Here is a 54,759-nt window from a genome sequence, read left to right as displayed (position 1 = left end):
CAGATACGCCAGGTCACCAGCAGCGACCAGACAAAACCACCAATCGCGGCGAGGTCCGCGAGAAAAGCGTATTGCGGCGGCCAGTCATAGCGCTGCCCGGCCCAGTTCAGAGCCAGCCAGATCAGCGCCGTCGCCGCCATCACGAGCGCGGCGAGCCGAAGCTGACTGACATCCTCTCTGGACCGTTCGGCCATCAATAGACCTCGCCCTTGTCGACGCGACGCGAAAATTCGGTCGAGCCGCCCTTGGCCAATAGCTTCGCCTGCTCGACCCACTCATCCGAGCGGATCCGCCCGCCACCACGCCCGATTTTCTCGGCATAGCTGTCGATATCAGCCTCGCTCCACCCGGCGATTTCGGCAAAGCTGGTCACGCCGTTATCGTGGAGGAATTTCTCAAGCTGCGGTCCGATACCCTTGATCTCCTTCAGATCGTCGCCTGTAGAATCGTCCGCCTTGGCAGTTTTGGGGGCCGCCGCAGGCTTTTGCGTTGAGGTCGCGGCCTGAGACGGCTTGGCAGGCTCAGGCTTCTCCGCCGCAGAGCTTTGCTCGGCACCTTGCGTCTTCGTATCAGCTTGAGTCGCCGCTGCATCTGTGGCCGCAGCCGGCTTATCAGCCTTGGACGTGCCCACATCTTCCGCGTCGGTTTTCTTTGGCGGAATGGCAGCAACGCCGGAGGGCGAAACGTGATCGCTGGGATCGCCCGCGCCCGAGTCCGGTTCAGCGGCCTGCGGGGCGTGGAAAGCCGCGGGAGACGCCGCGCCGCGCTCGGCCCGGTCTTGTTCTCCATCGCGAGCGGCTTTTTCATCGCGATCATCATTGCTGGTCAATGAGGAAATAGCCTGCTTGCCGCGCGCGGCGATGGCGCCCATCGCCTCTTTTACCGCGTCGCCGGCCTGTTCGAGACGATCTTCAGCGCGCTCAAGCAAGCTGTCATCGTCGTCATCGTCGTCATCGCGATCCTTGCGCGCCGCCCGGTCCTTCCGGTCGTCTTCGCGATCCCGCGTCCGGTCGTCATCATCATCATCGTCGTCATCGGTCATGTCGCGCATTGCTTCGCGACCCTTCTCGACCGCGGCCACAGCGCCCGATGCAATCGCCGCACCTGCGTCGACCACCGCCTGCTCGGCCCGTTCCAGAATGCCGCCCTCATCTTCATGCGCCGGATGCGTAGGCTTGGCGGTCAGGACTTCGCTGTCCTCATAAACACCGCCGCGCCCCTCGCAGATGAGCCAGCGCAACAGGCTGCCGAGCAAGAGGAAGGTAATCAGCCCAAGCGCGAGCCCGCCGAAAAACGTGCCGTTGAAAATCCACACCAGCAAACCGGCCACCGCACCGGCCAGCCAGCAATTCCGAGAGCATTCATTCTTCAGCATTCGTCACCCCGTTGTTGCGGTTGATCCTAGCTGTCCGCACCTTCACTGCTCCGCGCCAGCCGGTCGGCTTGTTCGACCCAGCCATCGCGCGTCACACGGCCCTTGAATCCTTCGAGATTCGCGTCGACCCAGGCGACTTCCTCATCGCTCCAGGACGCAATCTGGTCGAAGTGGTAAAAGCCAAGGCTGTTCAGCAATTCCTCCAGTTTCGGACCAACTCCGTTGATTTGCTTCAGATCGTCCGGATTTCCGTCCCGTGCCGCACCAAGCGCGGCAGGGCGGCGACCGACATCCGCCAGATCGTCATCGTCGAAACCCGGAGGCGGCGGCGTGTCCACCGGTGCATCCTCACCCTCGGGGTTTTCGCTCGTTACCCAGGGGGTCAGGATCGGCACCTCGGTGCCATCGATGCGCTTGAGCGTGTCGCCCAGCTCGGCGGCCAGAGCGACCGAGGCGTTATATTGCTCGGCCGGCGGCTTCAGCCCGGTAAGCGCGCTCTGCCCCTCTGCCGGCTCGGACGCGTAGCGTCCGCTTTGCGAGCCGGGCAGAGGCACCTGTCCCGCCGCCATCGCATCGATCAGCTGAGCAAGCTTTTCGGGCGTGAGATCCTCGTAATAATCCTTGCCGATCTGAGCCATCGGCGCATTCGCGCAGGCTCCAAGACACTCGACCTCCTCCCAGGAGAACTTGCCGTCAGCGGACACGGTATGCGGCTGCGGCGCGATCTTTTCCTTGCAGACCGCGATCAGGTCGCCCGAACCGCAGACCATGCAGGTCGTCGTGCCGCAGATCTGGATATTCGCAACACTGCCCACCGGGTGCAGCTGGAACATGAAATAGAACGTCGCCACTTCCAGCGCGCGGATATACGCCATGCCCAGCAATTCAGCGCAGTATTCGATGGCCGGGCGGCTCAGCCAGCCCTCCTGTTCCTGCGCGCGCCACAGAACCGGGATGATCGCCGATTGCTGGCGTCCCTCGGGGAACTTGGTCATCTGCGCACGCGCCCAGTCGAGATTGGCGGGCGTGAACTCGAAGGAGTCCGGCTGGATGGGGCTGAGGCGGCGAAGCATGTTCGTCTATCCGTTCCTTGATGTCAGCAGTCCCGCCGCGGATCAGCGCGAAGGAACTTTCTTGCAATGATCCGGCGGCGCGACCGGCTGCGTCTGCACGGCGCCCAAGAACGCCGCAATCTCTGCGCTGTCCGGTGCCGGGGCAGCGTCACAGGATGCGGAGCCCGGCATGAGCTGAAGCACATGCGGGCCGGACCGTTCCGGTGTCAGCCAGTCCGGATCACGCTGGCCGCAGGCCACGAGACCCGCCAGCGCCGCGCAGAGCGCCACCGAAGCGCGCAGCCCACGCATCAGCGATCAACCTCGCCGAACACGATGTCGAGCGTCGCGATGAAGGCGGGAATATCCGACAGCATATGCCCCGTCGCCATCCAGTCCATCGACTGAAGATGTGCGAAACCCGGCGCGCGCAGCTTGGCGCGATAAGGTTTGTTGGTGCCGTCCCCGACAAGATAAACCCCGAACTCGCCCTTGGGTGCCTCGACCGCAGCATAAACCTCGCCCGCGGGCACCTTGAAGCCCTCGGTGTAAAGCTTGAAGTGATGGATCAGGCTTTCCATGTCGGTCTTCATCTCGGTCCGGCGCGGCGGTGCGACCTTGCCGCGGGTCAGCACCTCGCCCGGCGTCTCGCGCCATTTCTGGCAGGCCTGCTTGATGATCTTGACCGACTCCACGCATTCGGCCATGCGAACCAGATAGCGGTCATAACAATCGCCATTCTTGCCCACCGGAATCTGGAAATCATATTCCTCGTAACCGTCATAGGGCTGCGATTTCCGCAGATCCCATGCGAGACCGGAGCCGCGCACCATGACACCGCTGTAACCCCAGTTCAGCGCGTCCTGTTCGGTCACGACGCCGATATCGACGAGGCGCTGCTTGAAAATTCGGTTCTCGGTCAGAAGCCCGTGAAGGTCGTCCAGCAATTTCGGGAAGCTGTCACACCACTCTTCAATATCGTCGACCAGATCCGGCGGCAGATCCTGATGCACGCCGCCGGGCCGGTAATAGGCCATGTGCAGCCGGGCGCCCGAGGCACGTTCACAGAACACCATCAGCTCTTCGCGAGCCTTGAACCCCCAAAGCGGCGGGGTCAGCGCGCCGACATCCATCGCCCCGGTGGTGACACCGAGCATATGGTTCAGGATGCGGCCGATCTCGTCATACATCACACGGATGATCTGCGCCCGCTTCGGCACCTCGATCCCGGCCAGCTTCTCGATCGCCAGACACCAGGCATGTTCCTGATTCTGCGGCGAGGAATAGTCCAGCCGGTCGAAATACGGCAGGTTCTGAAGGTAAGTCCGCGACTCCATGAGCTTTTCGGTCCCGCGGTGAAGCAGACCGATATGCGGGTCAGCGCGTTCCACCACCTCGCCGTCAAGCTCGACCACCATGCGCAGCACGCCATGCGCGGCGGGGTGCTGGGGACCGAAATTGATATTGAAGTTGCGGATTGCCTGTTCATCGGTCTCGGCATCGACCGAGCCATCGTCATAGCTGTTGACGCGAATATCGCCGTCCATGGCTTAGCCCTCCGTCTTTTCGTCACCGGGCAGGACGTATTTCGCGCCTTCCCACGGAGAAAGGAAATCGAACTGCCGGTATTCCTGCGTCAGCTTGACGGGTTCATAGACCACGCGCTTCAACGCCTCGTCGTAGCGGACCTCGACATAGCCGGTGGTCGGGAAATCCTTGCGCAGCGGATGCCCGCGGAATCCGTAATCCGTCAGGATGCGGCGCAGATCGGGATGGCCCGAGAACATGATGCCGAACAGATCGAAGATCTCACGCTCATACCAGTCGGCGCCCGGGAACAGCCCGGTGGCCGACGGCACCAGCTCGTCCTCGCGCACGGCGACCTTCACCCGGATGCGCTGGTTCTGATACATCGACAGCATCTGATACACGACATCGAACCGGGCCGGACGCTCGGGATAGTCGACCGCAGTGATGTCGATCAGCGTCGAAAAGCGGCAATTCGCATCCGATTGCAGGAACTCGATCACCCGCAGCAGACCCGGGAGCGTCACGGTCACGTTCAGCTCGTCAAAGGCGATCTCGGTATTCAGCACGTCATCGTCGAAACGGGCCTGAACCAGCTCGGACAGATCGGTAAGCGCGTCGGTATCGGGATAAAGCGCCATGACCTACCTCACCAGAGTGCCGGTGCGGCGGATGCGCCGCTGGAGTTGCAGGATACCGTAAAGCAGTGCCTCGGCGGTCGGCGGGCAGCCCGGCACATAGATATCCACCGGCACGATCCGGTCACAGCCGCGCACCACGGAATAGGAATAATGATAATACCCGCCGCCATTCGCGCAGCTTCCCATCGAGATGACATAGCGGGGCTCGGGCATCTGGTCATAGACCTTGCGCAGCGCCGGGGCCATCTTATTGGTCAGCGTTCCGGCGACGATCATCAGGTCCGACTGTCGCGGCGACGCACGCGGCGCGGTGCCGAAACGCTCCACATCATAGCGCGGCATCGAGACTTGCATCATCTCGATCGCACAGCAGGCCAGACCGAACGTCATCCAGTGCAGCGAGCCGTTGCGCGCCCAGTTGATGATGTCCTCGGTCGTGGTCAGCAGGAAGCCCTTGTCATGAAGCTCGTTCGACAGCTCGCGCACCTGCACGTCACGATCGGCGCCGGCTGTGTTCTGTCCGACCATCACGCCCATTCCAGCGCCCCCTTCTTCCATTCATAGGCGAAGCCCACGGTGAGAACGGCGAGGAACAGCATCATGCCCCAGAAGGCGACATCCGAAAGCTGGCTGAAGCTCACCGCCCAGGGAAACAGGAAGGCCACCTCAAGGTCGAAGATGATGAACAGGATGGCGACGAGATAGAAGCGCACGTCGAATTTCATTCGCGCATCGTCGAACGCCTCGAATCCGCATTCATAGGCGGAAACTTTTTCCGGGTCGGGGTTGCGCACCGCCAGAACGGCCGCAGCCGCCATCAGGATCAGCGCGAGTGCCGAGGCCATTCCGACAAAGACCAGAATCGGCAGGTATTCGGACAGAAGATAGTCCACTTTACAGGCTCCCTGATGGCGCAATCCGGCTGGATCGCGTTTTAGGTTGGGCTATCGCCCGTTTAGACCTGCCATCAGGCAGGGTCAACTCGGGCCGGGGCGATTCAGTGGCCATTTCGGGCCATCGCGATCGGCCATATTCGCCAGCATTACAGGCGTCACCGGCAATTTGGCCGTTGTTCCAAAGGTGGTTCGCAGGATCACATGAGACAAGGGCCGCGACAAGCGAAACAACAAGACAATTTGTCCTAACCCTCCAGCAAGGCGACCATGCGGGTTGCGGCAGTGCAGCAGCAATCAGAAATTGGGGTTTGTTATCGGAACCTTGCGCGCGGACAGGCGTTTCGGCAACGGAAATCGCCGGAACTCTCCGGTGATGCTGAATGCAAAAGGGATGGATTCATGGGTATCATCGTTGCGATTATCGTCGGCGCTATTGCTGGTTGGCTTGCTGGCCAGATCGTCAAAGGACACGGACAGGGGCTGCTGATGAACATCGTCGTCGGCATCGTCGGCGCGCTGATCGCGTCGTTCCTGTTCCCCGCGATCGGGCTTGCCGGCGAATCGAGCAATATCGTCATGCAGATTATCTGGGCCACCATCGGCGCGGTCATTCTGCTGGTGATCCTGCGGCTCATCAACCGCGCCACCTGAGCGGCGCGACGCGGTTTTCCGGGCACGGAGGGCTGAAGTCTCTCGTGCCCGGTGACAGAAAAAGCCCCCGCAACGCGCTTGCGGGGGTTTGCTTTTTTGGACAGTCTCCCTGTGATGTCATCAAGCAGTTCCACCTTTGCCCCATTCCGGCATACCGCCTTCCGCACTCTGTGGAGCGCGACGGTTGTGTCGAATTTCGGCGGGCTGGTTCAGGCGGTCAGCGCTGCATGGCTGATGACTCAGCTGACCACCAATGCGACGCTCATCGCGCTTGTCCAGGCCTCGAACACGCTGCCGATCATGCTGTTCGCGCTGGTATCGGGGGCGCTGGCGGATAACTTCGACCGACGCCACATCATGCTGGGCGCGATTGCCTTCATGTCCTTCATGTCAGCACTGCTGGCATTGTTCACCTGGCAGGGCGGGATCACGCCCTGGCTGCTTCTGGGGTTCACCTTCCTGATCGGCATGGGCCAGGCGCTCTATAACCCGCCCTGGCAGGCATCTGTCGGAGATCTCGTGCCGCGTGAGGATCTGCCGCAGGCGGTGACGCTGAATTCGGTCGGCTTCAACCTGATGCGCTCGATCGGACCGGCGGCGGGCGGGCTTATCGTCGCCACGCTGGGGGCCGCGGTCGGGTTTCTGGTCAATGCGCTCAGCTATGTGCCGCTGATCTTCGCGATGCTGCGCTGGCGTCCCGACTACCCAAAGCGCACCGTCGCGCGGGAGCCTTTCGTCGCAGCAGTAGGCGCAGGGCTGCGCTATGTGGCGCTGTCGCCCAATTTGGTGAGGGTGCTGACCCGCTCGGCCACCTTTGGCCTGACGGCGGCCTCGTTGCTGGCGCTGCTGCCGCTGGTGGCGAAGTCCCATCCCGAGGGCGGCTCGCTGCTGTTCGGCGTTCTGCTGGGCTGTTTCGGGGCGGGCGCGATCATCGGGGCGCTGACCAACACCCGGATTCGCGAGAAGATGAACAATGAATGGGTGGTGCGCGGCGGCATGATCATCTTCGCCGTGTCGCTGGCGGTGCTGGGCCTGACCGACAGCATCTGGGCCCATGCGCTCGCCATGTTCCCGGCAGGCATGGCCTGGGTGCTGACGCTGTCGCTGTTCAACGTCACCGTGCAGCTTTCGACGCCGCGCTGGGTCGTGGCGCGGGCGCTGGCGCTGTATCAGACGGCGACTTTTGGCGGAATGGCGATGGGCGCCTGGCTCTGGGGGGCGGTGGCGCAGGCCTCGGGCCATCAATACGCCCTGACCGCCGCCGCCGTGGGTTTGATCGGCGCGGCGGCCATCGGGCTTGCAATGCCGATGCCCGAGTTCAGCCAGTCGGACCTGTCCCCCGCCAACCGCTTTCGCGAGCCGGTGCTGGGGCTCGACCTGCGCGGCCGGTCCGGGCCGATCATGGTCATGGTCGATTACCATATCGCGCCCGAGGATACCGAGCAGTTCCTCACCCTGATGATCAAACGCCGCGACATACGTCGCAGAGACGGGGCCCGGTCCTGGGTGCTGCTGCGCGATCTCGAGCGGCCGGATTACTGGTCGGAAAGCTATCATATCGCGACATGGGACGATTACATCCGGCACAACACCAGACGGACGATGACCGATATCGGCGTGACAGAAGCCCTGCGAAACCTGCATCGCGACGAGGGCGATCCGGTGGTGCACCGCCTGATCGAGCGCCAGAATGTCGCGTCCCATGCCGATGTGCCGCTGCGCGGGAAGATCGACGTGCCGTGACCGAAGCGGGCGACATTCCCACCTGCCCTCTATGCCTGCGCCCGATCCCGCCCGGCGTGCCGCAAAGCCGGCATCACCTGATCCCCAAGCTCCGCGGCGGCAAGGGCGGAGCGACGGTGCTGATTCATCATGTCTGCCACAAGGTGATCCACAAGACGCTGAGCGAGACCGAGCTCGCCCGGCATTACAACACCCCCGAGGCGTTGCGAGCGCATCCGGATCTGGCGCGCTTCTACGGCTGGGTGGCGAAACGCCCGCCGGACTGGAACGGGCGGGTCAGATAGGGCGCGCACGGTCGCGGCTCATGCGCCTTCGAAGGAGCAGAGCGCGTGAACCGGCATATCCATCGCCTCAAGCCGCTCGCGGCCGCCGAGCTCCGGCAGGTCGATCACGAAGGCGCAGCCGATCACCTGTGCGCCAAGCCGCTGGCACAGCTTGATCCCGGCCTCGGCCGTGCCGCCCGTGGCCAGCAGGTCATCCACGATGAGAACCCGCTCACCCTCGGTCAGCGCGTCATCGTGGATTTCCATCACCGCCTCGCCATATTCCAGCTCATAGGCTTCCGAGATAACGGTGCCGGGCAGCTTGCCCTTTTTTCGGATCGGCACGAAGCCCGTCGACAGCTGATGCGCCACCGCACCGCCAAGGATGAAGCCGCGCGCCTCCAGCCCGACGACCTTGTCGATCTTTTCGCCGGCATAGCCGTGCAAAAGCTGGTCCACCGCCATTCGAAAGCCGCGCGCATCGGCGAACAGCGTCGTGACATCGCGGAAGATGATCCCTTCATGCGGGAAGTCGTAAATGCTGCGGATGTAATCCCTGACGGTTTTCTGGCTCATTCCGGTCGCTCCATCTCGAAAAGCTCATGGACTGCGGCGTAGTCGCGATAGCCCATCCGGCTCAACCAGCCGTCACGCTTGAGGTCGAACCGGCCGTCGACGATGCAATCCTCGCGGATATGGACGCCTGTTACGACGCCCAGAACCAGCCAGTTCGCCTCACCGGCGAGGCGCTCTATCTTGGTCAGCCTGCATTCGAGATTGGCCGGCGCGTCCACAACCCTTGCGCAGGAAATCGTCTCGCATTCGGTCTGCGCGATACCGGCGCTCTCGAACTCGCTTGTCCCGGCCGGCAGCGGCGCGCTTGAGGCGTTCATCTGATCCTTCAGCGCGGCAGAGGCGATATTGACACAGAACACACCCGTCTCGGCGATATGGGCCACGCTGTCCTTGGTTTTCCCGCGGTCCTGCTTGGTTCCCGTCGAAGAGAACATCACCTGCGGCGGGACATAGGCCACAGCGTTGAAGAAACTGTATGGCGCCAGATTGTCGCCATCCGCCCCGCGGGTCGAGATCCAGCCGATCGGCCGGGGCGCGACAATGGCATTGAACGGGTTATGTGGCAGGCCGTGACCGGCCTCTGGTCTGTAGAACATGGCGCCTCCTTGCAGGGCGCATCCTGCCCGCGGTCCGGGGAAGCGTCCACCGGTTTCTTGCAAAGCCCCACCGACCCGCTTAGGCATCGCGGCGACACTCGCGGAACAGAACGGAGGGCTGAGTGGAGATCACCGTCGAACAGCCTTCGGACTGGCATGAGGTCGAGGCGCTGATGGATCTGTGCTTCGCTCCGGGGCGGACGGCGCTGTCTTCTTACCGGCTGCGCGAGGATGTCGATCCGGTCGCCGATCTGTGCCTGATCCTGCGCCAGGACAGCACGCTGCGCGCCGCAATCCGGTTCTGGCCGGTGCGGGTGGGCGGGCATCGCGTGCTGCTGCTCGGGCCGATCGCGGTGCATCCCACCGCGCAGGGCGAAGGGCTGGGCGCCTGGCTGATGCAGAAAAGCCTGGGCCGGGCGCGCGAGCTTGGATGGGCGCGGGTGATGCTGGTCGGTGATGCGCCCTATTACGGTCGCTTTGGCTTTCAGCGGCTGGAAGCGGTCGAAATGCCGCCGCCGACCAACCCCGAGCGGGTTCTGGGGCTGGAACTTCGCGACGGTGCCTGGGTTGGTATATCGGGCCGCGTGAGGCGCGACACCGGCACCGATACGGACGCCGCGCCAGAGGATTGACCGCATGGCCGACCGCCAGCAAATCGTCTTGCCGCCGATCAGCGATGCCAGCGTGCTGACCGAGATCGACAAGCTCGCCCGCCGCTATATCGAAGCGCATGGCCTTGCCATGGAGCTGATCGAGCGTATCGGCGGCGGCGGGGAAGAGCTGATGAAGCGCCTGCCCGATTTCATCCGCCGCCGGGTCGATCGCGGCGTGGAGGGTGCGCTTCGCCGGACCTTCCGCGTGGCATCGGCCTCTCGCGGGGTGCTGCGCGACCGGGGCGACTGGTTCAACCGCATGGGCACGACCGCTGCGGGTGCCGTGGGCGGCGCGGCGGGCCTGACCGGCGCTGTCATCGAGTTGCCGGTGACGGTGACGATCCTTCTGCGCGCCATCCTCGAAATCGCCGAGGAACACGGGCTGGACCCGCAAAGCGAGGATATCCAGGCCGAGGCGCTGCGGGTCTTTGCCTCGGGCGGGCCGCTGGCCGAGGATGACGGCACCGACACCGGTCTGGTCGCAGCGCGGCTGGCCGTCAACGGGCGCACGCTGCAATCGCTGATCACCAGCCTTGCACCGCAGATCGCCACGCGGCTGCTGACCAAGATGGGCGCGCAGGCCGTGCCGATCCTCGGTGCGGCGGCGGGGGCGTCGATCAACTATGCCTTCGCGCGCTATTACCAGGACATGGCGCGGGTGCATTTCGGCATCATGCGGCTGTCGCGCGAGACCGGACTGCCCCGCGACGCGCTTGTCGAGCGGCTGGAAACCCGCATCGACTCGTTGCAGAACAAGCAGACTCCGGCCCGTCGGGCCTGAGCCGGTTCAGCCTGCGTCCTCTGAGGCCTGAAGTTCCAGCGGCGCCGCCGGAGTTTCCAGATCCTCGACGCTCAACGCGCCCGACGGGCGCGCCAGACGCGCCCGCGTGACCCAGTGCAGCCGCTCCTGCGCGCGGGTGATTGCGACATAGGTGAGCCGCTTCCATAGCGGAATCCCCGCCTCGGACCGGCCCGACCATGCGGCGGCGGAAATATCGGGGCCGAAGACCTGCACATCGGGCCACTGGCTGCCCTGCGCCTTGTGAATCGTCACCGCCGCCCCGTGCAGGAAACTGGCCCCCATGCGGGCGGCGAAGGGGATGAAGGGCTCGTCCTCGTCCGGCAGCTCGATCTTCACGATCGAGGCCGCCGAGAGGCGCGGTTCCTCGGCCCCGATGACATGCAGCCGGGAAAAGCCGGGCTTCTTGCCGGGGCCGAGATAAACCACCTGCGCCCCCTTGATGAGCCCCCGCGCCTCCAGGTCGATGCGCTTCTTGCGGTGCTTCAAGGGCAGTTCCAGCCCATCGCAGATCAGCGGCTCTCCGGGCAGCAGGGCATCGCCGGGCGCGCCATGCGCGGCGCGAAACGCCGTGATCAGGCGGATGCGGGTCGCGTTGCGCCAGACCAGCACCGGGCTGCGCGCCATCAGATCGGATTCCACCCGCTCGGCCCAGATCACGCGCGGGTCGGCGGCGGCGGCGGCGCGCACCATCCGTTCGAACCCGGCGAAATCGAGGCTCTCATCCGACAGCGCATGAGCCAGATCGAGGATCGGACTGTCCCCCGCCTGCCGGTGAATGCGGTTCAGCACCAGCTTTTGCGGCGCAGCCAGCCCGTCGAACACCATTTCCCCCGATTGCCCGACCGGAGCAAGCTGGGCAGGGTCGCCGAACAGCACCAGCACCGGGAAGATTTCTCGCAGATCCTCGAATTGCCGCTGATCCAGCATCGAGGATTCGTCGATCAGCCCGATATCCAGCCCGTCCTCGCGGCGCTTCCAGCCCTGAATGAAATCCGAGCCGCGCAGCCCCGCCGCCGCCAGAGCGCCGGGGATCGATGCGTGCAGGTCATAGAATGCGCGGGCCCGGTCGAGCGCCTGATCGGTCAGTCCCTCGATCGCCGGGCGGTCCCCGGTGCCGGTCAGCCAGTCGGCGATCTTTTCATATTCCGGGTCATAGACCGGCGTATAAAGAATGCGGTGGATGGTCGTCGCCGGCACGCCGCGCATACGAAGGACGAAGGCCGCCTTGTTGGTTGGCGCCAGCACTGCGACAGTGCGGCGATCCTTGCGCCTGCGGCCCTCGTAATCGCCCGAGATCAGCTCGACCCCCGCCTCGCGCAGGGCCCTGGTCAGCGCGGCAAGGATCATCGTCTTGCCCGAGCCCGCCTTGCCGATCACCGCCATCACCCGCGCCTTGCCGGGCTGCGGCGGCAGGATCTCTTCGGCGGTGAGGTCGATCCCGGCCCCCTCCAGCACGTCAGAGAGCGTATCCCAGGCCTCGGCCTGATCGGGGGAGAATGCGGGCAATCTCATTCCGCTTGCCTAGACCGGGGCGAGCCCGAAGGGAAGCTCAGCCAACCGCCCATTCCGGCGGAATTTCCGGCATCGCCTCCATCAGAAGCTGCGTCGTCGGGTGGGAGGGGCTGTCCATGACCTGCGCGGTCGGCCCGGTTTCGACGAGCCTGCCCTTATCCATGACCAGAACCCGGTCAGTCACCCCGCGCACCACGCCGAGATCATGGCTGATGAACAGATAGGCCATGCCGTGACTGCGGCGCAATTCGGCCAGAAGATCCAGAACCTGCGCCCGCACCCTGACGTCGAGGGCGCTGACGGCCTCATCCAGCACGATCAGCCTCGGCCGGATAATCAGCGCGCGCGCAATGGCCAGCCGCTGACGCTGCCCGCCAGAGAATTCATGCACATAGCGGCGCGATGCGCCCGGATCGATACCGACCTCGGACAGCGCCTGCGCCACCCGCTCGCGCCAGTCGCTCGGGCGGCCTGTCAGATGGAACGGCTCGGCGATCAGCCGGTCCACACGCCAGCGCGGATCGAAGCTGCCGAACGGGTCCTGAAAAACCACCTGGACCTTGGCGCGCAGCGAGGGCTTCATCGCGTGCCCCGCCTGAACCTTCTCTCCGCCCAGCTTGATCTCGCCGCCCTGCAACGGATCGAGCCCGAGTATCGCGCGGGTCAGGGTCGATTTCCCGCAGCCGGATTCGCCAACCAGCCCGACCGACTCGCCGTCCCGTATCTCGAAATTCACCCCGTCCACCGCGCGCAGCACCGGATGCGCCGCAAAGGCAGACGGGCGCGGCAGGACATATTCGCGGACCGCGTCGCGCACCGAAAGGATCGGGCTGTCATCCTCGGCCACCGGCACCCGATCGGGCGCATGGCGCGAGGCGGCGAAGAGGTCGCGCGTGTAAGGGTGAGACTGAGCGCGGAACAGCGCCTCTGTGTCGCCCGCCTCGACCACCTCTCCGGTCTTCATCACCGCGACCTGATCCGCGATCCCCGCCACCACCGCAAGATCATGGGTGATGAGCAGCAGCGACATCCCCTCATCCCGCACAAGATCGCGCAGCAGATCGAGGATCTGCGCCTGCGTGGTCACGTCGAGCGCCGTGGTCGGTTCATCCGCGATCAGCAGGTCGGGGGCCTCGGCAATCGCCAGAGCGATCGCCACGCGTTGCCGCTGCCCGCCCGAAAGCTCATGCGGATAAAGCGACAGCGGAAAGCGCGGTTCGGGCAGACCCACGCGGTCGAGACGGTCGCGCGCCCGCTTCAGCGCTGCCTCGCGCGGGGTGTCGTGATGGATGCGCAGCACCTCGGCCACCTGGTCGCCGATGGTCATCAGCGGGTTCAGCGCGGTCATCGGCTCCTGGAAGATCATGCCGATGCGGTTGCCCCGGATGCGGCACAGCTCTGCCTCGGATTTCGACAGAAGGTCGTCGCCATCCAGCAGAACCTCGCCACCCGTCCTTGACCCGCGCGGCAGCAGACCCATGATCGCAAGCGCCGTCATCGACTTGCCCGACCCGGATTCGCCGACCAGCCCGGTGATCCGCCCCGGTTCCAGCCGCAGATCCACGTCGCGCAGGATCGGGGTGCCGCGAATGGCGACCGAGAGATTCCGCGTCTCGATCATGCCTGCATCACCTTCAACCGGGGGTCGAGCGCGTCGCGCAACCCGTCGCCCAACAGGTTCAGCCCCAGCACCGTAGCCACGATGCACAGCCCCGGGATCACCGCGACATGGGGCGACAGCGTCACAAAGGTCTGCGCCTCGGCCAGCATCCGGCCCCAGCTTGGCGTGGGCGGCTGCGCACCGAGACCCACATAGGACAGCCCAGCCTCGGCGAGGATGCCCAGGCTGAACTGGATGGTGCCCTGCACGATCAGCAAATTGGCGATATTGGGCAGCACATGTTCCACGCTGATCCGCGCCCGGCCCTTCCCGGCCACGCGGGCCGCGCGGATATAATCGAGCGTCCAGATCGGCATCGCTCCGCCCCGTGTCACCCGGGCAAAGACGGGAATGTTGAAGATGCCGATGGCGATGATAGCGTTGATCGCGCCCGGCCCGAACGCCGCGGTAATGAGGATCGCGATGACCAGCGACGGGAAGGCGAAGATCAGGTCATTGCCGCGCATGATGATCTCGTCCAGCCAGCTTCCCCGCCGCGCGGCCGCAATCAGGCCGAGAGGCACGCCAAAACCCATCCCGATCCCGACCGCAACCATCGCCACGGCGATCGAGGTGCGCGCCCCGACCATCACCATCGACAGGATGTCACGCCCGAAATGGTCGGTGCCGAACCAATGCGCACCCGATGGCGGTTGCAGCTTGTTCGCCACGTCCATCTGGGTGACGTCGTAAGGCGTCCAGAGAAATGACAGCCCCGCCGCCAACACCGCCAGCCCCGCCAGAGCCGCACCGATCAGGAGCGTCCATCTCATTTCGCGCGCAGCCTCGGATCCACAACCGCATAGCTCAGATCGACGAAGAAGGTCACCGCAATGACCGCCGCGACCAGCACCAGCACGGCGGATTGCACGACGATCAGGTCGCGCTGCGTAATCGCCTGAAAGATCATCCGGCCCAGACCCGGCAGATAGAACACGTTCTCGATGATGATCGCCCCGGCCAGAAGGAATGAAAACTGCATCCCCATGATCGTCAGAACCGGAATCAGCGCATTACGCAGCGCGTGGCGGCGCAGCGTCTTGCCTCTGCTCAGCCCCTTGGCGCGGGCGGTGCGGATGTAATCCTGATCCATCGTCTCAATCAGCGCCGAGCGCAGCACCCGCGCGAGAATAGCCGCCTGCGGCAGCGCCAGAGCGATGGCCGGCAGCAGAAGCGAGCGCAGCGCCGCGACCGGATCGCTCCAGCCCGCGAAACCGCCGGCGGGCAGCCATTGCATCTTCACCGCAAAGAGCAGCACCAGCAGCATGGCGAACCAGAAATTCGGCAGCGCAATACCAATCTGCGTCAGCCCCATCACCCCCGCATCGGCCGCCCCTCCGCGGCGTGAGGCCGCGAAAAGCCCGATGGGAAAGGCGATCAGCACGGCCATCGTCAGCGCCATCAGGGCCAAGGGCAGCGAAACCTGCATCCGGTCCAGCACCATGCCCGTGACCGGCGTCTTATAGGTGAAACTCTGCCCCAGATCGCCGCTCAGCACATTGCCGACCCAGCGCGCATAGCGCAGCGGCAGCGGCTGATCGAGCCCGAGCTGCGCGCGCAGCGCCGCCAGAGTGTCGGGCTGCGCCCCGGTGCCCAGCATGTAAGTCGCCGGATCGCCCGGCACCATCTCGACCAGCAGAAAGATCACCATCGAGGCGACAACGAGGCTCAGCGTCAGCGAGATCAGGCGTTTGGCGACATATCGCAGCATGGGGCGAGGCTAGGTCCGGCGGGCGGAACAGGCAAGACGGCTCATGCCAGCACCGCGCCGGGATTCATGATCCCCAGCGGGTCGAGCGCGGCCTTGATCGCGCGCATCGCCGCCAGACGCGTCGGATCGCCCCATCGTTGCAAATCCCCTGTCTTGAGCCGCCCGACCCCGTGCTCTGCCGAGAAGGACCCGCCGCGACGCACCACCATCTCGTGCACGTCGTGTTGAATACGCTTGCGCAGCGCATCGTATTCGCTGCGGTCGCGCCCCTTTGCCGGGAACACATTGTAATGCAGATTGCCGTCTCCAAGATGGCCGAAACAGTTGATCCTGATATCGCCCATCGACGCCAGCATTTGCCCTGCATCCTCGATAAAGCCAGGCACCTCAGAAAGAGGCAGCGAAATATCGTGGCTGGAAATGGCGCCGATGCGCCGGTTGGCCTCGGGGATCTCCTCGCGCAGACGCCAGAACTCGGCTGCTTGCTGGCCAGATTGCGCGATCAGCCCGTCCGAGACGAGCCCGGCCTCTGCCCCGGTTTCGAACAAACCCTCAAGAGCGCCATCCGGGCTTAGCCCGCCCGGCAGGCCGATCTCGATCAGCACCATCCAGTCGGGCGGCGTCTCGAAAGGCTGACGCAGATCGGGCATCACCTCTTGCTGAAAACGCGGCCCCTGCCCTGCGATCAGCTCGAATGCGGTGACGCAATCGCCGAGTTGCCGGCCCGCCAGCGCCAACAGCGACAGCGCCGCCGCCGGGTCCGAGACCACAAGCAGAGCGACACCGTTTGCGGCGGGCGGAGGGACAAGGCGAAGACTGGCGGCGGTGATGATCCCCAGCGAACCTTCTGCCCCGATGAGCAAGTCGCGGATGTCATATCCTGTATTATCCTTCCGAAGCCGCTTGAGATCGCGCATGATCGACCCATCCGGCATGACCGCTTCGACCCCGAGACACAGGGCCCTTGCCGTGCCATAGCGCAGCGCATTGACCCCGCCCGCATTCGTCGACAGCACCCCGCCGATCTGCGCGGTGCCCTGCGAGGCGAGCGAGAGCGGGAAAAGGCGTCCCTCCTGTCGGGCGGCATCGCGCGTCGCTTGCAGCGTCACGCCCGCCTCGGCGACCAGCACATTTTCCTCGGGCCAGATGTCGCGGATCGCTGTCATCCGCTCCATGGACAGAAGCAGCGGTTGGGTCCCGCCTGGCATGACCTGCCCGCCAACCAGACCCGTGCCGCCCCCTAAGGGCACGATCCCAACCCGCGCAGCAGCGCAGGCCCGCACCACCGCCGAAACCTCTTCGACATTGTGCGGCGCGGCGAGCAGCCCCGCCGATCCTCGATAGCGCCCGCGCGGCTCGTCGAGATGGCGGGGCTCGATCTCACGCAGCACGCCACGCGGCAACTGCGCTTCCAGCTCTGTCGTTGCCGCGTTCAACATGCCCCGCTCTCCGCTGTTCGGTCAGCCGGCGCCCGTCTTGCCGCGCCGGTCGTGGCGGAGATTGGCATAAAGCACATGGGTCCGCCACCGCCCGTTGATCTGAAGATAACTTTGCGCAACGCCCTCATATTTGAAGCCCGAGCGTTCCAGAACGCCGCGAGATGCCACATTGTCAGGCAGGCAGGCCGCCTCGATCCGAGACAGATCCAGCGCGGTGAAGGCGTGGCGCACCACCGCATCGATCGCTTCGGTCATGTAACCCTGCCGGGCAAAAGGCTCGCCGATCCAATAGCCGATCGTGGCCATCTGCGCCGGGCCGCGGCGGATATTGTCCAGCGTGATCGCGCCCAGCAGGACACCATCGACGCTGCGTTCCAGAAAGAAGGGGATCGAACTGCCATTGCGACTGGCGCGCTGCGCCCAGTAAACGCGGTTGGTGAAAGCCTTGCGCGTCAGATGATCCGCCGCCCAGGTCGGCTCCCATCGGGTCAGGAACTCGCGGCTGGTGATGCGCAGCGCGGTCCAGCCGTTGAAATCCGAATGCTGCGGCAGGCGCAGCACCATCCGCTCGGTCTCAAGCCGGATCGGACGGCGGCGGCCGAACATCAGGCGGCAAGCCGTTCGGTCAGGCTTTCCAGCGAGGGCGCACGCTCGACCGGCCCGTAAAGCGCCATGGCCGGGCGGCGCGCAATCAGGCTGGCGGCATAATCGGCGATATCGGCACGGGTCACGGCTTCGAGCTTTGCGGCGGTCTCGTCCGGTTCCGGCACCCGGCCCCAGATCGCCAGAGACCGCGCAATCCGCTCGGCCTGGCCCGAGCTGCTTTCCAGCCCCATCAGCATGCCGGCGCGAAGCTGCGCCTTGGCCCGCGCGATCTCGGCATCGGACAGATCGTCGACCGAGCGTTTCAGTTCGTCCACGGTCAGCAGCGCCAGCTCGGCCACATCTTCGCCAGCCGTGCCCGCATAGACCGTCATCATGCCGGTGTCGTCGTGAAACCCCGACTGCGCGAAGATCGTATAGCAGAGCCCACGCTCTTCGCGGATCTTCTGGAACAGCCGCGAGGACATGCCGCCGCCCATCGCCATCGTCCAGACCTGCGAGGCGTAGTAATGGGGCGAGCGATAACCCGGCCCCTCGAAGGCCAGTGTGAAATGGGCCTGTTCGAGATCCTTCACCCGCCGCGTCTCGGCGCCTTCCCAGCGCGCCGCGTCCCGCGACGTGCCGGGCCGTGCCTTCAGCCCGCCAAAGGCCGCCTCGGCCTGGCGCACGATCCGGTCATGATCGACAGCCCCGGCAGCGGCGAGGATCAACTGACCCGGGCCGTAATGCTCGGTGACGAAGCGCGAAAGGTCCTGACGGCCAAAGCCGGACACACGCTCGGCCGGGCCGAGGATCGTCCGCCCGATGGCCTGATCGGGATAGGCGGCCTCTTGCAGCCAGTCGAAGATGATATCGTCGGGCGTGTCCATGGACTGCCCGATTTCCTGGAGGATCACGCCGCGCTCGACCTCGATCTCGCGCTGATCGAAAGCAGGGTTCAGAAGGATGTCAGAGATCACATCGAGCGCCAGCCCGGTATCCGCCTCCAGCACGCGGGCGAAATAGGCGGTGGTATCGCGCGAAGTATAGGCGTTGATGTAGCCACCCACATCCTCGATCTCCTCGGCGATCTGAAGAGCCGAGCGGCGCGCGGTCCCCTTGAAGGCCATGTGTTCGAGGAAATGCGCGATGCCGTTCTGCTCGACCCGCTCGTCGCGCGCGCCGGCGCCGACCCAGATACCAAGCGTGGCAGAATGCAGCCCCGGCATGTGTCGTGTGACGATCCGCAGACCGTTGGAAAGCGTGGTGATGTTGGTGGTGCTCAAGCCGTCCTCCGTTCAAGGATCAGCGATTTAAGCGCCTCGACGTCGTTTTCAACCCGGGTCGCGCGTTCCGGCTTGTCGAAGAGCCCTTTCATATGGGGCGGGAGGTCGGGGCGGATGCCGGTCGCATCCTCGACCGCATCGGGGAATTTCGCCGGATGCGCGGTGGCGAGTGTCACCATCGGGATGCCGTCGCGCAGATGCTCGCGCGCGACCTTGGCGCCGACGGCGGAATGCGGGCAGAGGATTTCGCCCGTCTCGGCCCGGATGGTGCGGATCATCGCGGTGGTCTCCGCCTCGGAGGCGCGGCCCGAGACGAAATCCTCGCGCAGCGCCTGCAACGCGCCCTGGCTGATGGTGAAGCCGCCCTGCCGCAGTTCGTCCATCAACTGACGGATCGCCGCCGGGTCGCTGTCATAGGCCCAGAAAAGCGCGCGTTCGAAATTGCTGCTGACCTGAATATCCATCGAGGGCGAGATCGACGGCTCGACCCTGCCAGTGCGGTATTCGCCGGTGGTCAGGGCGCGGTGCAGAATGTCGTTCTGATTGGTCGCGACGACCAGCTGGCCGATGGGCACCCCCATGCGCTTGGCCACCAGCCCGGCAAGGATATCGCCGAAATTCCCTGTCGGCACGGTAAAATCGACCAGTCGCCCCGGTGCGCCAAGGCTGACAGCAGCGGTAAAGTAATACACCACCTGCGCCAGCACCCGGGCCCAGTTGATGCTGTTCACCCCGGCCAGCCCGACCTGATCCCGGAACTGATGATCGTTGAACAGATCCTTCAGCCGCGCCTGGCAGTCATCAAAATGCCCGTCCAGTGCAAGCGCATGGACATTCGCATCCTCGGGCGTGGTCATCTGACGCCGCTGTACCTCGGAAACGCGGCCATGCGGGAACAGGATGAAGACATCGACATTGTCGAGGCCCCGGAACGCCTCGATCGCCGCGCTGCCCGTATCGCCCGAAGTCGCCCCGACGATGGTGATCCGCTGGCCCGAGCGTTTCAGCGCGATCTGGAACAGCTGCCCGATCAGCTGCATGGCGAAATCCTTGAAGGCCAGCGTCGGGCCGTGGAACAGCTCCAGCAGATGATGGCCGGGCGCGAGCTGGCGCAGCGGCGCGCGGGCGATATGACCGAAATTTTCATAGGCAGTGGCCAGCGCAGCGGTCAGCTCGGCATCCGAAAAGCTCTCGCCCAGAAACGGCTTGATGACCCGCAGGGCCGCCTGTTCATAGGGCAGGCTTTCCAGCCCGGCGAGGTCGTCCAGCTGCGGGATCGTCTCGGGCAGATACAGCCCCCCGTCGCGAGCCAGCCCGGTCAGCATCGCCTGTTCGAAATCCAGCACCGGGGCGTTCCCCCGCGTCGAGATATAGCGCATCTTCCGTCCCTAATATGTCCGGCGCCTGATACGCCAGATCAGCCAGAGTGTCATCCCCGCGCAGGTCGCCGCAAACAGGAACCACTGCACCGCATAGGAGAGATGGCTGTTTGGCACGCCCTCGATCGAGACCGGGATCGGCATCACCCCCTGAGTCTCTCCCTCGGCGGCGGCTGCGACGACGAGCAGCGGTTCCGTCACCAGCATCTCGGCCATTGCAGGCACATCGCGGGCGAACCAGATGCCTGCCTCCAGATCCGGTTCTGGCGTGGCGCTGCCCTTTTCCTGCGGCCAGTGAAGATTGCCGCGCACCCGAAGATCGGCGGGCGGTCGCTCCTCACGGCGCTGATCCTGATCGACGAAGCCGCGATCCAGCAGAATGCGCCGCCCTTCGGCAGTCTCGAAAGCGGAGATCACGTTATAGCCGCCGCCACGCTCCTTGGTGCCGGATAGCACAAGGATTTCGTCGCCCGTGGTCCGCCCCTCGATCAGCACCGGCATGTATTTCATCGACGAATCGACCTGCTGCGGCAACGCGACGGGCGCGGCGTCGATCCCCGATTGAATCTCGGTCAGCATCGATTCCTTCCACTCCAGCCGCCGAAGCTGCCAGAAGCCGAGGCTCATCAGGATCGCGGTGGCCACGATCCCGAAGATCAGCGGAGGAACGATAGAGCGGCGCATCTGTGTCTCATCTCAAAGAAAAACGCGCGGGGAACAGGCCCCGCGCGCGTATTTCAGTTCCGTGCGGTGCCTCAGCGGCCCCAGATATAGATCGCGAAGAACAGGAACAGCCAGACCACATCGACAAAGTGCCAATACCAGGCCGCGGCCTCATAGCCGACATGCTGCTTGTCGCTCATCTGGCCGCGCATGAGACGGATCAGGCAGACCAGCAGAAAGATGGTCCCGATGATGACGTGGAAGCCATGGAACCCGGTCGCCATGAAGAACACGCCGCCATAGACCGTGTCCGACAGGCCGAAGGCAGCATGGCTGTATTCGTAGCCTTGCAGGAAGGTGAAGCAGACCCCCAAAACGACGGCGATGGCGGTGCCGTTGATCGCCGCCTTGCGGTCGTTTTCATGCACCAGCGCATGGTGCGCCCAGGTCACGGCACAGCCCGAAAGCAGCAGGATCAGCGTGTTGATGAGCGGCAGATGCCAGGGATCGAAGGTCTGGATCCCCTCGGGCGGCCAGACACCGTCACGGATCGGGCTTTCCGGTCCCATCGGGTAAAGCGCGTTCTTGAAGAAGGCCCAGAACCAGGCAACGAAGAACATCACTTCGGACATGACGAAGAGGATAAAGCCATAGCGCAGCCCGATCTGCACGACCGGGGTGTGATCGCCGGTTTCGCCCTCGTTCACCACATCGGCCCACCAGCCGAACATCGTGTACAGCACGCCGACCAGGCCGATCATGAACATCCACGGCCCGGCATCCTTCATCCAGACAACGCCGCCAAACAGCATGACAAAGGCCGAGATCGCCCCCAGAAACGGCCAGAGCGAGGGCGGCAAAATATGGTAATCGTGGTTCTTGGCATGCGCCATGGTCTGTCCCCGCTTCTGCGTCAGTTCATTCTCGTGTCGTCCGTGCCCGTCGTCAACGCCGCCTGCGCGTCAGCCGCAGGCTCTTCGGTCTCGAACGGGTGGAACGTGTAGCTCAGGGTGATGTCGCGGACCCTGTAGGCGTCGCGATCGGTGACGATGGCCGGATCGACCTGAAAGCTCACCGGCATCTGCACGGTTTCGCCTGGCTGCAAGGTCTGCTCGGTAAAGCAGAAACAATCGATCTTGTAGAAGAACGACCCGGCAATATCCGGCGCGACATTATACGAGGCCCGCCCGGTGATCGGACGGTCCGAATTATTCGTTGCCTCATAGAAGGCCATGCCGTCCTGACCGATCTTCATGGTCATCTCGCGCTGCATGGGCTTGAAGCTCCAGGGCAGGCTCGGCTCGGTATTGGCATCGAACCGGATGGTGACCATCTCGTCCAGGATCTCGCGCTTTTCGTCGCTCGTCTCGGCAACCTGCGTGGTTCCCGCATAGCCCGTGACCCGGCAGAACCAGTTATAGAAAGGCACCGCAGCCCAGGCGAGCGCGCCCATCACCACCACGACACCCAGAAGCGATGTCAGCACGCGCAGATTCTTGTCTTTCGGCAGAATGCTCATGGTTCGGTCCTCGCTCCCGCATCGGCGGCCGGAGTTCCGGGCGCAGCGACCGGGTTTTCCGATGGGGCGATTTCGACAGCGTCGTCACGCGGCAGCAGATTGGGCCGGACCTGATGATCGAACCCCTCCAGCGCGGCCGAGCTGCCGGTGCTGACCTTGACGATGGACAGCGCGAAGATCAGCGCCGCAAAGCCGATCAGCACGACCAGCAGGCCGACATTGCGCGACCGGCGCCGTGCATGCAGCTCATGTTCGGTGCGCAGCGCCATCACAACACCACCCAGTGCTGAACGAGCAGCGCGGCAAAATGCGCGAAGAGGTAATAGAGCGACAGCTTGAAAAAGCTCTTCTCGGCCCTGTGGTCATCGGCGTGGGAGTCGGCGTCAGAGCGCCGCATCACCTGCCAGCCACGCCAGATGAACAGCGCGTTCAGAACGATGGCGGCGGCAAGATAGACAGGGCCGCCCACCGGCGTCAGCCCCAGCCAGATCGCAAAAGGTGCGAGGACCAGCGTATAGGCGAAGATGTGACGGCGGGTGACCTCGCGGCCATGTGTCACGGTCAGCATCGGGACGCCAGCCTTGTGGTAATCTTCCTTCATGAAAAGCGCCAGCGCCCAGAAATGCGGCGGCGTCCAGAAGAAGATCAGCGCGAACATCAAGAGCGATTCCAGCGACACCCCGCCAGTTGCGCAAGCCCAGCCGATCATCGGCGGAAACGCCCCCGCGGCGCCGCCGATCACGATGTTCTGCGGCGTCGAACGCTTCAACCACATCGTGTAGATCACCGCATAGAAGAAGATGGTAAATGCCAGAAACCCGGCCGCGAACCAGTTCGCCGCCAGCCCCAGCATCATCACCGACAGCCCCGACAGCGCCAGCCCGAGACCAAGCGCCTCGCTGCCCGAAACGCGGCCCGACGGGATCGGGCGCGACTGGGTGCGCCGCATGACCGCGTCGATATCGGCGTCATACCACATGTTCAGCGCTCCCGAGGCGCCGCCGCCAATGGCGATGAACAGCACCGAGCAGAACGCGACCAGCGGATGCAGCGAGCCGGGCGCCACCACCAGCCCGACCAGGGCGGTAAAGACCACCAGCGACATGACCCGCGGCTTCAGCAGCGCGACATAATCGCCGAACTCGGCCTCGGCCGGGGGGTGATATGCGGTAGCGTCGCTCAAGGTGACTTACTTCGCCGCCAACTGAATCAGCTTGGCGTCCTTCAGATCGGCGCTTGCAAAGTCGACCTTCGCGCCTTCCAGCCAGGCCGCATAGACCTCGGGCTCGACCGCCTTTACGACGATCGGCATATAAGCGTGGTTAATGCCACACAGCTCGGAGCACTGGCCGAAATAGACGCCTTCCTGCTCGACGGTGAAGGAAAGCTGCGCGATGCGCCCGGGGACGGCATCCTGCTTGACCGCGAAGGCCGGGATGGTCCAGCTATGGATCACGTCGGTGGCGGTGAACTGCATCAGCACCTCTTGCCCGACCGGAACCACGACCGGGTTGTCGGTGGCCAGAAGATATTCATCCTCGGAATAGCCGTATTCCTGAAGCTGGTCTTCGGCCAGCATCAGCGCATCGAATGCGATTTCTTCGGACGGATATTCATAGGACCAGTACCACTGATGCCCGATAGCCTTGATGACGACCGCAGGGTTCTGCGGGATGGAGAGCTGGCGGAACAGGATCGGCAGCGAGAACACCCCGATGGCCACAAGAATCAGGATCGGGACAAGCGTCCAGGTGATCTCGATCGGCGTGTTGTGGCTGAACCGTGCCGGAGTCGGATTGGCGCGGCTGTTATAGCGGATGATGCACCACAGCAGCAGCGCACAGACAAAGATGGTGACCACGGCGATGATGATAAGAACGTAGTGGTCCAGCCATTGCTGGTCCTGCGCCTGCGGGCTGGATGCGGGCTGGAAACCGATGCCGCCCGGCTGAGGCTTGCCGATGACCGGCAGTTCGCCCAGAACCTCTTGCGCGAAGGCCGCGCCCGACATCAGGGCCGCCGCTGCACCCATACCTGCCGCAATCACGCGGCGCTTCATCGCTGGAGCCACCATCCGAGTATCCCTTGCCAGTTCCGGTCGCATGTCTCGCAAGAAGCGGAAACAGGGTTCCGCCCTTCCGAGTCAAACTTTTTCCGTTTACAACCACAAAACCCTGCCAGCGACAAGTCGGCACATGCCGCCGCGCAGGGATTCGACCGACGCCTTCCCATGACCGGATGCTAACATGACATCAGCGCAATTTCAGCCATTTGAGGACCATTTCGACCGCGATGCGGCGCTTGATGTGCTCCGGGATGCGACAAATGGCGCAGATGACGGCGAGATCTTCGTCGAGCGTGCGCATGCGGAATCGCTGGTCTTCGACGACCGGCGGCTGCGCGGTTCAAGCTATACCGCCAGCACCGGATTTGGTCTGCGCGCGGTGGCAGGCGAGGTGACGGGCTATGCCCATTCGACCGAACTCAGCCTGCCGGCGCTGCAACGCGCAGCCGAAACGGTGCGGCTCGCCGTGGGCAATGGCGGGCGCAGCCTGGCTCTGCCGCCCGACGCGCGGATCTCGCCGCTCTACCAGGCCGTCGATCCCGCCGAGGGGATCGACATCGCGACGCGGATCGACCTCCTGCGGGAAATCGACGCTTTCGCCCGCGATCTCGATCCGCGGGTGGTGCAGGTCAGCGTATCGCTGGCCTCCAGCCTGCAAGAGGTGGCGATCCTGCGTCCCGAAGGCGGGCTGGTCACCGATATTAGGCCGATGGCGCGACTGAATGTCGCAGTCATCGTCGAGGATAATGCCCGCCGCGAGACCGGGCATAGCGGCGGAGGCGGGCGCGTCTCGCTCGCAGGGCTCGTCGAGCCGGAACACTGGCAAGCCCGCACCCGCGAGGCGCTGCGCATCGCCCTGGTCAATCTGCGTGCCGAACCGGCACCTGCGGGGGTGATGGACGTGGTGCTCGGCCCCGGCTGGCCCGGCATCCTGCTGCACGAGGCGGTCGGGCACGGGCTCGAGGGGGATTTCAACCGCAAGGGACACTCGGCTTTCGCCGGGCTGATGGGGCAGCGCGTCGCCGCGCCCGGTGTGACGGTGATCGATGACGGCACCATCCCCGACCGGCGCGGCTCGATCAGCGTCGATGACGAAGGCAGCGCGCCGGGCCGCAACGTGCTGATCGAGGACGGCGTGCTGGTCGGCTATCTTCAGGATCGCCAGAACGCGCGGCTGATGGGGGTCGAGCCCACCGGCAACGGCCGCCGCGAAAGCTACGCCCACGCGCCGATGCCGCGCATGACAAACACCTTTATGCTGGGGGGCGAGGCCAGCCCCGAGGCGATCCTGTCCGACCTGAAGGACGGGATCTATGCGGTCGGGTTCGGCGGCGGTCAGGTGGACATCACCAACGGCAAATTCGTGTTTTCCTGCACCGAGGCCTACCGGGTGAAAAACGGTCAGGTCGGCGCGCCGATCCGCGGCGCGACGCTGATCGGCGACGGTGCCACCGCGCTGCAACATATCCGCGCCATCGGCAATGATCTGGCGCTCGATCCCGGTGTCGGCACCTGCGGCAAGCAGGGGCAATGGGTGCCGGTCGGGGTGGGCCTCCCGACGCTGATGATCGGCGGCCTTACTGTTGGCGGTTCGGCATCGGGCTAAGAGGCCCCCTTCAATTTTCTTCGCAAATCCCTGTTTCGCTAACCGAAATTTAACCATTGTCGCACCATAACGCCTGTGAATGAGGCGGAGAGGTCGACGAGGTTGTTTTCTTTCAACACCCCCCACACCCCACCCACCGCGAAAGACGATGATCTGGCCTTCATCCGTCTCATTCGCTCCCGCCGGGTCGGACCGGCGACATTCCACCGCATGATGGAAGAACATGGCAACGCCGCCGACGCGCTCGCGGCTCTGCCCGACATGGCGCGGCACGCCGGGGTCGAGGATTACCAGCCTTGCCCCGCAGGCGTCGCCGCCGCCGAGCTGAAGGCTGGCCGCAAGAGCGGTGCACGGTTGATCCGCTGCGATGCGCACGACTATCCGCCTCTGCTGCGCGCCATCCCCGATGCGCCGCCGCTGATCTGGGTGAAGGGCAATCTCTCGGCGCTGTCCCGGCCCAAGCTGGCGGTGATCGGCGCGCGCAATGCGTCATCGCTGGGGCTGCGCATGGCCCGCGGCATTTCTGCCGCCCTGGCCGAGATGGGCGTGGCCGTGACCTCTGGCCTCGCCCGCGGCATCGACAGCGCCGCGCATGAGGCCAGCCTGCGCCACGGCACGATCGCCGTGATGGCGGGCGGCATCGACATGATCTATCCGGCCGAGAACCGCATTCTCGCCGCGACGATCTGCGACCGCGGCTGTCTGATTTCGGAACAGCCCCCGGGGATGGAACCTGTCGCGCGGCATTTCCCGCTGCGCAACCGGATCATCTCGGGGCTGTCTCATGCGGTGGTGGTGGTCGAGGCGGCGGCGAAATCGGGCAGCCTCATCACCGCCCGCGACGCTCTTGATCAGGGTCGAGAGGTGCTTGCCGTGCCGGGCCACCCGGTCGACGGGCGGGCCGGCGGCTGCAACCAGCTCATCCGCGACGGTGCCACCCTCGTGAGAAACGCCGAGGATGTCATCGAAGCGGTTGAAACCCTTCAGGCTGCGCTCTTTGGCGAGGATGGCCGAGATGGCGGCGACCAATCGGGCGGCGGGGCGGGGCCGCAGGGCGAACCCGACGGGAGGCAGGGCCAGATGCCGCCCACCGATGCCGCGGCACGCAGCGCCGACACCGCGCGCGGGGAACGGGGCGCCGCAGCCCTCCCCGCACGTCTCGCCCAGAAGATCACGCCCGCCCGGCCCGGCTTGCCCCTGCCGCATCGTGGCGCGTCCCACGATCCGCAGGCCGAGCGCCGTATCCTGGCCCGGCTTTCCCCCAGCCCGACCGACGAGAACACGCTGATCCGCGAGACCGGCATCACGGCCGAGACGCTGGCGCCTTTGCTGATCAAACTGGAACTCGAAGGCAGGCTGAGCCGCATGGCAGGCGGTCAGATCTCGCTGGTCTAGCGGCCTCCCCCACGTTTCACGGACAACCGGGCCGGCCACGCGACGCGCCGCCGCTGCGTCAGCGCTGCCCGTTGACACCATGCCCAAGCGCCCCCATGTTGTCGCGCCGTATCCGCCAAGAGGTTCCCCATGCCTGTCGTCGTCGTCGAATCGCCGGCCAAAGCCAAGACGATCAACAAATATCTGGGCGACGATTACACCGTTCTCGCATCCTTCGGCCATGTCCGCGACCTGCCTCCGAAAGACGGCTCGGTCGACCCCGATGCCGATTTCGACATGCGGTGGGAGGTGGCCTCGGATTCGAAGAAACATCTCAAGGCGATCCGCGACGCGCTGTCGGGCGATGACGCGCTGATCCTCGCCACCGACCCTGATCGCGAGGGCGAGGCGATTTCCTGGCATCTGCTGGAAGCGCTTGCGCCTGCACTGAAAAAGGGCAAATCGGTCAGTCGCGTCACCTTTAACGCGATCACCAAGAATGCCGTGACCGACGCCATGGCCAAACCGCGCGAGATCGACCGCGATCTTGTCGATGCCTATCTGGCCCGTCGTGCGTTGGATTATCTGGTCGGGTTCAACCTGTCTCCGGTGCTGTGGCGCAAGCTGCCCGGCGCGAAATCGGCGGGGCGCGTGCAATCGGTCACGCTGCGCCTGATCGTCGAGCGCGAGATGGAGATCGAGGCCTTCAAGCCGCGCGAATACTGGTCCGTCCACGCCCGTCTCGCGACCCCATCGGGCGAGGAATATGATGCGCAGCTTGTCAGCCTCGCCGGCGACAGGCTGGAACGCTTCGATATTCCCGATGCCGAGAAGGCGCGGCTTGCGCTTTCGGCCATCGATGCGCGGGATCTGACGGTCAAAAGCGTCACCGCCAAGCCCGCCACGCGCAACCCGTGGCCGCCCTTCATGACCTCGACACTCCAGCAGGAGGCGTCGCGCAAGCTGGGTCTCGGGGCGCGGGCCTGCATGTCCACGGCGCAGCGTCTTTATGAGGCGGGGCTGATCACCTATATGCGGACCGACGGGATCGACATGGCGCCCGAGGCGGTGATGTCCGCCCGCGACGTCATCAAGTCGCGTTTCGGCCAGCAATACCTGCCGAAATCGCCGCGCATGTACAAGAACAAGGCGAAGAACGCGCAGGAAGCCCATGAATGTATCCGCCCCACGGATATGTCGCTTTCGCCCGACAAGCTGCGGATTTCCGAGAAGGATCAGCGCGCGCTTTACGACCTGATCTGGAAGCGCACCCTCGCCAGCCAGATGGAAGCCGCGCGGATGGAGCGCACGACGGTCGAAATCGCCAGTCAGGACGGGCAGGTCGGGCTGCGCGCCAATGGTCAGGTGATGATGTTCGACGGCTTCCTGGCCGTCTACGACCAGGGCCGCGACGACGACGATTCCGAGGACAGCAACCGTCTGCCCCAGATCAGTGAGGGCGAGGCCGCTCGCAAGATCGCCGCCTTTGCGGCTGAGGAGGGCGTGCTGGTCGATGACAGCAAGACCGCCGCCGCGCGCCAGCATTTCACCCAGCCCCCGCCGCGCTATACCGAGGCGACGCTGGTCAAGAAGATGGAGGAACTCGGCATCGGCCGCCCCTCGACCTATGCCAGCATCGTGACCACCATCCAGGACCGCGAATATGTCCGCCGGGACAAGAACCGCCTGATCCCCGAAGACAAGGGCCGGCTGGTCACGGCGTTTCTGGTCAAATATTTCCCGCGCTATGTCTCCTATGATTTCACCGCGAATATGGAGACCGAGCTGGACGATATCTCGTCGGGCAACCGCGCCTATCGCGAGGTGTTGCGCCGTTTCTGGCGGGATTTCACGGCGGCGCTCGACGGCACCTCGGATCTGCGGATCTCCGAGGTTCTGGAATCCATCGACGACGCGCTTGCTCCACATCTCTACCCGCCGCGCGAGGATGGCGGCGACCCGCGCGAATGCCCGCTTTGCGGCCAGGGTCGGCTGAACCTGAAAACCGCGCGCTCGGGCGGGGCCTTCATCGGTTGCTCGCGCTATCCGGAATGCCGCTTTACCCGGCCCCTGTCCGCCCCCGATGGCGAGGAGGCGATCGGCGACCGCGTGCTGGGCCATGACGCGGGCGATGAGATCAGCCTGAAGAATGGCCGCTTCGGCCCCTATGTGCAGCGCGGAGAGCCGACCGAGGATCAGCCGAAACCGCCCCGCGCCAGCATCCCGAAAGGCTGGGACGCGAATGCGGTCGATCTGGAACAGGCGCTGAAGCTGCTGGCCCTGCCCCGCCCCATCGGCCCCCACCCCGAGGATGGCGAGCTGGTCGAGGCCGGGATCGGGCGCTATGGCCCCTATGTGAAGCACGGCAAGAAATACGCCAACCTGCCCGATGTCGAAGAGGTTTTCACCGTCGGCATGAACCGTGCGGTCGAGGTGCTGGCCGCCAAACCGACGAGGGGCCGCGCGGCGGCGGCAACCCCGCTGAAAGAGCTGGGCGATCATCCCGATGGCGGCCCGGTCAATGTGATGAATGGCCGCTATGGTCCTTATGTGAAATGGGAAAAAATCAACGCCACCTTGCCGCGCGATCTGGAACCGGCTGAGGTGACCATGGAAAAGGCGCTTGAACTGATTGCCGCCAAGGCCGCGAAATCGCCGAAGAAGAAGGCGGCGGCGAAGAAGACGGCGACAAAGACCGCCGCCAAGAAGACCACGGCGAAGAAGTCCACTGCGAAGAAGGCCAATGCGAGGAAAACCGGCGGGGCCAAGGCGACAACCAAAAAGCCTGCGGCGAAGAAAGCGGCGACACCCGAGGGCGACGAATAGCAGCTATCTCGGCCGGTCGATCGGCCCTGCCAACGCGTCGGTATAAGGCTCTGGCGGGAAAACGGCCGAGACATGCAGCGCGGCCCGGTCGAAGCTGGTCGGGAGGGTCTCGGCCAAGGCGGCGAGCTTCACCGGATCGGCGTCGGACACGACCCCGCCCAGATGACCGCCCATGCCTCTGCCGCGGCAGAATATCTGATGCGGCATTTCGGCTTTGCACCGCTGTCCGGGACGCGCTGGTATTTCCATCGCCAGATGCCGGACGATCCGACGGTCAATCTCAAGATACGCGACGGCAATCACGACACCGGCTTGGAGCAAGGGCCAAGGGGCAGCACCGGCCCTCTGCTGAATTTCGAGATCGAGAATGTCGCTGCCGAGTATGGCCGCCTTCGCGCCGCCGAGCTGACCGCGATCCCGCCCCTCCGCAACGAAGATTTCGGCCAGCGGCGTTTCATTCTGCAAGGCCCGGAGAACGTGCTGATCGACATCTTCACGCCGCCCCAGAGCGCGCTGCTAACGCTACCGTCCGTTGACAGCACAGCCCCCCCTTGCGACAACATCGGCGACTTATCCGGAGGAAGAGATGAAAAAGATCTATCCCGATGCCGACGCGGCGCTTGACGGGCTGCTGTTCGACGGCATGCATATCGCTGCGGGCGGCTTCGGCCTGTGCGGCATCCCCGAATTGCTGATCGACGCCATCGTCAAGGCGGGTACCAAAAATCTGACCGTGGCCAGCAATAATTGCGGCGTAGACGGGTTCGGGCTCGGTAAGCTGCTCGACACCAAGCAGATCAAGAAGATGCAGTCCTCTTATGTCGGTGAGAACGCCGAGTTTATGCGCCAGTATCTCTCGGGCGAGCTGGACCTCGAATTCAACCCTCAGGGCACTCTGGCCGAGCGGATGCGCGCGGGCGGTGCCGGCATCCCCGGTTTCTATACCAAGACCGGCGTCGGCACCCAGATCGCCGAGGGCAAAGAAGTCAAGCAGTTCAGGGGCGAAGACTATATTCTTGAAGAGGGGATCTTCGCGGATCTGTCCATCGTCAAGGCATGGAAGGCCGACGACACGGGCAATCTCGTGTTCCGCAAGACTGCCCGCAACTTCAACCCGCCCGCAGCGATGTGCGGCAAGGTCTGTGTGGCCGAGGTCGAGGAAATCGTGCCGCGCGGTTCGATCGACCCGGATCATATTCATCTGCCGGGCATCTATGTGCACCGCCTGATTCAGGGCGAGCACGAAAAGCGGATCGAGAAAGTGACCACCCGCAAGCGTGAGGAGGCTTGATCATGGCGGATGAAAGCAAAGGCTGGGACCGCAACCAGATGGCCGAGCGCGCCGCGCAGGAACTCGAGGATGGCTGGTATGTCAATCTCGGCATCGGCATCCCGACGCTGGTGGCGAATTACGTCGGCGACAAGGACATCACGCTGCAATCGGAAAACGGCATGCTGGGGATGGGTCCCTTTCCCTTTGAGGGCGAAGAGGACCCCGATCTCATCAATGCCGGCAAGCAGACCATCACCGAGCTGGACCGCACCTCGTATTTCGACAGCGCGACCAGCTTCGGCATGATCCGCGGCGGCAAGATCGCGGCGGCGATTCTGGGCGCGATGGAGGTCGCCGAAAACGGCGATCTCGCGAACTGGATGATCCCCGGCAAGCTGGTCAAGGGCATGGGCGGTGCGATGGATCTGGTCGCAGGCGTCGGCAAGGTCATCGTGGTGATGGACCACCAGAACAAGCATGGCGATTCCAAGCTGCTGAAGGAATGCACCCTGCCGCTGACCGGCACCGGCGTGGTGGATCGCATCATCACCAATCTCGGCGTGCTGGACGTGGTCGAGGGCGGGCTGAAGATCGTCGAGCTGGCGGATGGCGTCTCGGAAGACGAGCTTCGCGATGCGACCGAGGCAAAGATCGTCTGAGCCGCTTGACTGCAAAAGACGTGAAAAAGGGGGCCGCCTGGCCCCCTTTCCTGTTGCGCGGCGCGCCGGTTACTCCGGCATTTCGACGCCGAGCCGCTCGAGCATCTCGCGCATCTGTTCCATCTCGGACATTTGCGCGTCGATGATCTCCTGCGCCATGTCGCGGATCTCGGGATCGTCGCCCTCCTCCAGCACGACGCGGGCCATGTCGACCGCCGATTGATGATGCGGGATCATCATCAGCAGGAAATCGGCATCGGCATCGCCGGTAGGCGCGACATCGGCCATGGCGGCCATCATCTCGTCCATCGGCTGCATATAGCCGTCCATCGCCCCCATCATGTCGCCTTTCATGGCGGCGTGAGTGTCATCGGCGGTGGCAGGCAGGGCGAAAGATGCAGCGGCAATCGCCGCAATGAATTGCAGTTTCATATGTGTATCCTCGTTTGTCGGATTTCGTCGGGAACCGGCCGTTACGCAAGCGGCGGCGAAACTCCGGCACGAGGAGGCCGGTCCGGCCCGTCCGGCCTGCTCTGCGCGGTCAATGATCCGCGCGAAGCGGGGAAGATCATCGGCAAGACCGCTTTGACCGAACTGGGCGCAGGCGCCGCGACGATCAGATCGCAACAGGCCATCATCAGACAGCCCGTGCACCGCGGATAGGCCAGGGACTGCCCGCCATCATCCCCCGCATGTTTCTGCATCGCCACGGACGGCGCGGCGGGTTCGGCCAGATCGTGGCACTCGATCCGCGGCGCTGCATCCGACGGGGCGGCGAATGTCGCCAAAGCGAGCAGCAAAAGGGCAAGCAGGGATCTCATGTTCGGTCCGGCCCAGAGGGCGGTGGGTGCAGGAATATCCCGGTCACTAAGTCTCCGGCGAGGGATGAAGTCAAGCGAGAGCGGGATCATATCGGCGTCAACAGGGGTTCAGCCCTACTCGGCCTCGGTCACGACCAGATCGAGCGCCTCGTCGTGGGGCTGAGGGCGGATGCTGTCCAGCCGCGCCGCCTCATGGCCGATGCCGATCGCATAGGGGCGCGGCCGCATCGCCGCCAGCGTCCGGTCGTAAAAACCGCCGCCATAGCCCATGCGGAACCGTGACTGGTCCCAACCAACCAGCGGCGCCAGCACGATCTGGGGTGTGACCACGGCGTCGGTCGCGGGTTCCGGTATCTTCCAGAGCCCCTCTTTCATCTCTGCGTTGGGCGACCACGGGCGAAAGACCAGCGGCGCATCCTTCTTTGCGACCACCGGCAAGGCGATGGCTATACCTCGCGCGGCGCATCGCGCCATCCAGCCGCGCAGATCCACCTCGCCCCGGATCGGCCAGTATCCCGCGATGGTCAGGCCCCTTGCCCCGCCGAAACGCTGGTCAAGCAGCCTGTCCAGCCGCGCCGCGATCCGAGTCTCTGCCCCGGCCCGCGCCTCTGGCGTCATCGCGCCCCGCGCCGCGATCAGCGCCGCCCGGGTCTCGCGCCGCCATTCCGCATCGCCTGGCGCGTCGCCGGACGTCCGCGCCGCCAGTTCTGCCGCCATGCAGGCTGGTGAGGCATAGCCGCCCGGCAAGTTTTCGTCGCTCATCTCGTCATCCGCCCGGAAATGATGTTACTCAACCCATGTAACGCCCCTCGGGCCGGGGCTGACAAGGGCGGAGATAGGAGGGGCGGATATGGCTGCCGTCACCAGACAGGGCGAAGAATTCACCGTCGATGCCGCGATCATCGCCGACGGTCTGGACCTGCCGCAGCACGCCATCGCGCGCGCCATGTCCACCGGCGCCATCACCACCCGCACCGAGCGCGGCGAGGGCACGGACGCTGGGCGCTTCCGGCTCAGCTTCTTTCACCGCGACCGCGTGCTGCGCCTAACCGTGGATGCCGAGGGCGAGATCCTGAGCCGCGCCCGGTTCCGGCGCAGCGCGGGCTGATAGCCGCATAAGCAAACGGCCCGCCACGAGGGGCGGGCCGCGAAGCCTGGCAACAGGCGGGGATCACATGCGCGACGCGACGTTTTCCCAATTCACCAGCTTGTCCAGGAAGTTCTGAAGATAAGCCGGACGCTTGTTGCGGAAATCAATGTAATAGGAATGTTCCCACACATCGCAGCCGAGAAGCGCGGTCTGGCCAAAGCACAGCGGGTTCACACCGTTCTCGGTCTTGGTCACCTTCAGGCTGCCATCCTTGTCCTTAACCAGCCAAGCCCAGCCCGAACCGAACTGCCCGCCGCCGGCCGAAGCGAACTCTTCCTTGAACTTGTCGACGGAACCGAAGCTGTCGGTGATCGCCTGCTCCAGCTCCGAAGGCATGTCATTGCCGTCCGGGCCCATCATCTCCCAGAACTGGCTGTGATTCCAATGCTGGCTGGCATTGTTGAAGATGCCGTTCTGCGCAACCGCATTGGCGTCGTAATTGCCGGTCACGATCTCTTCCAGCGACTTGTCCGCCCACTCGGTGCCGTCGATCGCCTTGTTCAGATTGTCGACATAGGCCTTGTGGTGAATGTCGTGGTGATACTCGAGCGTCTCTTTCGACATGCCGTGATCGGCAAGAGCGTCATGAGCGTAAGGAAGATCGGGAAGCGTGAAAGCCATGAGTTCATCCTCTTGTCTTGGGGCGGCGTCATGCCGTCCCGTTTTGCGGTCACCCATGCAACGCAAGCCTGTCGTCGCGGGTTCCTGCGTCGGCTTAACATATGGGTTGATAAAGGAAAAACCCCGAAGCGGCGCCCCGGGGTTCCTCATCTGCGCGGTGCCGCGATTACTCGGCCGGCGCTTCCTCCGCGGGCTCGGCCTCGACCGCCGGAGCTTCTTCTGCGGCCGCGTCGGGCGCATCCTCGACGATGACCACATTGTCGCCGCCAGCGGCATCGCCATCGGCCACGGTGTCGTCGCCACCGCTCATCAGCCAGAAGATGACCAGAACGGCCACGACAAGCGCGCCGACGATGAAGTAAAGATTGTTGTTACGGCCTTCAGTAGCCATGAGACTTGCTCCGCGTTGATTTCGATTCTCGCTAAACAATGCGCAATTCGGCATATGGATCCGCAACATGCATCAATCGGCCGCATCTTGATGCAGGAAAGTCACGCAGCGCCCGTTATGGGCAGGGTTTTGCCGGACCCGCAAAGCGCCTATCTAGGGGCAACCGAAAGGAGCCCGCATGTTCTGGCTGTCTGCTGCCGCCCTGATCCTGATCGTCGCCGCCGCCATTCTCTGGCCCTTCCGGCGCGCGCGGCAGCAGGCAGAGCAACCCGCCGCCGCCTATGATCTGCGCATCTATCGCGACCAGCTGACCGAGGTGGAGCGCGACCTGAGCCGCGGTATCATCGAACCCGCAGAGGCCGAAAGGCTGCGCGCCGAGATCGGGCGCAAGGTTCTGGAAGCCGACCGCGCGGTAGAGCGTGCAGAAATCGCCGACGGCACCGGGCAAAGCCATGCCCTGGCCGGTGCAGGGCTGTTGCTGCTTGTTATTGCCGGGGCGGTCGGGCTTTATCTATCGCTCGGCGCGCCGTCCCAGCCCGATATGGGGCTGCAATCCCGGATCGCCGCGGCACAGCAGCGCTATGACGCGCGCCCCTCGCAGGCCGAGGCCGAGGCCCGCGCCGCTGACAGCCGCGCCGACAGCGCTGCCCGCGCGCAGCAGGGTGCGGACCCGCAGACGCTCGCGCTGATCGACCAGCTTCGCGATGCAGTCAAGCAGCGTCCCGACGACCCGCGCGGCTATGAGTTTCTCGCCCGCAACGAGGCCCGGCTCGGCAATTCTCTGGCCGCGAAAGATGCGCAGCGCCGCCTGATCGAGTTGCGCGGAGACACGGCGTCGTCGCAGGATTACGCCTTTCTCGCCGGGCTCATGACCGAAGCCGCGGGCGGCGTCATCACCGCGGAGGCCGAGGCAGAGCTGACCCGGGCGCTAGAGCGCGACCCCTCGAACGCGCAGGCCCGCTATATGGCCGGGCTGCTTCAGGCGCAGAATGGCCGCCCCGACCGCGCCTTCCCGATCTGGAGCGCGCTTCTTGAAGAAACCCCTGCCGAATCGCCGTGGAACATGACTATCCGGCCGATGATCGCCGATATTGCCTGGCTGGCCGGCCAGCCCGACTATATCCCGCCCGAGCCGGGGGACGCGGTGCTGCCCGGCCCCGATGCCGATCAGATGGCCGCGGCCGCAGACATGACCCCGGCCGAGCGCGCGACTTTCATCCGGGGCATGGTCGAGCGGTTGGAATCGCGCCTAGCCACGCAGGGCGGCACGCCCGAGGAATGGGCGCGGCTGATCTCGTCGCTGACGCGGATGGGAGAGCTTGACCGGGCCGCCGCGATTCATTCCGAGGCGCAGCAGGTCTTCGCCGCCTCGCCCGAGGCTCTGGCAATGCTCGACATCGCGGCACGGGAATCGGGGCTGATCGAATGATCCACGAAGACATCGCCTATTTCGCCGCCGCCCTGCCGCCGTTGGGCGCAATTGCCGGGCTGGATCTGGGCACCAAGACCATCGGCGTCGCGGTCAGCGACGGGATGCGGCAGGTCTCGTCTCCGCTGACCGTGATCCGGCGCAAGAAATTCACCCTCGACGCGCAGGCTCTGCTGACCATCGCCGAAGACCGCGCGCTGAGCGGCCTGGTCCTGGGTCTTCCCCGCAACATGGATGGCAGCGAGGGTCCGCGCTGCCAGTCCACCCGCGCCTTCGCCCGAAACCTGACCGGGTTGACCGATCTGCCGATCACCTATTGGGACGAGCGCCTCTCGACCGTCGCCGCAGAGCGCGCCCTGCTGGAGGCCGATACCTCGCGCCGCCGCCGCGCCGAGGTGATCGACCAGGTCGCGGCGGGATACATCCTTCAGGGCGCGCTCGACCGGCTGCGCTTCCTCAGCTAGGCTGCCTCAGCCCGGCAGCTCGCCGCTCAGCACATAGCGCAGGATGGACACCACCTGCTCGGGCTCTTCCGCCACGGCCAGCGCCGCCGCATCGACCTCTTTCAGCGCATGCGCATGATCCGGCCCGTGCAGCACCACAAGCGACTTGCCCAGCGCCGCCGCATAGCCCGCATCGAATGCCGCATTCCATTGCTTGTACTGGTCGCCGAAGCGCACCACCACGATATCGGCATCCTCGATCCCTTTGCGGGTTCGGATTGCGTTCAGCTGCGCGCCCTTTCGGTCATGCCAGAATTTCTTGTCCTCCGCGCCCATGATCGCCACGCCGCAATCGTCGCTTGCATCGTGATCGGTGACCGGGCTGTTGAAGCGCACATCCAGATCTCTGGCGCCGTCGATGATCCGCTCGCGCCAGTCGGTGTGGATTTCGCCGGAGAGATAGACATTCAGCATCGGGGTTTTCCTCGTATCGGATTTCCTTCCGGCAGGGATAGAGCCTGCCTGCCCGATTGTCACGGCGGCGTTGCGCTTGCCAGCCTGCTCGCCTAGGGCTGACACTACCCGCCGCGACCGGAGCGCCCGCAAAGATGCCGCGTGTTTGAGACTCTCTCCATCACCGGGATGATCTTCATCCTGATCGGCATCGGCTATGCCTCCGTGCGGCTTGGCCTGTTCTCCGACGCGGATATGGGCCTGCTCGGGAAATTCGTCGTCAATCTGGCCTTGCCGCCTCTGATCTTCCGCGCCGTGTCCTCGCGCCCGCTGGCCGAGATCGCGGATACCGGTTATCTCGGCGCGGTGCTTTTCGGATCGCTGACCGTCTTTGGGCTCGGCTATCTCTGGTCCCGGCGCATATCGGGCGCTTCGCCGCAGGCGAGCATCTTCCGGGCAATGGGAATGAGCTGCTCCAATAGCGGTTTCGTCGGCTATCCGGTGCTGCTGATGGCCCTGCCGGAAATCGCCGAGACCGCGCTGGCGCTGAACATGATCGTCGAGAATATCGTCATGATCCCCCTGACCCTCGCGCTGGCCGAGCTGGCGCGCAGTGACGGGCGGAAGGGGCTGCGTCTGGCGGCGAAGATCGTCTGGCGGCTGATGCGCAGCCCGATCCTGATCGCGCTGGCGCTTGGCATCGCGGTGTCGCTCTCGGGGGCGACGCTGCCCGCGCTGATCGCCCGCCCGGTCGAGCTGCTGGCCTCGTCAAGCGCCGCTGTCTCACTGGTGGTGATCGGGGGCACGCTGGCTGCGCTGCCGCTGAGCAGCCTCAGGGCGCCTGTCTGGCCGGTGGTGACCGGCAAGCTGATCGCGCATCCGCTGGCGGTGGCGGCGGGGTTGGCGGTGATGGCCACGATCGGTCTCGGCACTGCCAGCGCCGAGCTGGCCTCGGCGGCGATCATCCTCGCCGCGATGCCGGTGATGGGGATCTATCCGATCCTCGCGCAGCGTTTCGGTCAGGGCCGGATGGCGGCGCTGGCGACGTTCATGATGACGGTGCTGTCCTTCTTCACGATCAGCGCGACGCTGGCCATCGTGCTGCCCTAGCCGGCGCGTCTTTCCACGAGCCTAACCGCGGAAATGGTCATAGATCTTCTGCGCCAGCCCCTCGCTGATACCCTCGACAGCGGTCAGATCGGCCACGGCCGCCCGGCTCACCGCCTTGGCCGAGCCGAAATGCGCCAGAAGTGCCCGCTTGCGTGACGCGCCCACTCCCGGCACCTCGTCCAGAGGGGTGGCCGAGACCGCCTTGGCCCGCTTGGCGCGATGCGTGCCGATGGCCCAGCGATGCGCCTCGTCGCGCAGGCGCTGCACGAAATACAGCACCGGATCATTCATCCGCAGCGCGAAGGGGCGCTGCCCGTAACGGTGGAACTCCTCCTTGCCGTGATCGCGGTCCTGCCCCTTGGCGACGCCGACCATCGGAATATCCTCGACCCCCATCTCGGCCATGATCTCATGCACGGCGCTGACCTGTCCCGCACCGCCATCGATCAGCAGCAGATCCGGCCACGCCTCGCTTTCGCGGTCGGGATCTTCTTTCAGCAGCCGGGTGAAGCGGCGCGTCAGCACTTCTTTCATCATGCCGAAATCATCGCCGGGCGTGATCTCGGTGCCCTTGATGTTGAACTTGCGATACTGGCTTTTGATCCAGCCCTCGGGCCCCGCGACGACCATGCCGCCCACGGCGTTGCTGCCCATGATATGCGAGTTGTCGTAAACCTCGATTCGGCGCGGCACCGCAGGAAGGTCGAACGCCTCGGCGAGCCCTTCCAGCAGCTTCATCTGAGCCGCGCTTTCCGACATGCGCCGGGCCAGCGATTCGCGGGCATTGCGCAGCGCGTTCTCCACCATCTCGGCCTTTTCCCCGCGCCGGGGCACGCCCAGCACCACCTTGCGTCCGGCCTTTTCCGACAAAGCCTCGGCCATCAGATCCATATCCTCGACGCCGTGGCTCAGCAGCACCATGCGCGGCGGCACCTTGTTGTCGTAGAATTGCAGCAGAAAGGCCTGCATCACCTCGTCAGGCGATTCCACCCCGCCGAGCCGAGGGTAGAAATCGCGGTTCCCCCAGCTCTGGTTGCCGCGGATGAAGAAGACCTGGACGCAGGCCTGCCCGCCCTCCATATGCAGCGCCACCAGATCCGCCTCGGCAATGCCGCGAGGGTTGATCGCCTGCACCGACTGCACCGCGGTCAGCGCCTTGATCCGGTCGCGCAGCGCGGCGGCACGTTCATATTCCATCGCCTCGGCCGCAGCGGCCATTTCGGCTGCGAGATCGGACTGGATCTTCGTCGAGCGGCCTTTCAGAAACTGCTCGGCATCCACGACCAGCGCGTTGTAATCCCCCTCGGAGATCTTGCCCACGCAAGGCGCGCTGCACCGCTTGATCTGATACAGCAGGCAAGGCCGCGTCCGGCTTTCGAACACCGCATCCGTGCAGTTCCGCAACAGGAACACCCGTTGCAACTGGTTCAGCGTCCGGTTCACAGCCCCTGCCCCTGCAAATGGGCCGTAATAATCCCCTTTCTCGGATTTCGCCCCACGATGCTTCTTGATCTGCGGGAAGGGATGCGCCTTGGCAACGAGGATGTTCGGAAAGCTCTTGTCGTCGCGCAGCAGCACGTTGTAGCGCGGCTTGAGCTGCTTGATGAGATTCTGCTCCAGCAGCAGCGCCTCGGTTTCGGTGCGGGTGGTCAGGAACATCATCGAATGGGTCTCGCGGATCATCCGCGAGATGCGACCCGTATGCCCCTGCCCGCGCGCGTAATTCGAGACCCGCGCCTTCAGGCTGCGCGCCTTGCCGACATAAAGCACCTCGCCTTTTTCGCCCAGCATCCGGTAAACACCGGGCGAGGCGTCCAGCGTCTTGACGTAATCGGCGATCAGGGCCTGTCCGGTCAGGCGGGGTCTACTGTCGGTCATGGTCTAGAGATGGGTGATTCTGGTGGTCCGCTGCAAGTTTCCTCGCCGCAAATCAAGGTGAAACCTATCCACGAAAACTGTGGATAACTCTGTGGGCGGGGCCTTCCCTGTAATGGATTACCTTGCAAATGGCGCAATATCATTTGATTGCTCAAATTTTAGGCATTTCTGCAAGGTTTTGTTTTATATAGATTTTTTATTTCATGCATTCAAGTTGCTGAAATAGAAGACTGAATTTTGAAGCTTTTGTTACCGTCGCAAGACTGGTGGACAATCTGCGGTAGTCTCGCCGCGGTCGCACTATTCCGGCCCCGCCACATCCGCCGTGCGCCAGACCAGATGCTGCCCGCCATCGACGCAGATCAGCTGCCCGGTGACGGCGCGCGCGCGCAGAAAATACAGCAGCGCATCCGAGATATCCGACGGTTCTGCACCGCGCTCCAGCACGGTGGCGGCACGCTCGGCGGCAAAGCTTTCCGACGATTGCTGCGCAGCCTGAAGGGTCGGACCAGGGCCGATGGCATTGACGCGGATGGCAGGCGCCAGCGCCTGCGCCAGCATCACCGTCAGGTCCCACAAACCCGCCTTGGCCAACGCATAGGTGATGAATTCCGGCGTCGGTTTTCGCACCCGCTGATCGACCATGTTGACGATCAGCCCTGAAGCCAGCGGCTCGGCCCCGTTGCGATCCGCTTCAGGGGCCTGCGCGGCAAAGCTCTGCGCCAGCATGAAGGGTGCGCGCAGATTCGACCCGATATGGCGGTCCCAGCTCTCGCGGGTGGCGGTCGCCAGGGTGTCATGCTCGAAGATCGAGGCATTATTTACCAGCACACCCAACCGCCCCATTCGCGCTGCAACATGCGGGATCAGCGCCTCGACCGCGTCCAGATCCAGCAGATCCGCCGCGAAGATCTCGGCCTCGACGCCAAGCTGGCGCGCCGCCGCCGCGGTCTCGCGCGCCGCCGCGTCCGAGCCGTTGTAATGGATCGCCACGTCATGCCCGGCCCCGGCCAGCGCCAGCACCATCTCGCGCCCCAGCCGGCGGGCGCCCCCGGTGACCAGCGCGACGCTCATATCAACAGCCAGACGGTATAGGCGGCATAGGCTGCCAGCAGCGCCGCGCCGGCAACCCGCCCGATGGCGATATGGCGCAGCAGGAACGGTCCGATGATCAGCGTCGTGGCCAGCATGACCCACAGGTCGAAGCGCAGCATCTGCCCGGGCACGGCGAGCGGTCCGAAAAACGCGGTGATGCCGAGAATCGAGCAGATATTGAACAGGTTCGAGCCGATGACATTGCCCAGCGCCATGTCCGCCCGCCCGCGCAGGGCCGAGGCGGCCGAGGCGGCCAGTTCCGGCAGCGAGGTGCCGATCGCGACGAGGGTCAGCCCGATCACCGCCTCGCTGATGCCGAAGCTGCGGGCGATATCCGAGGCGCCGCTTACCAGAAGCTGCGCGCCGATGGGCAATGCGATCAGCCCGACGATCAGCCAGATGGCAATCTGGCGCGGCGCGGCGGGCCCGACCTCCAGCTCTGGCGCGGGCGCCTGCCCGGCGCGTGCACGGCGGATCTGCGCGAACAACACCGCCGCCAGCGCCGCCAGCAGCAGCGCGCCGTGCCACCAGACCAGCGGCCCGGCAAAGCACAGCGCGATCATCAGAAGCGATGCGCCCACCGCGTAGAACCAGCCGCTTTTCAGCTCTTCGTCATGGCTGAGCACCGGCGCGATCAGCGCCGTCGCACCGAGGATCAGCAGCACATTGGCGATATTCGAGCCGACGACATTGCCCAGAGCGATATCCGGCTGCCCGCCAATGGCCGCGGCCAGCGACACGATCAGCTCTGGCGCCGAGGTGCCGAAGGCCAGCACGGTCAGACCGACAATCGCTGGTGCGATCCCAAGCCGCAGCGCCAGCGCCACCGCGCCGCGCACGAGGTAGTCGCCGCCGAAGACCAGAAGGGCCAGCCCGGCGACCAGAAACAGAATATCAACGATCACGATTCGGAAGCCCCAGAACTTTCGACAGGAAACGGCGGAAGCCCGGACCCGACACCAGCCCGAGCGCCACGAACAAGAGCAGGATCAGAGCGACGCCCTTGATCATCACAGCCCGAACCTCGCATAGGCGGCGCGATCCTCGATCGCGGCGAGGGCGTCATTGGCGAGACCCTCACCCGAAATGCCGAAGCGGCGCAGAAACGGGGTGCGGGCGCCGAATTTCTGGAACTTGATCTCGTCGCCGAACAGCTTGCGCATCTTGGGCGCAAGATGGGCCATGCCGTCGATCAGCCCCAGACCCTTCGCCCGTCTTCCCAGCCAGTATTCGCCGCTGAACAGCTCATCGCTCTCGGCCAGACGCTGTCCGCGCCGCGACTTGACCTGAGCGATGAAGATCCGGTGCATCTCGTCCAACAGCCGTTGCAGACGCTCGACATCCTCGGGGTTCTCGGGGCGGAACATGTCACGCTGCGATTTCGAGCGCCCAGCGGTGTGGATGCGCCGCTCGATCCCGTGGCGGGCGATGAAATCCTGCAAGCCGAACCCGCCAGAGATGACCCCGATCGAGCCGACGACCGAACACTCATCCGCCCAGATCTGATCCGCGGCGCTTGCCAGCCAATAGCCGCCCGAAGCCGCCACATCCTCGACAAAGGCATGAACCGGGATCTCGTGCTTTTCGGCCAGCCGCCGGATCCGCGCCGCGATCAGCGACGATTGCACGGGCGAGCCGCCGGGCGAGTTGATTGCCAGCGCCACCGCCCTGGGCTTGCCCTTGGTAAAGGCCTTTTCCAGCACCGGCGCCATCGCGGCATCGTTCAGCCCCGCCGCGCCATTGCGGGCCGGGATACCGATGGCGCCTTGCAGGCGGACGACGCTCACGCGCGGGGCGGGGTTCAGGAACGGCACTCTCATGGCCTCCCAGATAAGCGAGCTGCCCTGCCCCGACAAGCGTCCCGCGTTGCAATCGTCGCCGGACCGCCGCATATAGGGCGCGAAAACGTGAGGGTGCCGCATGACCTATCTGGATTTCGAGAAACCTCTGGCCGATATCGAGGGCAAGGCCGAAGAGCTGCGCGCGATGGGCCGCGACGGCGACGGCGTCGATGTCAAGAAAGAGGCGGCGGCGCTGGACAAGAAGGCCGAGACGCTGCTCAAGGAGCTCTACGGCAATCTCGACGCCTGGCGCAAAACCCAGGTCGCCCGCCACCCCGAGCGCCCGCATTGCCGCGACTATGTCGAGGCGCTGTTCACCGAATACACCCCGCTTGCAGGCGACCGCGCCTTTGGCGACGATCATGCGGTGATGGCCGGCATGGCGCGGTTCAACGACCGCCCCTGTATGGTGATCGGCCATGAAAAAGGCAGCGACACGAAATCCCGCCTCCTGCATAATTTCGGCATGGCCCGCCCCGAAGGCTATCGCAAGGCGATCCGGCTGATGGATCTCGCGCATCGCTTCGGCCTGCCGGTGATTACCCTCGTCGACACCCAGGGCGCCTATCCCGGCAAGGGCGCCGAAGAGCGTGGCCAGTCCGAAGCCATCGCCCGCTGCACCCAGAAATGCCTGGAGATCGGCGTGCCGCTGGTCTCGGTCATCATCGGCGAAGGCGGCTCGGGCGGGGCGGTGGCCTTTGCCACGGCGAACCGCATCGCCATGCTGGAACATTCGATCTATTCGGTGATCTCGCCCGAGGGCTGCGCGTCAATCCTGTGGAAGGACACCGAAAAGATGCGCGACGCGGCCAAGGCGCTGCGCCTGACCGCGCAGGATCTGAAACAGCTCGGCGTGATCGACCGCATCGCGGCTGAGCCTCTGGGCGGCGCGCAGCGCGACCCGAATGCCGCCATCGAATCGGTCGGGCGCGAGATCGCTGCCATGCTGAAGGATCTCGACGGCAAATCCGCCAAGGAGCTGATCGAGGATCGCCGCCGCAAATTCCTCGACATGGGCAGAAAAGGTCTCGGCTGAGCCGCAGCGCCGCCAGAGCGCGGGAATCTCGGACCGCGCTGCCAGCCTCGGCTTGCCAAGGCGGCACGTGCTGACTAGATAGGCGCGTCCGCAATCGAAAGGCTCCAATCTTGGAAAACGTCGTCCTGACCGTCCATCTGATCCTGGCGCTGCTGCTGATCGGTGTCGTGCTGCTGCAACGCTCCGAAGGCGGCGGTCTCGGCATGGGCGGCGGCGGAGGCGCGGGCGGCGGCGTCATGTCGGGCCGTCAGGCCGCGAATGCGCTGTCCAAGATGACCTGGATCCTGGCCGTGGGTTTTCTCATCACCTCGATCACCCTCACCGTGATCGCCGCGCGCAATGTCAGCGGCGCGTCGGTTCTGGACCAGCTTGAAATCGGCGCCGGCACCGAAGATTCCGACGGAGCGACCCCGGCCCTGCCCGAATACACGCCCCCGCCCGGCGTGGGCCAGCCTGTGGCGCCGCCTGCCCCCGAATCGGACGCACCCGCCGCCACCGAAGCCGAGGCTCCGGCTCCGGCCGCCGAAACCGATGGCAGCGACGCGCCCGTCACCCCGCCTGCGGCCAACTGACACGCAAGAATTTGGGGCAGCCCGGCCTGCCCCTACGACAATTTGCGGTCCGCGTTGCGGCAGCGGGATATTTCGTTTATATCTTTAGTCCCGTGAACGGCGCTTTCATGCGGCCGCTTGGAAAGACGATTCGAGAACTCACGGGGGCCGCATGGCGCGTTATATCTTCATCACCGGCGGCGTTGTGTCCTCGCTTGGCAAGGGGCTGGCCTCGGCGGCGCTCGGCGCGCTTTTGCAGGCCCGAGGCTTCACCGTCAGGCTGCGCAAGCTGGACCCCTATCTGAACGTCGATCCAGGCACCATGTCGCCCTTTGAACATGGCGAGGTGTTCGTTACAGATGACGGTGCAGAAACCGATCTGGATCTTGGCCATTACGAACGCTTCACCGGCGTCCATGCCCGCAAGACCGATTCGATCTCTTCGGGCCGGATCTATTCCAACGTTCTGGAAAAGGAGCGACGCGGCGAATATCTGGGCAAGACCATCCAGGTGATTCCCCACGTCACCAACGAGATCAAGGATTTCATCGCCATCGGCGACGATGAGGTCGATTTCATGCTGTGCGAGATCGGCGGCACGGTCGGCGACATCGAGGGGCTGCCCTTCTTCGAGGCGATCCGCCAGTTCATCCATGAACGTCCGCGCGGCGAATGCATCCTGATGCATCTGACCCTGCTGCCCTATCTGGCGGCCTCGGGCGAGCTGAAGACCAAGCCGACCCAGCACTCGGTCAAGGAATTGCAATCCATCGGCCTCGCCCCCGATGTGCTGGTCTGCCGCTCGGAACATCCGATCCCCGAGAAAGAGCGTGCGAAGATCGCGCTGTTCTGCAATGTCCGCCCCGATGCCGTGATCCCGGCCTATGACCTCAAGTCGATCTATGAGGCGCCGTTGGCCTATCATAGCGCCGGGCTGGACCAGGCGGTGCTGAACGCCTTCGCCATCAGCCCCGCACCGCGTCCCGACCTGACCCGCTGGGAAGATGTGATGGACCGGCTGACCAACACTGACGGCAAGGTCAAGATCGCCATTGTCGGCAAATATACCCAGCTTGAAGATGCCTATAAGTCGATTGCCGAGGCGCTGACTCATGGCGGCATGGCCAATCGCGTCCGCGTCAAGGCCGACTGGATCGCCGCCGAGGATATCGAGGCCGATGGCGGCCAGCATCTTCTGGACGGCTATCACGGCATCATCGTGCCGGGCGGCTTCGGCGAGCGCGGCACCGAGGGCATGGTCACCGCCGCGAAATATGCGCGCGAAAAGAACGTGCCTTATCTGGGCATCTGTCTCGGGATGCAGATGGCGGTGATCGAGGCCGCCCGCAATCTGGCGGGCATCGACGACGCCGGATCGGAGGAATTCGACCACGAGGCCGGCAAGACCCGCTTCACCCCGATCGTCTATCACCTCAAGGAATGGGTCGAGGGCAATTACAAGGTGCAGCGCTCGGTCCATGACGACAAGGGCGGCACGATGCGGCTTGGTGCCTATACGGCGGTGCTGAAACCCGACAGCCGCATCTCGCAGGTCTATGACGGCGCCACCGAGATCGAGGACCGGCATCGCCACCGCTACGAGGTGGACGGCTCCTATATCCCGCAGCTCGAACAGGCGGGGCTGTCCTTCTCGGGCATGTCCCCGGACGGCAAGCTGCCCGAGGCGGTGGAATATCCCGACCACCGCTGGTTCATCGGCGTGCAGGCCCATCCCGAGCTGAAATCCAAACCCTTCGATCCCGCCCCCCTCTTCGCCGGCTTCATCGAGGCCGCGAAGGAAGGCGCAAGGCTGGTCTGAGCAGAACGCCACGCGACGGGCGGCACATCGCCCATCCGTCGCCCACCCGTCCCGCGCGCTTGCCGGTGTAGTGTACGCCCGGTGTACACTCTGTGTAGGCGCGGTGCACGCGCGGTGCCCCTATAAAACCGTCACAATTCCGGCTTATATCCCCTATGTTGACCCGGAGGATTGCATGGACGACCAACCGCAGGACTGGCTCGAAGCCGAGCTTCAGGACACGCTCGACGAGGATTACGAACTCGAGCTCGAGGACGCCGTGCTCAGCCGTGAAATCAAGCAGATCTATCGCGACACCCATCCCGACCAGATGGACAGAAAGCTCTATTTTCAAGAACTTCTGCGACTTCAGTCTGAACTCATCAAGCTTCAGGACTGGGTCAGCCACTACAAGCAGAAGGTGGTGGTGATCTTCGAGGGCCGCGATTCGGCCGGAAAGGGCGGCGCGATCAAGCGGATCACCCAGCGCCTGAACCCCCGCGTGGCCCGCGTCGTCGCCCTCCCCGCCCCCTCGGACCGCGAGAAAACCCAGTGGTATTTCCAGCGCTACGTCCCCCATCTTCCCGCCGGCGGCGAAATCGTGCTCTTCGACCGAAGCTGGTATAATCGCGCCGGCGTCGAGCGGGTGATGGGATTTGCGACCGAGGATCAGGTCCAGCAATTCTTCGACGACGTGCCGGAATTCGAGCGTATGCTGGTCCGCTCCGGGATCCGGCTGGTGAAATACTGGTTCTCGATCACCGACGAGGAACAGCAAATGCGATTCCTCATGCGCATCCATGACCCGATGAAGCAGTGGAAGCTGTCGCCGATGGATCTCCAGTCCCGCATCCGCTGGGAGGCCTATACCAAGGCCAAGGAAGAGATGTTCGAGCGCACCAATATCCCCGAAGCACCTTGGTACATCGTGCCCGGCAACGACAAGAAGCGAGCCCGGCTGAACTGCATGGCGCATCTGCTGTCACTGATGCCCTATACCGAGGTCCCGCACGAGGATATCACCCTTCCCGAGCGCGTCTTCAACCCGGATTACGAACGCGACGTCCTGCCCCGCGATCTCTACGTGCCACAGCTCTACTGACCCTGCGTTATCAATATATATTGGCTTGGAACAGAACTGTTTTCCCCGTAGGTCTCGCGGGATACTTGTTCTTTCATCTCAGGAATCTATTCTTTAGCCATGTTTCGAAATCTTATGTCGCGTCTGTTTGGTGAGGAGGAACCGTCTTCGCCGCTGCAAGGGCAGGATGCCGAGGTGGCGCTTGCCGCGCTGCTCGTGCGCGTGGCCCGCGCCGATGACCGCTACACCAAAGAGGAAGAAGCGCGCATTGACCGGATCCTTGCGCGCAGGCGCGGCTTGGACCCAGCCGAAGCGGCCGAGCGTCGCGCCGCCGCCGAAATGATCGAGGCCGAGGCGCCCGACACGGTGCGTTTTACCCGGCTCATCAAGGACCGGATCGCGCTTGAAGACCGTTCCGGTGTGCTGGCCGCACTTTGGGAGGTCGCCTATGCCGACGGAAAACGCTCTCCCGACGAGGAATCGCTGGTCCGTCTGGTGGCCGGGCTTTTGGGCATCAATGACCGCGACTCGGGGCTGATCCGACAGCGCGTGATGGCCGATCTGGGCCTCGCCGACAGCTGAGACCCCGCTTTTCGCGGTGTCGCGGCTGCGAGCGCGTGGTGCCGGCAGAGGGAATCGAACCCCCGACCTTCTGATTACAAATCAGCTGCTCTACCAGCTGAGCTATGCCGGCCCGGAACGCTGCCGTATCTAGTCCGTCGCCGGGCGGCGGGCAAGGGGCTGCGGCGGGCTTCCGACGAACTTCGCGCGCCATCCGCCCGACCGGGGGGAAAGTGGTTTTCCTGTGCGGTCGCAGCCGCTAGTCTCGCGCGGAGGTCAATTCACTCGGGCAGAGCATGGAAATCGTCTACCACGTCGGCGCGCATGGCACGGATCAGGAGCGGGTGCTGCGCACGCTGCTGCGCAACCGCGAGGCTCTGTGGGGGAAGGGGATCGAAATCCCGGCGCCGAACCGCTATCGCGGCGTCTTCGGCGAGGCGATCAACGCGCTGAAGGGCGGCGTCGCCACGGATGAGATACAGGAGATGCTGCTCGACGCGGTGATGGACAGCGATAAGGCGGGACGGGTGATCCTGTCCCAGACCGGGTTTCTGGGCCTCCCGAAGCGGGCCCTGTCGCCCGAAGGGCTTTACGCCAAGGGGCATCAGCGGATTCTCGGGCTATCCAATCTGTTTCCCGAAGCGGTTGTCGAATTCTTCCTCGGCGTCGTCCACCCGGCCCGCCAGATTGCCGAGGTGGTCCGCATGTCGGGCGGCAATTACCACGATGTCGCGGGCGGGCTCGACCCCCGGCAGATGAGGTGGGCGCCGATGATCCAGATGGTGCTGCAAACCGTCCCTGACCGCGAAATCGTAGTCTGGGCGCAGGAGGACCTGCCCTTCATCTGGCCCGAATTGTTGCGCCGCTTGGCAGGGGTGGCGCAAGACACGCCGCTTCATGGCGATGACGCGATCCTGGCCGACCTGCTGCCCGAGGCCGAGCTGAACGGGTTGCAGCAGCGCATCGCCGAGACGCCGGGCCTGACGGTTGGGCAACGCCGTGACATGGTCGAGGCGGCGCTTGCGCTGCATGGCCGGACCGAAGCGATGGAGGCAGACATCGCGCTGCCTGGCTGGAGCCAATCGCTCGTCGATGAGCTGTCTCAAATCTATGCCGACGATCTTGCGCAGATCGCCGCGCTGCCCGGGGTGGAGTTCATCTCGGCCTGAGCGATGCCTCCGCGCGCCGGGCGGTGCCGTCAAGCCATGCCGAGCGCGGCCTTGTACATGTCCAGGATCGCCTCTTCCTCGGCCACGTCGTCACGGTCGCGCTTGCGCAGGGCGATGACCTTTTTCATCACCTTGGTGTCATAGCCGCGCGCTTTTGCCTCGGCCATGATCTCTTTCTGACGCTCGGCAATGTCCTTCTTCTCCGCGTCCAGCTGTTCGAATTGTTCGATGAACTGGCGCAGCTCGTCAGCGGCGACGTTGTAGCTTTGATCGTCCTGCATGATGCCCCTCTTGGATCTCGGGCGCAGACATAGGCCGTCTTGCCCGGTTCTGCAATCGACGCTATTCCCGCGACGGCAAAGGGGGCGGCATGACCATATTCGATGTTCTGATCTGGTGCGGCGCGGTGATGACGATCTGCGGGATTGCCGGCATACTGTGGTGTATCTGGGCCGTGCAGAAGGCCCGGCGCGCCGGGCTGGACGAAGCCGGGTTCCGGGCGCGGATGCAGCGCGTTGTGGCGGTCAATATGGGCGCGCTCGTTGCGTCGGTGATGGGGCTGATGGCGGTGGTGATCGGGATCATGCTGGGCGGTTGATCCGCTGCCTGCCGAGCGTTTCGGCCAGCGGAGCCAGCGTGGCTTCCACCCGCGAGGCGGCGCCGTCCAGATCGTCGAGACTGTCGAGCATGACCTCGGCCCGCACCCTCTCGGCATAGCGCGCGCGGTGCTTTTCATAGCGCGGATCATAGTGGTGCTGTATCAGCGTCTCGGCCAGTTCGCGCCATTGCCTTGTCTGCGCGAGTTCTGTCCATTGCGCGATCCGCTCGGCGGAATGCACCGGGCGCAGCCGGTCGAGGATCTGGTGCAGACGCGCGGGCTGTTCCGTTACGTCGCGATAGTCCCGCGCCGAAAACGCCGCCCGCGCCTCGAGCGGCACACGCAGCGAAATGCGCGGTGCGGCGGTCAGCCCGGCCCAGACCGACTTGGGCAGCGAGAGCTCGCCAATGCGCGAGCTTTCCGCCTCGACGAGCACGGGCCGGGCGGGATCGAGCGCTTCAAGCTGCGCAGCAAGCCGGCCTTCGAACATTTTCTGCGACGGCTGCTGCCCCATCGCGCCGAACAGGCTGCCGCGATGATGGGCGAGCCCTTCAAGATCGATCATCTGATGACCCCGCGCAGCGAGCCGGTGGAGGATCGCGGTCTTTGCGCTGCCCGTATTGCCGTCCAGAACGATTACCGGCGCGGGAAATCCCCGCTCCTGCAGCCTCTCGACCACCAGCGAACGCCAGGATTTATAGCCGCCCTCGACCCGGCTGACCCGCCAGCCGACCTGCGCGAGGATCGTCGCCAACGCGCCTGAACGCTGTCCGCCGCGCCAGCAATAGACCAAGGGCTGCCAGCTTCCATCGTGACCGGCAAGCGGACCGGCGATATGGCGTGCCGCGTTGGCCGCGACGAGCGCCGCCCCCATCTTGCGCGCATCGAAAGGCGAAACCTGCTTATAGACCGTGCCGACCTCGGCCCGCTCGGCATCGCTCAGCACCGGCAGGTTGATCGCACCCGGCAGATGGTCCTCGGCAAACTCCGCAGGAGAGCGGACATCGATGATCTCATCGAAACGGCCCGACGCGGCATTGACCGTGTCGAGCCGCAGATCGGCGGGGCTGTCCAAGATCGGTCCGGCTTTGCTCAGTAGACGTAGACGGGCGTGCCGATCGGCACCTGCTCGAACAGCGACATCACCGCCTCGTTGCGCATGCGGATGCAGCCATTCGACACGGCGCGCCCAATCGATCCGGGCTGAGTCGTCCCGTGAATACGGATCGCGGTGTCGTTGCCATTGGCGTCATACAGATACAACGCCCGCGCGCCGAGCGGATTTTTCGGACCACCGGGCATGCCGTCGGCATATTGGGCGTATTGATCCGGCTCGCGCTCGATCATGGCCTGGGTCGGGGTCCAGCTCGGCCACTCGACCTTGCGGCCGATCCGAGCCCGGCCCTTCCACACCAGCTCTGCTTCGCCGACGGCGACGCCATAACGGATCGCGCGGCCCGGCGCGATGACGTGATAGAGGAAGAAATCATCCGAGACGACCACGATCGAGCCAACCTCGAACCCCTCGCGGATCGGGACTTCGGTTGGCTGATAGGGGTCGGAGGGCGCGGCATTGCCGGTCTGCGCCATCACCAGCGAAGGTGCGGCGATCAGCGGCAGGGCAAGACCGATCATCTGGCGGCGGTTCATGAGATTATCATCCTGGATCTGCTCGTTTCCCTGTAATCTATAGGGTCCGCAGCGCTTCGACTCAATCCCGGATGAGGGTGGCGCATCCCCGGCGGCTCTTGACGCGGCGCGAAGGCGGTCACATCTATGGCATCATGACAGCCTGTTGCGCCCTTTCCCGTTCGCTGCCGAAGCGCCGCCCTGCGGTCGCGCCGTCGCGCCGGGCCGCCGCGCGCCCCGAGCATCTTTGCCGGGGCCGGGGCGGGCGCGGATGTCGCTGTCATGTTACGGGTCGGACCCGGCTGTTCCGCGAGGCTGCGGCCAATCTGACCCATCCGGGACGCCCGCCGCGCCGCGCGCATGATTGCTGGGCGCCCATCGCCGCGCCAGCTCAGGCTCCGCTGCGGCCGCAGGCTCCCCCGCTTCTGTCCACTGAACGCCTCTCTTCGGGTTTCAGCACAGGACAGAATCATGACAACCATCACTGAAGACTTTTCCGACCATACATCCCGCGATGTCGAACTGAGCGTCACCGGCCTCAGCTGTGCATCCTGCGTGGGCCGCGCCGAACGCGCGCTTGCCGCCGTGCCGGGCGTGTCCCATCCGCAGGTCAATCTCGCCACCGGGCGGGCCAGCCTGACGATCACGGACCCGCAGGTCCTGCCGCGCGCCGCGAAAGCGTTGGGCGATGCGGGCTATCCAGCCCGCGAAGAGCAGAGCACGCTGATCGTCTCGGATATGACCTGCGCCTCTTGCGTGGGCCGGGTCGAGAGGGCGCTGACCGCCCTGCCCGGCGTCTCTTCGGCAGAGGTCAACCTGGCGACCGGCCGCGCCGAGGTGGCGCATTACGGGCTGGACCCCGCCCGGCTGGCCGATGCCGTCAGCAAGGCCGGCTACAGCGCCAGTCCTGCCGATGACGCCGCCCCCGCCGATCCGCCGCGCGACGAGGCAGGCGAGCTGCGCCGCGCCTTTCTGATCTCGCTCGCCCTGACGCTGCCGATCTTCATCGTCGAGATGGGCGGGCATCTGATCCCTCCGCTGCATCACTGGATTGCCCAGACGATTCCCACGCGGGCGCTTTGGATCGCCGAGTTCCTGCTGACCGCGATTGTGCTGGCCGGACCGGGGCGCGTGTTCTATCGCCACGGCGTCCCGGCGCTGATGCGCGGCGCACCCGAGATGAACAGCCTCGTGGTGCTCGGGGCCTCGGCGGCTTTTCTTTATTCCAGCGTCGCCACCTTCGCGCCGGGGCTGCTGCCCGAAGGCGCGCTGCATGTCTATTACGAGAGTGCGGCGGTGATCGTGACACTGATCCTGCTGGGCCGCTGGCTCGAAGCGCGGGCCAAAGGCGAGGCGGGGCAGGCAATCCGGCGGCTGATGGATCTGACCCCCGACACCGCCAGCGTCGAGCGTGACGGCGCGGTGCAGGATCTGCCCGTGGATCAGCTGCGTCCCGGCGACATCGTCCTGCTGCGCCCCGGAGAGCGCGTCGCCGTCGATGGCGAGGTGCTTGACGGTCGCGGCACGGTCGATGAATCGATGCTGACAGGCGAGCCGGTCCCTGCCGAGAAAGCGCCAGGCGATGCTGTGGTCGGCGGCACGGTGAACGGCACCGCTACGCTGCGCTATCGCGTCACCGCGACCGGCGCCGACACGAGGCTGGCCGGTATCGTCCGCCTGGTGGAACAGGCTCAGGCCGGGAAATTGCCGGTGCAGGCGCTTGTCGACCGGATCACCCGCGTCTTCGTGCCGGTGGTGATCGCGCTGTCGCTGCTGTCCTTCGTGCTGTGGATGATTCTGGCACCGGCGCCGGCACTGCCGAACGCGGCTGTGGCGGCGATCTCGGTGCTTATCATCGCCTGCCCCTGTGCGATGGGGCTGGCGGTGCCGGTGTCGATCCTTGTCGGCACGGGGCGTGGCGCTCAGTTGGGTATCCTGTTCCGGCGCGGCGATGCGCTGCAACGGCTGGCGGATTCGCGGATCGTGGCCTTCGACAAGACCGGCACGCTGACAGAGGGCCGCCCGGCTGTCACCGGGATCGAGACGGACGGGATCGACCGCGCCGAAGCGCTGCGCCTCGCCGCGGCGGTCGAGGCGGGCTCGGAACATCCGCTGGCGCGCGCGATCATCGGCGCGGCAGAGGAAGAGGGCCTTGCCCCGCCCGCTGCCGAGGAGACGCGTGCCCTGCCCGGTCAGGGCATTTCGGGCCGCGCCGAGGGGCGCGAGGTGCTGATCGGCAATCTCGCGGCGCTGCGGGATGCGGGGATTGCCGTATCGGATCGGCTGGTCAAAGCGGCGGAGAAGGCGGCAGAACAGGCGCGCACGCCGGTGCATCTGGCGGTCGATGGCCGTCATATTGCCGCCATGTTCATCGCAGACCCGCTGCGCCCGGAATCCGCACCCGCGATCCGCGCCTTGAGTGGGGCCGGACTGCGCGCCGCGCTGATTTCCGGCGACGTGCAGGCGGCCGCCGATGCGGTTGGACGCGATCTGGGCATCGACGACGCCCAGGGCGGCGTCACGCCAGAGCAGAAGCTCGCCCAGCTTGGCAAAATGGGTGAGGGCACGGTTTTTGTCGGGGACGGCATCAATGATGCCCCTGTTCTGGCAGGCGCAGATACCGGCATCGCGATGGGCAGCGGCACCGACATCGCCATCGAGGCGGCGGAGGTGGTGCTGATGCGTCCCGATCCCGGCGCGGTGGCGGATGCGATCAGACTGTCGCGGGCGGTGATGCGCAATATCCGTCAGAATCTGTTCTGGGCTTTCGGCTAT

General features: G+C 64.9%; 61 protein-coding genes and 1 tRNA gene (2 of these 62 cut by a window edge). 23 read left to right on the top strand and 39 right to left on the bottom strand.

The features are described from left to right. The 8 genes in view from PAF18_RS00855 to PAF18_RS00820 are tightly spaced (at most 42 nt apart) and all read right to left on the bottom strand, a layout consistent with a single transcriptional unit that may run on beyond the window. Window positions 1–194: the 5' portion of a DUF5337 domain-containing protein gene (locus PAF18_RS00855; RefSeq protein WP_271116761.1), read on the bottom strand. Its footprint begins 34 nt before the window's first position; only the first 194 of its 228 coding nucleotides appear in the window; the start codon lies at window positions 192–194; its stop codon lies off the left edge, out of view. Further along, window positions 194–1,375: a helix-hairpin-helix domain-containing protein gene (locus tag PAF18_RS00850; protein WP_271116760.1), complete on the bottom strand. Its 1,182-nt coding sequence runs from the start codon at window positions 1,373–1,375 to the stop codon at window positions 194–196. The genes PAF18_RS00855 and PAF18_RS00850 overlap by 1 nt, the downstream gene beginning before the upstream one ends. Window positions 1,376–1,401: 26 nt before the next feature. Then, a complete protein-coding gene (gene nuoE, locus PAF18_RS00845; protein ID WP_271116759.1) occupies window positions 1,402–2,448 on the bottom strand; it encodes an NADH-quinone oxidoreductase subunit NuoE in 1,047 nt (348 codons plus the stop codon). A 42-nt stretch (window positions 2,449–2,490) separates the two neighbouring features. Next, window positions 2,491–2,739: a hypothetical protein gene (locus PAF18_RS00840; protein WP_271116758.1), complete on the bottom strand. Its 249-nt coding sequence runs from the start codon at window positions 2,737–2,739 to the stop codon at window positions 2,491–2,493. Next, window positions 2,739–3,974 (bottom strand): NADH-quinone oxidoreductase subunit D, encoded by a 1,236-nt coding sequence (locus PAF18_RS00835; RefSeq protein ID WP_271116757.1) that lies wholly within the window; start codon window positions 3,972–3,974, stop codon window positions 2,739–2,741. The genes PAF18_RS00840 and PAF18_RS00835 overlap by 1 nt, the downstream gene beginning before the upstream one ends. 3 nt (window positions 3,975–3,977) lie before the next feature. Continuing rightward, entirely contained in the window at window positions 3,978–4,595 is a 618-nt protein-coding gene (locus PAF18_RS00830) for an NADH-quinone oxidoreductase subunit C (protein WP_271116756.1), read from the bottom strand. A 3-nt stretch (window positions 4,596–4,598) separates the two neighbouring features. Further along, window positions 4,599–5,123, bottom strand: coding sequence for a NuoB/complex I 20 kDa subunit family protein (locus PAF18_RS00825; RefSeq protein ID WP_271116755.1), 525 nt, complete (start codon window positions 5,121–5,123; stop codon window positions 4,599–4,601). After that, a complete protein-coding gene (locus tag PAF18_RS00820) occupies window positions 5,123–5,488 on the bottom strand; it encodes an NADH-quinone oxidoreductase subunit A (RefSeq protein ID WP_271116754.1) in 366 nt (121 codons plus the stop codon). Before PAF18_RS00820 ends, PAF18_RS00825 begins: the two co-directional genes overlap by 1 nt. 402 nt (window positions 5,489–5,890) lie before the next feature. Here PAF18_RS00820 and PAF18_RS00815 point away from each other — a divergent pair, with 402 nt between their 5' ends. The 3 genes from PAF18_RS00815 (at window position 5,891) to PAF18_RS00805 (ending at window position 8,169) form a co-directional block, all read left to right on the top strand. Further along, window positions 5,891–6,142, top strand: coding sequence for a GlsB/YeaQ/YmgE family stress response membrane protein (locus PAF18_RS00815; RefSeq protein ID WP_271116753.1), 252 nt, complete (start codon window positions 5,891–5,893; stop codon window positions 6,140–6,142). 114 nt (window positions 6,143–6,256) lie between these two features. Beyond that, window positions 6,257–7,885: an MFS transporter gene (locus PAF18_RS00810; protein ID WP_271116752.1), complete on the top strand. Its 1,629-nt coding sequence runs from the start codon at window positions 6,257–6,259 to the stop codon at window positions 7,883–7,885. Further along, window positions 7,882–8,169, top strand: a complete 288-nt coding sequence (locus PAF18_RS00805; protein ID WP_271116751.1) for an HNH endonuclease — start codon at window positions 7,882–7,884, stop codon at window positions 8,167–8,169. The genes PAF18_RS00810 and PAF18_RS00805 overlap by 4 nt, the downstream gene beginning before the upstream one ends. An 18-nt stretch (window positions 8,170–8,187) precedes the next feature. Here PAF18_RS00805 and PAF18_RS00800 read toward each other — a convergent pair whose 3' ends face one another. Continuing rightward, entirely contained in the window at window positions 8,188–8,724 is a 537-nt protein-coding gene (locus PAF18_RS00800; RefSeq protein ID WP_271116750.1) for an adenine phosphoribosyltransferase, read from the bottom strand. Beyond that, on the bottom strand, window positions 8,721–9,320 hold the full coding sequence (locus tag PAF18_RS00795) for a flavin reductase family protein (RefSeq protein WP_271116749.1): 600 nt from the start codon (window positions 9,318–9,320) through the stop codon (window positions 8,721–8,723). The genes PAF18_RS00800 and PAF18_RS00795 overlap by 4 nt, the downstream gene beginning before the upstream one ends. Window positions 9,321–9,442: 122 nt before the next feature. On the opposite strand from PAF18_RS00795, the gene PAF18_RS00790 reads away from it, so the two are divergent. Both PAF18_RS00790 and PAF18_RS00785 read left to right on the top strand, forming a co-directional pair. Then, window positions 9,443–9,952, top strand: a complete 510-nt coding sequence (locus PAF18_RS00790; RefSeq protein ID WP_271116748.1) for a GNAT family N-acetyltransferase — start codon at window positions 9,443–9,445, stop codon at window positions 9,950–9,952. Between the two features lie 4 nt (window positions 9,953–9,956). Beyond that, window positions 9,957–10,754, top strand: a complete 798-nt coding sequence (locus PAF18_RS00785) for an EcsC family protein (protein WP_271116747.1) — start codon at window positions 9,957–9,959, stop codon at window positions 10,752–10,754. Window positions 10,755–10,760: 6 nt separating this feature from the next. On the opposite strand, the gene PAF18_RS00780 is transcribed toward PAF18_RS00785, so the two are convergent. From PAF18_RS00780 to coxB, 14 genes are all read right to left on the bottom strand, one after another. Continuing rightward, on the bottom strand, window positions 10,761–12,287 hold the full coding sequence (locus PAF18_RS00780) for an ATP-dependent DNA helicase (protein WP_271116746.1): 1,527 nt from the start codon (window positions 12,285–12,287) through the stop codon (window positions 10,761–10,763). Between the two features lie 37 nt (window positions 12,288–12,324). Continuing rightward, on the bottom strand, window positions 12,325–13,908 hold the full coding sequence (locus tag PAF18_RS00775) for an ABC transporter ATP-binding protein (RefSeq protein ID WP_271116745.1): 1,584 nt from the start codon (window positions 13,906–13,908) through the stop codon (window positions 12,325–12,327). Continuing rightward, on the bottom strand, window positions 13,905–14,720 hold the full coding sequence (locus PAF18_RS00770) for an ABC transporter permease (protein ID WP_271116744.1): 816 nt from the start codon (window positions 14,718–14,720) through the stop codon (window positions 13,905–13,907). The genes PAF18_RS00775 and PAF18_RS00770 overlap by 4 nt, the downstream gene beginning before the upstream one ends. Next, window positions 14,717–15,658 (bottom strand): ABC transporter permease, encoded by a 942-nt coding sequence (locus PAF18_RS00765; RefSeq protein ID WP_271116743.1) that lies wholly within the window; start codon window positions 15,656–15,658, stop codon window positions 14,717–14,719. The genes PAF18_RS00770 and PAF18_RS00765 overlap by 4 nt, the downstream gene beginning before the upstream one ends. 41 nt (window positions 15,659–15,699) lie before the next feature. Then, entirely contained in the window at window positions 15,700–17,097 is a 1,398-nt protein-coding gene (locus PAF18_RS00760; protein ID WP_271116742.1) for an FAD-binding oxidoreductase, read from the bottom strand. A gap of 21 nt (window positions 17,098–17,118) precedes the next feature. Then, the gene (locus PAF18_RS00755) at window positions 17,119–17,703 is read right to left on the bottom strand and encodes a GNAT family N-acetyltransferase (RefSeq protein ID WP_271116741.1); all 585 of its coding nucleotides are present in this window, start codon (window positions 17,701–17,703) and stop codon (window positions 17,119–17,121) included. Beyond that, on the bottom strand, window positions 17,703–18,965 hold the full coding sequence (locus tag PAF18_RS00750; RefSeq protein WP_271116740.1) for a M16 family metallopeptidase: 1,263 nt from the start codon (window positions 18,963–18,965) through the stop codon (window positions 17,703–17,705). The genes PAF18_RS00755 and PAF18_RS00750 overlap by 1 nt, the downstream gene beginning before the upstream one ends. Next, the gene (gene thrC, locus PAF18_RS00745) at window positions 18,962–20,344 is read right to left on the bottom strand and encodes a threonine synthase (protein ID WP_271116739.1); all 1,383 of its coding nucleotides are present in this window, start codon (window positions 20,342–20,344) and stop codon (window positions 18,962–18,964) included. Before thrC ends, PAF18_RS00750 begins: the two co-directional genes overlap by 4 nt. A 9-nt stretch (window positions 20,345–20,353) precedes the next feature. Further along, complete coding sequence (locus PAF18_RS00740; RefSeq protein WP_271116738.1) at window positions 20,354–21,028, bottom strand: SURF1 family protein; 675 nt, start codon at window positions 21,026–21,028, stop codon at window positions 20,354–20,356. Window positions 21,029–21,099: 71 nt separating this feature from the next. Beyond that, a complete protein-coding gene (locus PAF18_RS00735; protein ID WP_271116737.1) occupies window positions 21,100–21,900 on the bottom strand; it encodes a cytochrome c oxidase subunit 3 in 801 nt (266 codons plus the stop codon). 20 nt (window positions 21,901–21,920) lie between these two features. After that, entirely contained in the window at window positions 21,921–22,526 is a 606-nt protein-coding gene (locus tag PAF18_RS00730; protein WP_271116736.1) for a cytochrome c oxidase assembly protein, read from the bottom strand. Then, window positions 22,523–22,795, bottom strand: coding sequence for a cytochrome c oxidase system small membrane protein (locus tag PAF18_RS00725; protein WP_271116735.1), 273 nt, complete (start codon window positions 22,793–22,795; stop codon window positions 22,523–22,525). Before PAF18_RS00725 ends, PAF18_RS00730 begins: the two co-directional genes overlap by 4 nt. After that, window positions 22,795–23,709 (bottom strand): heme o synthase, encoded by a 915-nt coding sequence (gene cyoE, locus PAF18_RS00720; protein ID WP_271116734.1) that lies wholly within the window; start codon window positions 23,707–23,709, stop codon window positions 22,795–22,797. Before cyoE ends, PAF18_RS00725 begins: the two co-directional genes overlap by 1 nt. A 6-nt stretch (window positions 23,710–23,715) precedes the next feature. Further along, window positions 23,716–24,600 carry a cytochrome c oxidase subunit II gene (gene coxB, locus PAF18_RS00715; RefSeq protein WP_434802231.1) on the bottom strand — a complete coding sequence of 295 codons (885 nt, stop codon included), beginning with the start codon at window positions 24,598–24,600 and terminating at the stop codon, window positions 23,716–23,718. Between the two features lie 172 nt (window positions 24,601–24,772). Here coxB and tldD point away from each other — a divergent pair, with 172 nt between their 5' ends. From tldD to topA, 3 genes are all read left to right on the top strand, one after another. Then, entirely contained in the window at window positions 24,773–26,197 is a 1,425-nt protein-coding gene (gene tldD, locus PAF18_RS00710; RefSeq protein WP_271116733.1) for a metalloprotease TldD, read from the top strand. A 102-nt stretch (window positions 26,198–26,299) separates the two neighbouring features. Then, on the top strand, window positions 26,300–27,592 hold the full coding sequence (gene dprA, locus PAF18_RS00705; protein WP_271116732.1) for a DNA-processing protein DprA: 1,293 nt from the start codon (window positions 26,300–26,302) through the stop codon (window positions 27,590–27,592). A gap of 129 nt (window positions 27,593–27,721) precedes the next feature. Continuing rightward, on the top strand, window positions 27,722–30,397 hold the full coding sequence (gene topA, locus PAF18_RS00700) for a type I DNA topoisomerase (RefSeq protein WP_271116731.1): 2,676 nt from the start codon (window positions 27,722–27,724) through the stop codon (window positions 30,395–30,397). A 3-nt stretch (window positions 30,398–30,400) separates the two neighbouring features. On the opposite strand, the gene PAF18_RS00695 is transcribed toward topA, so the two are convergent. Beyond that, complete coding sequence (locus PAF18_RS00695) at window positions 30,401–30,571, bottom strand: hypothetical protein (RefSeq protein ID WP_271116730.1); 171 nt, start codon at window positions 30,569–30,571, stop codon at window positions 30,401–30,403. Between PAF18_RS00695 and PAF18_RS00690 the strand changes: the two genes are divergently transcribed. From PAF18_RS00690 to PAF18_RS00680, 3 genes are read left to right on the top strand one after another with little or no spacing between them, the layout of a single operon-like run. Beyond that, window positions 30,560–31,021 (top strand): VOC family protein, encoded by a 462-nt coding sequence (locus PAF18_RS00690; RefSeq protein WP_271116729.1) that lies wholly within the window; start codon window positions 30,560–30,562, stop codon window positions 31,019–31,021. The genes PAF18_RS00695 and PAF18_RS00690 overlap by 12 nt on opposite strands. After that, window positions 30,984–31,688: a CoA transferase subunit A gene (locus tag PAF18_RS00685; RefSeq protein WP_271116728.1), complete on the top strand. Its 705-nt coding sequence runs from the start codon at window positions 30,984–30,986 to the stop codon at window positions 31,686–31,688. The genes PAF18_RS00690 and PAF18_RS00685 overlap by 38 nt, the downstream gene beginning before the upstream one ends. 2 nt (window positions 31,689–31,690) lie before the next feature. Then, window positions 31,691–32,329: a 3-oxoacid CoA-transferase subunit B gene (locus PAF18_RS00680; protein WP_271116727.1), complete on the top strand. Its 639-nt coding sequence runs from the start codon at window positions 31,691–31,693 to the stop codon at window positions 32,327–32,329. Between the two features lie 69 nt (window positions 32,330–32,398). Here PAF18_RS00680 and PAF18_RS00675 read toward each other — a convergent pair whose 3' ends face one another. The 3 genes from PAF18_RS00675 to PAF18_RS00665 form a co-directional block, all read right to left on the bottom strand. Next, window positions 32,399–32,761, bottom strand: coding sequence for a DUF305 domain-containing protein (locus PAF18_RS00675; protein ID WP_271116726.1), 363 nt, complete (start codon window positions 32,759–32,761; stop codon window positions 32,399–32,401). A 41-nt stretch (window positions 32,762–32,802) separates the two neighbouring features. Further along, on the bottom strand, window positions 32,803–33,150 hold the full coding sequence (locus PAF18_RS00670) for a hypothetical protein (RefSeq protein WP_271116725.1): 348 nt from the start codon (window positions 33,148–33,150) through the stop codon (window positions 32,803–32,805). A 114-nt stretch (window positions 33,151–33,264) separates the two neighbouring features. Further along, on the bottom strand, window positions 33,265–33,912 hold the full coding sequence (locus PAF18_RS00665; protein ID WP_271116724.1) for a 5-formyltetrahydrofolate cyclo-ligase: 648 nt from the start codon (window positions 33,910–33,912) through the stop codon (window positions 33,265–33,267). 88 nt (window positions 33,913–34,000) lie between these two features. Between PAF18_RS00665 and PAF18_RS00660 the strand changes: the two genes are divergently transcribed. Continuing rightward, complete coding sequence (locus PAF18_RS00660) at window positions 34,001–34,258, top strand: DUF6522 family protein (protein WP_271116723.1); 258 nt, start codon at window positions 34,001–34,003, stop codon at window positions 34,256–34,258. 63 nt (window positions 34,259–34,321) lie between these two features. On the opposite strand, the gene PAF18_RS00655 is transcribed toward PAF18_RS00660, so the two are convergent. Together PAF18_RS00655 and PAF18_RS00650 are read right to left on the bottom strand one after the other, a co-directional pair. Then, window positions 34,322–34,921 carry a superoxide dismutase gene (locus PAF18_RS00655; protein ID WP_271116722.1) on the bottom strand — a complete coding sequence of 200 codons (600 nt, stop codon included), beginning with the start codon at window positions 34,919–34,921 and terminating at the stop codon, window positions 34,322–34,324. Window positions 34,922–35,087: 166 nt separating this feature from the next. Further along, a complete protein-coding gene (locus tag PAF18_RS00650) occupies window positions 35,088–35,312 on the bottom strand; it encodes a hypothetical protein (RefSeq protein ID WP_271116721.1) in 225 nt (74 codons plus the stop codon). Between the two features lie 178 nt (window positions 35,313–35,490). Between PAF18_RS00650 and ccmI the strand changes: the two genes are divergently transcribed. Next, complete coding sequence (ccmI, locus tag PAF18_RS00645; RefSeq protein ID WP_271116720.1) at window positions 35,491–36,741, top strand: c-type cytochrome biogenesis protein CcmI; 1,251 nt, start codon at window positions 35,491–35,493, stop codon at window positions 36,739–36,741. After that, window positions 36,738–37,205, top strand: a complete 468-nt coding sequence (gene ruvX, locus PAF18_RS00640) for a Holliday junction resolvase RuvX (protein ID WP_271116719.1) — start codon at window positions 36,738–36,740, stop codon at window positions 37,203–37,205. Before ccmI ends, ruvX begins: the two co-directional genes overlap by 4 nt. Before the next feature lie 6 nt (window positions 37,206–37,211). On the opposite strand, the gene PAF18_RS00635 is transcribed toward ruvX, so the two are convergent. Further along, window positions 37,212–37,658 carry a YtoQ family protein gene (locus PAF18_RS00635; protein ID WP_271116718.1) on the bottom strand — a complete coding sequence of 149 codons (447 nt, stop codon included), beginning with the start codon at window positions 37,656–37,658 and terminating at the stop codon, window positions 37,212–37,214. A gap of 141 nt (window positions 37,659–37,799) precedes the next feature. On the opposite strand from PAF18_RS00635, the gene PAF18_RS00630 reads away from it, so the two are divergent. After that, window positions 37,800–38,747 (top strand): AEC family transporter, encoded by a 948-nt coding sequence (locus PAF18_RS00630; RefSeq protein WP_271116717.1) that lies wholly within the window; start codon window positions 37,800–37,802, stop codon window positions 38,745–38,747. Between the two features lie 21 nt (window positions 38,748–38,768). Here the strand turns inward: PAF18_RS00630 and uvrC are convergent, their stop codons facing one another. From uvrC to PAF18_RS00610, 4 genes are all read right to left on the bottom strand, one after another. Then, complete coding sequence (uvrC, locus tag PAF18_RS00625) at window positions 38,769–40,625, bottom strand: excinuclease ABC subunit UvrC (protein ID WP_271116716.1); 1,857 nt, start codon at window positions 40,623–40,625, stop codon at window positions 38,769–38,771. 300 nt (window positions 40,626–40,925) lie between these two features. Continuing rightward, window positions 40,926–41,699 (bottom strand): SDR family oxidoreductase, encoded by a 774-nt coding sequence (locus tag PAF18_RS00620; protein WP_271116715.1) that lies wholly within the window; start codon window positions 41,697–41,699, stop codon window positions 40,926–40,928. Beyond that, complete coding sequence (locus PAF18_RS00615; RefSeq protein ID WP_271116714.1) at window positions 41,696–42,625, bottom strand: calcium/sodium antiporter; 930 nt, start codon at window positions 42,623–42,625, stop codon at window positions 41,696–41,698. Before PAF18_RS00615 ends, PAF18_RS00620 begins: the two co-directional genes overlap by 4 nt. A gap of 105 nt (window positions 42,626–42,730) precedes the next feature. Next, window positions 42,731–43,540 (bottom strand): S49 family peptidase, encoded by an 810-nt coding sequence (locus tag PAF18_RS00610; protein ID WP_271118165.1) that lies wholly within the window; start codon window positions 43,538–43,540, stop codon window positions 42,731–42,733. Window positions 43,541–43,640: 100 nt separating this feature from the next. Between PAF18_RS00610 and PAF18_RS00605 the strand changes: the two genes are divergently transcribed. From PAF18_RS00605 to PAF18_RS00585, 5 genes are all read left to right on the top strand, one after another. Then, complete coding sequence (locus PAF18_RS00605; protein WP_271116713.1) at window positions 43,641–44,597, top strand: acetyl-CoA carboxylase carboxyltransferase subunit alpha; 957 nt, start codon at window positions 43,641–43,643, stop codon at window positions 44,595–44,597. Between the two features lie 110 nt (window positions 44,598–44,707). Next, on the top strand, window positions 44,708–45,169 hold the full coding sequence (secG, locus tag PAF18_RS00600; protein ID WP_271116712.1) for a preprotein translocase subunit SecG: 462 nt from the start codon (window positions 44,708–44,710) through the stop codon (window positions 45,167–45,169). 151 nt (window positions 45,170–45,320) lie between these two features. After that, window positions 45,321–46,967, top strand: a complete 1,647-nt coding sequence (pyrG, locus tag PAF18_RS00595) for a CTP synthase (RefSeq protein WP_271116711.1) — start codon at window positions 45,321–45,323, stop codon at window positions 46,965–46,967. A 175-nt stretch (window positions 46,968–47,142) separates the two neighbouring features. Continuing rightward, window positions 47,143–48,048 (top strand): polyphosphate kinase 2, encoded by a 906-nt coding sequence (ppk2, locus tag PAF18_RS00590; RefSeq protein ID WP_271116710.1) that lies wholly within the window; start codon window positions 47,143–47,145, stop codon window positions 48,046–48,048. 99 nt (window positions 48,049–48,147) lie between these two features. Next, on the top strand, window positions 48,148–48,609 hold the full coding sequence (locus PAF18_RS00585; protein ID WP_271116709.1) for a tellurite resistance TerB family protein: 462 nt from the start codon (window positions 48,148–48,150) through the stop codon (window positions 48,607–48,609). A 36-nt stretch (window positions 48,610–48,645) separates the two neighbouring features. Here the strand turns inward: PAF18_RS00585 and PAF18_RS00580 are convergent. Continuing rightward, a tRNA-Thr gene (locus PAF18_RS00580) sits at window positions 48,646–48,721 on the bottom strand. A gap of 163 nt (window positions 48,722–48,884) precedes the next feature. Here PAF18_RS00580 and PAF18_RS00575 point away from each other — a divergent pair. Continuing rightward, window positions 48,885–49,757, top strand: coding sequence for a hypothetical protein (locus tag PAF18_RS00575; protein WP_271116708.1), 873 nt, complete (start codon window positions 48,885–48,887; stop codon window positions 49,755–49,757). 29 nt (window positions 49,758–49,786) lie between these two features. On the opposite strand, the gene PAF18_RS00570 is transcribed toward PAF18_RS00575, so the two are convergent. Next, entirely contained in the window at window positions 49,787–50,038 is a 252-nt protein-coding gene (locus PAF18_RS00570) for a DUF2312 domain-containing protein (protein ID WP_271116707.1), read from the bottom strand. An 89-nt stretch (window positions 50,039–50,127) separates the two neighbouring features. On the opposite strand from PAF18_RS00570, the gene PAF18_RS00565 reads away from it, so the two are divergent. Next, on the top strand, window positions 50,128–50,355 hold the full coding sequence (locus tag PAF18_RS00565) for a hypothetical protein (protein ID WP_271116706.1): 228 nt from the start codon (window positions 50,128–50,130) through the stop codon (window positions 50,353–50,355). Here PAF18_RS00565 and mnmH read toward each other — a convergent pair. Together mnmH and PAF18_RS00555 are read right to left on the bottom strand one after the other, a co-directional pair. After that, on the bottom strand, window positions 50,339–51,430 hold the full coding sequence (gene mnmH, locus PAF18_RS00560) for a tRNA 2-selenouridine(34) synthase MnmH (RefSeq protein WP_271116705.1): 1,092 nt from the start codon (window positions 51,428–51,430) through the stop codon (window positions 50,339–50,341). The two genes, PAF18_RS00565 and mnmH, sit on opposite strands and share 17 nt — an antisense overlap. Before the next feature lie 17 nt (window positions 51,431–51,447). Further along, window positions 51,448–52,005 carry a L,D-transpeptidase gene (locus PAF18_RS00555; protein WP_271116704.1) on the bottom strand — a complete coding sequence of 186 codons (558 nt, stop codon included), beginning with the start codon at window positions 52,003–52,005 and terminating at the stop codon, window positions 51,448–51,450. Window positions 52,006–52,455: 450 nt separating this feature from the next. Here PAF18_RS00555 and PAF18_RS00550 point away from each other — a divergent pair, with 450 nt between their 5' ends. Then, window positions 52,456–54,759: the 5' portion of a heavy metal translocating P-type ATPase gene (locus tag PAF18_RS00550; protein ID WP_271116703.1), read on the top strand. Its footprint extends 144 nt past the window's final position; only the first 2,304 of its 2,448 coding nucleotides appear in the window; its start codon is at window positions 52,456–52,458; its stop codon lies off the right edge, out of view.

The sequence above is a fragment of the Paracoccus sediminicola genome (genome assembly GCF_027912835.1).
In the GTDB taxonomy this organism is placed as follows: domain Bacteria; phylum Pseudomonadota; class Alphaproteobacteria; order Rhodobacterales; family Rhodobacteraceae; genus Paracoccus; species Paracoccus sediminicola.
Note: the sequence above shows the minus strand (reverse complement) of the source record. Positions and strands in the feature narration are given on the sequence as shown.

Bases quoted from the DNA above. Each gene is read 5' to 3' on its own strand.
- PAF18_RS00735 (WP_271116737.1), bottom strand. From the start codon at position 21,900: ATGGCGCATGCCAAGAACCACGATTACCATATTTTGCCGCCCTCGCTC.
- PAF18_RS00695 (WP_271116730.1), bottom strand. From the start codon at position 30,571: ATGGGCGGTCATCTGGGCGGGGTCGTGTCCGACGCCGATCCGGTGAAG.
- PAF18_RS00650 (WP_271116721.1), bottom strand. From the start codon at position 35,312: ATGGCTACTGAAGGCCGTAACAACAATCTTTACTTCATCGTCGGCGCG.
- PAF18_RS00785 (WP_271116747.1), top strand. From the start codon at position 9,957: ATGGCCGACCGCCAGCAAATCGTCTTGCCGCCGATCAGCGATGCCAGC.
- PAF18_RS00690 (WP_271116729.1), top strand. From the start codon at position 30,560: ATGACCGCCCATGCCTCTGCCGCGGCAGAATATCTGATGCGGCATTTC.
- PAF18_RS00795 (WP_271116749.1), bottom strand. From the start codon at position 9,320: ATGTTCTACAGACCAGAGGCCGGTCACGGCCTGCCACATAACCCGTTC.
- PAF18_RS00635 (WP_271116718.1), bottom strand. From the start codon at position 37,658: ATGCTGAATGTCTATCTCTCCGGCGAAATCCACACCGACTGGCGCGAG.
- PAF18_RS00830 (WP_271116756.1), bottom strand. From the start codon at position 4,595: ATGGCGCTTTATCCCGATACCGACGCGCTTACCGATCTGTCCGAGCTG.
- PAF18_RS00840 (WP_271116758.1), bottom strand. From the start codon at position 2,739: ATGCGTGGGCTGCGCGCTTCGGTGGCGCTCTGCGCGGCGCTGGCGGGT.
- PAF18_RS00670 (WP_271116725.1), bottom strand. From the start codon at position 33,150: ATGAGATCCCTGCTTGCCCTTTTGCTGCTCGCTTTGGCGACATTCGCC.
- PAF18_RS00835 (WP_271116757.1), bottom strand. From the start codon at position 3,974: ATGGACGGCGATATTCGCGTCAACAGCTATGACGATGGCTCGGTCGAT.
- PAF18_RS00565 (WP_271116706.1), top strand. From the start codon at position 50,128: ATGACCATATTCGATGTTCTGATCTGGTGCGGCGCGGTGATGACGATC.
- PAF18_RS00585 (WP_271116709.1), top strand. From the start codon at position 48,148: ATGTTTCGAAATCTTATGTCGCGTCTGTTTGGTGAGGAGGAACCGTCT.
- PAF18_RS00555 (WP_271116704.1), bottom strand. From the start codon at position 52,005: ATGAACCGCCGCCAGATGATCGGTCTTGCCCTGCCGCTGATCGCCGCA.
- topA (WP_271116731.1), top strand. From the start codon at position 27,722: ATGCCTGTCGTCGTCGTCGAATCGCCGGCCAAAGCCAAGACGATCAAC.
- PAF18_RS00665 (WP_271116724.1), bottom strand. From the start codon at position 33,912: ATGAGCGACGAAAACTTGCCGGGCGGCTATGCCTCACCAGCCTGCATG.
- PAF18_RS00575 (WP_271116708.1), top strand. From the start codon at position 48,885: ATGGAAATCGTCTACCACGTCGGCGCGCATGGCACGGATCAGGAGCGG.
- PAF18_RS00655 (WP_271116722.1), bottom strand. From the start codon at position 34,921: ATGGCTTTCACGCTTCCCGATCTTCCTTACGCTCATGACGCTCTTGCC.
- PAF18_RS00605 (WP_271116713.1), top strand. From the start codon at position 43,641: ATGACCTATCTGGATTTCGAGAAACCTCTGGCCGATATCGAGGGCAAG.
- PAF18_RS00680 (WP_271116727.1), top strand. From the start codon at position 31,691: ATGGCGGATGAAAGCAAAGGCTGGGACCGCAACCAGATGGCCGAGCGC.
- PAF18_RS00685 (WP_271116728.1), top strand. From the start codon at position 30,984: ATGAAAAAGATCTATCCCGATGCCGACGCGGCGCTTGACGGGCTGCTG.
- ppk2 (WP_271116710.1), top strand. From the start codon at position 47,143: ATGGACGACCAACCGCAGGACTGGCTCGAAGCCGAGCTTCAGGACACG.
- PAF18_RS00675 (WP_271116726.1), bottom strand. From the start codon at position 32,761: ATGAAACTGCAATTCATTGCGGCGATTGCCGCTGCATCTTTCGCCCTG.
- PAF18_RS00825 (WP_271116755.1), bottom strand. From the start codon at position 5,123: ATGGTCGGACAGAACACAGCCGGCGCCGATCGTGACGTGCAGGTGCGC.
- PAF18_RS00725 (WP_271116735.1), bottom strand. From the start codon at position 22,795: ATGGCGCTGCGCACCGAACATGAGCTGCATGCACGGCGCCGGTCGCGC.
- PAF18_RS00810 (WP_271116752.1), top strand. From the start codon at position 6,257: ATGTCATCAAGCAGTTCCACCTTTGCCCCATTCCGGCATACCGCCTTC.
- PAF18_RS00660 (WP_271116723.1), top strand. From the start codon at position 34,001: ATGGCTGCCGTCACCAGACAGGGCGAAGAATTCACCGTCGATGCCGCG.
- PAF18_RS00730 (WP_271116736.1), bottom strand. From the start codon at position 22,526: ATGAGCATTCTGCCGAAAGACAAGAATCTGCGCGTGCTGACATCGCTT.
- PAF18_RS00610 (WP_271118165.1), bottom strand. From the start codon at position 43,540: ATGAGAGTGCCGTTCCTGAACCCCGCCCCGCGCGTGAGCGTCGTCCGC.
- PAF18_RS00740 (WP_271116738.1), bottom strand. From the start codon at position 21,028: ATGCGCCGCTCTATCGTTCCTCCGCTGATCTTCGGGATCGTGGCCACC.
- PAF18_RS00780 (WP_271116746.1), bottom strand. From the start codon at position 12,287: ATGAGATTGCCCGCATTCTCCCCCGATCAGGCCGAGGCCTGGGATACG.
- PAF18_RS00760 (WP_271116742.1), bottom strand. From the start codon at position 17,097: ATGTTGAACGCGGCAACGACAGAGCTGGAAGCGCAGTTGCCGCGTGGC.
- PAF18_RS00620 (WP_271116715.1), bottom strand. From the start codon at position 41,699: ATGAGCGTCGCGCTGGTCACCGGGGGCGCCCGCCGGCTGGGGCGCGAG.
- PAF18_RS00800 (WP_271116750.1), bottom strand. From the start codon at position 8,724: ATGAGCCAGAAAACCGTCAGGGATTACATCCGCAGCATTTACGACTTC.
- PAF18_RS00815 (WP_271116753.1), top strand. From the start codon at position 5,891: ATGGGTATCATCGTTGCGATTATCGTCGGCGCTATTGCTGGTTGGCTT.
- PAF18_RS00570 (WP_271116707.1), bottom strand. From the start codon at position 50,038: ATGCAGGACGATCAAAGCTACAACGTCGCCGCTGACGAGCTGCGCCAG.
- tldD (WP_271116733.1), top strand. From the start codon at position 24,773: ATGACATCAGCGCAATTTCAGCCATTTGAGGACCATTTCGACCGCGAT.
- pyrG (WP_271116711.1), top strand. From the start codon at position 45,321: ATGGCGCGTTATATCTTCATCACCGGCGGCGTTGTGTCCTCGCTTGGC.
- nuoE (WP_271116759.1), bottom strand. From the start codon at position 2,448: ATGCTTCGCCGCCTCAGCCCCATCCAGCCGGACTCCTTCGAGTTCACG.
- PAF18_RS00770 (WP_271116744.1), bottom strand. From the start codon at position 14,720: ATGAGATGGACGCTCCTGATCGGTGCGGCTCTGGCGGGGCTGGCGGTG.
- thrC (WP_271116739.1), bottom strand. From the start codon at position 20,344: ATGCGCTATATCTCGACGCGGGGGAACGCCCCGGTGCTGGATTTCGAA.
- PAF18_RS00765 (WP_271116743.1), bottom strand. From the start codon at position 15,658: ATGCTGCGATATGTCGCCAAACGCCTGATCTCGCTGACGCTGAGCCTC.
- coxB (WP_434802231.1), bottom strand. From the start codon at position 24,600: ATGGTGGCTCCAGCGATGAAGCGCCGCGTGATTGCGGCAGGTATGGGT.
- PAF18_RS00850 (WP_271116760.1), bottom strand. From the start codon at position 1,375: ATGCTGAAGAATGAATGCTCTCGGAATTGCTGGCTGGCCGGTGCGGTG.
- PAF18_RS00755 (WP_271116741.1), bottom strand. From the start codon at position 17,703: ATGTTCGGCCGCCGCCGTCCGATCCGGCTTGAGACCGAGCGGATGGTG.
- ccmI (WP_271116720.1), top strand. From the start codon at position 35,491: ATGTTCTGGCTGTCTGCTGCCGCCCTGATCCTGATCGTCGCCGCCGCC.
- PAF18_RS00775 (WP_271116745.1), bottom strand. From the start codon at position 13,908: ATGATCGAGACGCGGAATCTCTCGGTCGCCATTCGCGGCACCCCGATC.
- ruvX (WP_271116719.1), top strand. From the start codon at position 36,738: ATGATCCACGAAGACATCGCCTATTTCGCCGCCGCCCTGCCGCCGTTG.
- uvrC (WP_271116716.1), bottom strand. From the start codon at position 40,625: ATGACCGACAGTAGACCCCGCCTGACCGGACAGGCCCTGATCGCCGAT.